The following is a 54,246-nucleotide window of genomic DNA, read 5'->3' as shown; positions in this document are numbered from 1 at the left end:
CCGCCACCCCGCTCACCCCGCCACGGCCCGTACCGCCTCCTCCACCGGCGTCCGCCCGCCGATCAGCTCCAGCGTCCGGCCCGCGGTCCCCGGGGTGTCCAGCAGCCCCAGCAGGACGGCCGCCACGTCGTCCCGGGTGACCTCGCCGCGGCCCGTCGACTCGTCCAGCGTGACCAGCCCGGTGCCCGGGTCGTCCGTGAGCCGGCCGGGGCGGAGGATCGTCCAGTCCAGACCCGCGCGGGAGCGGACGTCCGCGTCCGCGGCGCCCTTGGCGCGCAGGTAGGCCGCGAAGACCGGGTCGGTGCCCTCAGGGGGCTGCCCGTCGGCGCCCATGCTGGAGACGACGACGAAGCGCCGTACCCCGGCCGCCTCCGCCGCGTCGGCGAAGAGGGTGGCCGCGCCGCGGTCCACGCTGTCCTTGCGCTCGATGCCGCTGCCGGGGCCCGCGCCGGCCGCGAAGACGGCGGCGTCGGCACCCTCCAGGTGCCGGGCGATGTCCGCGACGGACGCCGACTCCAGGTCGCAGACGACCGGTTCGGCCCCGGCGGCGAGCAGGTCGCCCGCCTGTTCCGGCCGGCGGATCACGCCGGCCACCTCGTCTCCGCGCCGGGCGAGCAGCCGCTCCAGCCGCAGCGCGATCTGTCCATGTCCACCAGCGATGACAATGCGCATGATCCGACCGTACGCCCCGGTGGTCACGGGCCTCAGGAGGAGGGTTCGCCCCCGCGCGGCGCCTGCCGGGGCAGCTCCAGGGCGGGCGCCCCCGCCGAGTGCCGGTACTCGCGGACGGCGCTCGTCCGCGACACCACCCGTCCGCGGTGCACCACCAGGCGGCTGTAGCCCAGCGAGAGCACCCCGGCCACTCCGCCCCCGCGGATCGCCAGCAGTTCGGCCGGGAACCCGGCCTCGACCCGGACCTCCGGCAGCCCCATCGCCTCCCGCGCCCGCCCGCTCACCGCCTCGTACGCCTGGTCGGGCGGCAGTTCGCCGCGCGAGGCGAGCAGGAAGGCGGCCTCCAGCGGGTCGCCGCGGCCGACCGGGTTGGCGGCGTCCCGGACCGCCCCGCTGCCGGCCGCCACCCGTACGCCGGCGGCGCGCAGCAGCCGTACGGGCGCGGCGTGCGAGACGCGGTAGCGGCTGCGGGCGGTGATCCCGCAGTCGCCCTGCGGCAGGCACACCACCGTCACGCCGGCGGCGGCCAGCTGCTCGGCGGCCCGGACGGCGGCCTCCCGGGGGAGCCGGGCCAGGCCGCCGCACGGGCCGAGGGTGACGGCCGGACGCAGGCCGCCGGCCATCGCGGCGATCCGGGCGAGCCGGGGCGGGTCGTCGGCGTCGGTGTGCAGGTCCACCGCGCAGCCGTGCTCGGCGGCGATCCGCAGGACGGCCTCCACGTAGCCGGTCGGGTCCGGGTCCAGGTCGGGGCAGCCTCCGACGGCGGTGGCGCCCATCTTGACCGCGTCCCGGAGCACGGCGAGATTGTCGGCCCCGGCGAGGCCGGTGAGCAGCCCGGGGACGGCGACGGCCGTGAGGTCGGTGAGGTCGCGCAGGACGCGGCGGGCGGCCAGGACGCCCTCCAGCGCCCGCAGGCCGTGCACGTCGCCGACGCGGACGTGCGAGCGGACGGCGGTGGCGCCGTGGCCGAGCTGGAGCAGTGCCGCCTCGGTGGCGCGCCGCTGGACGTCCTCGACGCCGTCCGGGGCCGGGCCCGTGAGGTCGGCGGTGAGCGCGGTGTCGCCGTGCGCGTGCGGTTCGGCGGGGGCCGGCAGCAGCAGGTAGCCGTCGAGGTCGCAGCGGACGCCGGGGGCGAGGCTGCCCGCCGTGCCGACGGCCTCGACGCGGCCGCCGCTCAGCCGTACGTCCACCACGCGGCCGTCGGCGAGGTGGGCGCCGGAGAGCACCAGTGGCTTCTCACCGGGACCGCCGCCGCCCGGGGAGCCGGGCGGGGAGCTCGCGTCGCCGTCGGGGTTCCTCGCGGGCTGCGGCTGCTGGTTGTCGGGCATCGCGCTCCCTACGGTCCGGGGCATTCGCGCAGCGTGATCCCGAGCCTAGGCCGCGGGGGGAGCGGGTTCGAGCAGGCTACGGCGCGCTGCGAATAGTCGTACCGGCGGAGGCGCTCCGGTGCGGTCGTACGGGGGCCGGGCGCGGCCGGTGCGGTGCTGGTGGGCGGCTGTGGCGCGGGCTCCGGGCCGGGTGCCGGACGCGGCCCGGGCCTCCGCCCGGGGGTGCTCCGGTACGGATTTCACCTTCGGCCGCAGAGCGTGTAATGTCTTCCTCGCTCGCCCCAATAGCTCAGTCGGCAGAGCGTCTCCATGGTAAGGAGAAGGTCAACGGTTCGATTCCGTTTTGGGGCTCTGGTGTGAGGGGTCTCCCCGTCTTCGGACGGGGGGACACCCCCCGCATCAAAGCGGCGTAGCTCAGTCGGTAGAGCAAGCGGCTCATAATCGCTGTGTCACCGGTTCAAGTCCGGTCGCCGCTACCCACAGTAGCCGATTGCGGGGTCGGTCCTCCGATCGGCTACTCTTGTCTGCGTTCATCCGTCCATCCGTCAAGGAGCACTCACGTGGCTGCCACCGACGTCCGCCCGAAGATCACGCTGGCCTGCGTGGAGTGCAAGGAGCGGAACTACATCACCAAGAAGAACCGGCGTAACGACCCGGACCGTCTTGAGATGAAGAAGCACTGCCCGCGTTGCAACGCGCACACCGCGCACCGCGAAACGCGATAACGCACAGTCGTTCATGAGGCCGTCCCCGGTTCCTGGGGGCGGCCTCATGGCGTATCCCCACCCAGGAGGTGCCGAGCCGATGGCGCTCGACCAGTCCTTCGTCGGACGGACCTATCCGGCCACCGCCCCTTACGAGGTCGGCCGCGAGAAGATCCGTGAATTCGCCGAGGCCATCGGCGACGAGAACCCGGCGTACACCGACGCCGAGGCCGCCAAGGCGCTCGGCCACCCGGATGTGATCGCCCCGCCGACCTTTGTGTTCGCCATCACCTACCGGGCCGCCGGCCAGGTGATCGAGGACCCGCAGCTGGGGCTGGACTACAGCCGCGTCGTCCACGGCGACCAGAAGTTCACCTACACCCGCCCGGTCCGCGCGGGTGACCGGCTGACGGTCACCTCCACCATCGAGACGATCAAGTCGATGGCGGGCAACGACCTGCTGACCATCCGGGGTGATGTCCACGACGAGCACGGCGAGCACGTGGTGACCGCCCACACGATGCTGGTGGCCCGCGGCCCCGAGGCCGCTGTGGAAGGGGAGGCGTGATGACCGCCAAGGTCTCCTACGACGACGTCGAGGTCGGCACGGAGCTGCCGACGCGCGAGTTCCCTGTGAACCGCGCCACGCTGGTGCGCTACGCGGGTGCCTCCGGCGACTTCAACCCGATCCACTGGAACGAGCGGTTCGCCAAGGAGGTCGGGCTCCCGGACGTGATCGCGCACGGCATGTTCACCATGGCCGAGGCGGTCCGCGTGATCACCGACTGGGCGGGCGACCCGGGCGCGGTGGCCGAGTACGGGGTGCGCTTCACCAAGCCGGTCGTCGTCCCGGACGGCGACGAGGGCGCGGTCATCGAGGTCAGCGGCAAGGTCGCGGCCAAGCTGGACGACGAGGCGCGGACCGTGCGCGTGGACCTGCTGGTGCGCAGCGCGGGGCAGCGGGTGCTCGGCATGCCGCGGGCCGTCGTGCGGCTGGCCTGAGGCCCCGGGGCGGTTCCGGGGGCGGCGACCGCCGTCCTCGGAACCGCCCGGCCCTGGCTCTTGCGAAGTTAGTTATCGACCACTAATCTCCTCTCCATGGTCAGGATGAGCGCGGAGGAGCGGCGCGAGAGCGTCGTCCGGGCGGCGGTCGCCGAGTTCGCCCGCGGCGGCTACCACGGCACCTCGACGGAGACGATCGCCCGCAGGGTGGGCGTGTCGCAGCCGTACCTCTTCCGCCTCTTCCCGGGCAAGCAGGCGATCTTCCTCGCCGCGGTCGACGCGTGCCAGGAGAAGATCATCCGCACCTTCGAGGAGGCCGCCGACGGCGTCCCGCCGGAGGGGGTGGTGAAGGCGATGGGTCTGGCCTACGAAGCCCTCATCGCCCGCGACAAGGAGACGCTGCTGATGCTCATGCAGATGTGCGTCGCCGTGGCCTCCGCCGAGGCGGCGGGCGACACGGAGTTCGGCCGCCCGATCCGGGCGGGCTGGGAGCGGCTCACCGACCAGGTCCGCCTGGCGCTGGGGGGCGACCCGGAGCAGACGGCCCGGTTCATGGCCCACGGGATGCTCATCAACTCGCTGGTCTCGCTGGGCTTCCCGCCCGAGCACCGGGTGTGGGACGGGCTGCCGCCCTCCGGGCGCGACTGACCCCGCACGCCACCGGATTCACCGGCCCGCCGGGCCGGTTCTCTTTCGCCGCCGAAAGTTAGTGACCGATAAATAAGCAGGGGGAGAAGTGGAACAGCAAGCCTCACGACGCGCCGTCTGGGCCCTCGTCGTCTCGGGCGCGGCCGGCTTCATGGCCGCGCTCGACAACCTCGTCGTCACCACCGCGCTGCCGACCCTCCGCCGGGACCTCGGCGGTTCGCTCGAAGACCTCGAATGGACGGTCAGCGCCTACACGCTCACCTACGCGGTCCTGCTGATGTTCGGCGCCGCGCTGGGCGACCGGTTCGGCCGCCGCAGGTTCTTCGGCATCGGCATCGCGCTGTTCACCGCCGCCTCCGCGGCCGCCGCGCTGTCGTCCGGCATCGACGCGCTCATCGCCTTCCGGGCCGTCCAGGGCGTCGGCGCCGCGATCATGACGCCGCTGAGCCTCACCCTGCTGACCGCCGCCACCCCGCCCGAACGGCGCGGCACGGCCTTCGGCATCTGGGGCGCCATCAACGGCCTCGCCGTCGCCACCGGCCCGCTCATCGGCGGCGGACTCACCGAGCACATCTCGTGGCACTGGATCTTCTGGCTCAACGTCCCGATCGGGCTGCTCCTCCTCCCGATCGTCCGGTTCCGCGTCGCCGAGTCCCGCACGCCGGACGCCCGGCTCGACATCCCCGGCACGGTCCTGGTCAGCGGCGGCCTCTTCGGCGTCGTCTTCGCCGTCGTCAACGTCAACACGTACGGCTGGACGAACGGCCGGGTGCTCACCGGACTCGTCGTGGGAGCGCTGCTGCTCGCCGCCTTCGTCCGGCACGGCATCACCCACCCCAAGCCCATGCTGCCCATGCGCCTCTTCCGCAACCGGGCCTTCAGCGGCGTCAACGCGGCCGGGCTGCTGATGTTCTTCGGCATGTTCGGCTCGATCTTCCTGCTCAGCCAGTTCCTGCAGGGCGTCGGCGGCTACTCGCCCACCGAGGCGGGCCTGCGCATGCTGCCCTGGACCGGGATGTCGCTGATCGTCGCCCCGCTCGCGGGCCGGCTCGCCGACCGGGTCGGCGGGCGCGTCGTGGTCATCTGGGGCCTCACCTGCCAGGCGACCGGACTCGCCTACTACGCCCTGGTCCTCGCCGCAGACCTCTCCTACGCGGCCCAGCTGCCCGCCCTGATCCTCAACGGCGTCGGCATGGCCCTCTTCTTCGCCCCCTCCTCCGCACTCGCCATGTCCTCGGTGGGCCCCGCCGAGCAGGGCATCGCCTCCGGGACGAACAGCGCGCTGCGCGAGGTCGGCGGGGCGTTCGGGGTCGCCGTCCTCGGCTCGGTCTTCTCCGCCCGCGGCGGGTTCGGATCGCCCCAGGCGGTCGTGGACGGCACCACCCCGGCGCTGTGGATCGGCGCCGCGGGCGTCGCCCTCGCGGCGGTGGCGGCCGCCCTCATCCCGCGGCACGGGCGGCCTTCGGCCGTGGGGGCGGCCACGGTGGAGGGGACGACGCCGAGGGACGCCGCGGAGGCCATCAGCGGACGCGCGGCGGACCGGGCCGGCGCGCACGCCGGAGCGGGCACCGGCCGATAGCGCCCCGAGCGCGTGCCGAGGACCCCGGACCGCCGTTCCGGGCGGTCCGGGCCTCGGTCGGTACCCGCCCGGCGTCCCGGACGGACCGCCGGTACGTCGCGGGGCGCGAGGCATGAGCCGGTCCGGGACGCGGGGCGAGCGCCCGGGGGAGGGGCGCGAGCCGCGCCGGACGGACCGCACGCCGCCCCTCGAGCCGTGCCGTCGCCGCGGCCGTACGGCGCACGACGGCGCGGCTCGCGCGTCCGCCGCTGCCCCGGGGCCGGCCTCTCCGGGACGCGGCCGGTGCCGGGCCCGGGCCGTTCCGTAGGGGGTACGGACGGCGGGAGGGCACCGGAGCCGTCCGGGCCAGGTGGCCCAGCAGGGCCCCCGTCCACGCCCCGTACCCTTGTCGCCGTGCAGGAACTCCACGACACCCCCCTCGCCCCCCTGACCACCTTCCGTCTCGGCGGCCCCGCGACCCGTCTGGTCACGGCCGTCACCGACGAGGAAGTGATCGCGACCGTGCGCGAGGCGGACGCCTCCGGGACGCCACTGCTGATCATCGGCGGCGGCAGCAACCTCGTGATCTCAGACAAGGGCTTCGACGGCGTCGCCCTGCGCATCGCTACGGCCGGATTCTCGCTCCGGGGCAGCGACCTGGAGCTCGCCGCCGGCGAGAACTGGTCCGACGCCGTCGCCCGCACCGTCGAGGCCGGACTCGCCGGCATCGAGTGCATGGCCGGCATCCCCGGCTCGGCCGGCGCCACCCCGATCCAGAACGTGGGCGCCTACGGCCAGGAGGTCTCCTCCGTCATCACCGAGGTCGTCGCCTACGACCGCCGGGCCGGCGAGACCGTCGTCCTGCCGAACGCCGAGTGCGGCTTCTCCTACCGGCACAGCCGCTTCAAGGCGGACCCCTCCCGCTACGTCGTCCTGCGCGTCCGCTTCGCCCTGGAGGACGCGGGCGGCCTCTCCGCGCCCATCAAGTACCCCGAGACCGCCCGCACCCTCGGCGTCGAGGCCGGGGACCGTGTCCCCGCCGCCACCGCCCGCGAGACCGTGCTGCGGCTGCGCGCCGGCAAGGGCATGGTGCTCGACCCCGAGGACCACGACACCTGGTCCGCCGGGTCGTTCTTCACCAACCCCGTGCTCACGGCCGAGCAGCACGCGGCCTTCCTGGCCCGGGCGGCGGAGCGGCTCGGGGCGGACGTCGTCCCGCCGGCCTACCCGGCGGGGGACGGGCTGGTGAAGACGTCGGCCGCCTGGCTGATCGACAAGGCGGGGTTCGGGAAGGGGTACGGGGACGGGCCCGCGCGGATCTCGACCAAGCACACGCTGGCCCTGACGAACCGGGGCTCGGCCACGACGGAGGATCTGCTGGCGCTGGCCCGGGAGGTCCGGGACGGGGTCCGGGAGGCGTTCGGGGTGACCCTGGTGAACGAGCCGGTGACGGTCGGCGTCAGCCTTTAGGTTCCAGGGGGCGGGTCTGGGGGAGGTTGCCCCTGTCCCTCCCCCAGAGGGGGCACCCCCATTTCACCGTTTCTTGCGGGGGCTCCGCCCCCGCACCCCCGCAGCACGCTGCGCGCGCAGTCCTCAAACGCCGGACGGGCTGAGCCACGCCTCCACCCCCGCCAGCAGCCTCCCCTTCACATCCGCCGGCGCCACCGAGCCGCGGATCGACTGCCGGGCCAGTTCCGCCAGTTCCTCGTCCGTGAAGCCGTGGTGTTCGCGGGCGAGCTGGTACTGGGCGGCGAGGCGGGAGCCGAAGAGGAGGGGGTCGTCGGCGCCGAGGGCCATGGGGACGCCGGCCTCGAAGAGGGTGCGCAGCGGGACGTCCGCGGGCTTCTCGTAGACGCCGAGGGCCACGTTCGACGACGGGCAGACCTCGCACGTCACGCCACGCTCCGCCAGCTTGCGCAGCAGCCGCGGGTCCTCGGCCGCCCGTACGCCGTGGCCCACCCGGCCCGCGCGCAGGTCGTCCAGGCAGTCGCGGACGCTCGCCGGGCCCGACAGCTCGCCGCCGTGCGGCGCGGCCAGCAGGCCGCCTTCGCGGGCGATCTCGAAGGCCCGGTCGAAGTCCCGGGCGAAGCCGCGCCGCTCGTCGTTGGAGAGGCCGAAGCCGACCACGCCCTTGTCGGCGTAGCGCACCGCCAGCCGGGCCAGGGTGCGGGCGTCCAGGGGGTGCTTCATCCGGTTCGCGGCGACCAGGACCCGTATCCCGAGGCCGGTGTCGCGGGACGCGGTCTCCACGGCGTCCAGGATGATCTCCAGCGCGGGGATCAGCCCGCCCAGCCGGGGCGCGTACGAGGTGGGGTCGACCTGGATCTCCAGCCACCCGGAGCCGTCCCGGACGTCCTCCTCGGCGGCCTCGCGCACCAGCCGCCGGATGTCGTCGGGGGAGCGCAGGCAGGAGCGCGCGATGTCGTACAGCCGCTGGAACCGGAACCAGCCGCGCTCGTCCGTCGCCCGAAGTCTCGGGGGCTCGCCGCCGCTCAGCGCCTCCGGCAGGTGCACGCCGTACTTGTCGGCCAGCTCCAGCAGCGTCCCCGGACGCATCGAGCCGGTGAAGTGCAGGTGCAGATGGGCCTTCGGCAGCAGACGGACGTCACGAACGTTCTCCATCTGTGGATCCTGCCGCATCGACCCCGGCGTCCGGAAGGCGTTTCCTGGATCGTCCCTGATCGGGGAGGGGTCCGAAAGGGAGAACGAGGGGAGGCCGGGCGCCGCGCCTCCCCTCGTACCGTCGCGTCAGTCGCGCGCCTCGGCCAGCAGCTTCTGGATCCGCGAGACGCCCTCCGCCAGGTCCTCGTCGCCCAGCGCGTACGAGAGCCGCAGGTAGCCCGGCGTGCCGAACGCCTCGCCCGGGACGACCGCGACCTCGGCCTCCTCCAGGATCAGCGCCGCCAGCTCCACCGAGGTGGCCGGCCGCTTGCCGCGGATCTCCTTGCCGAGCAGCGCCTTGACCGACGGGTAGGCGTAGAACGCGCCCTCCGGCTCCGGGCAGACGACGCCGTCGATCTCGTTGAGCATGCGCACGATCGTGCGGCGGCGGCGGTCGAAGGCGACCTTCATCTCCTCGACGGCCTTCAGGTCGCCGGCGATGGCGGCCAGCGCGGCGCGCTGCGCGACGTTGCTCACGTTGGAGGTGGCGTGCGACTGGAGGTTGGTCGCGGCCTTCACCACGTCCTGCGGGCCGACGATCCACCCCACGCGCCAGCCCGTCATGGCGTACGTCTTGGCGACACCGTTGACGACGATGCACTTGTCGCGCAGCTCCGGCACCACCACCGGCAGGGAGGAGAACTCGGCGTCGCCGTAGACGAGGTGCTCGTAGATCTCGTCCGTCAGGACCCACAGGCCGTGCTCCGCCGCCCAGCGGCCGATCTCCTCGACCTGGGCGCGCGAGTAGACCGCGCCGGTCGGGTTGGAGGGGGAGACGAACAGCAGCACCTTGGTGCGCTCGGTGCGGGCCGCCTCCAGCTGCTCGACGGAGACCCGGTAACCGGTCGTCTCGTCGGCCACGACGTCCACCGGGACACCGCCGGCGAGGCGGATGGACTCGGGGTACGTGGTCCAGTACGGCGCCGGGACGATCACCTCGTCGCCCGGGTCGAGGATCGCCGCGAACGCCTCGTAGATGGCCTGCTTGCCGCCGTTGGTGACGAGCACCTGGGACGCCTCGACCTCGTAGCCCGAGTCGCGCAGCGTCTTGGCGGCGATGGCGGCCTTCAGCTCGGGGAGGCCGCCGGCCGGGGTGTAGCGGTGGTTCTTCGGGTCGCGGCACGCCTCGACGGCGGCCTCGACGATGTAGTCCGGGGTGGGGAAGTCCGGCTCGCCCGCGCCGAAGCCGATCACCGGGCGCCCGGCCGCCTTGAGGGCCTTGGCCTTGGCGTCCACGGCGAGCGTCGCGGACTCGGAGATCGACCCGATGCGGGTGGAGACCCGGCGGTCGGTGGGTGCCTGAGCGGCGGGGAAGGGAGCGGTGGCATCGGTCATACAGGCATCGTCGCAGAACCGGCGGGGACCGGGGGCGGTGGTTCCAGGGAACGGAACGAGCGGTTCACGGGACGGCCGAGCACCTGCCCCGGAGCCGCATGGAATCCCGGATTCCGGAGCTTTTCCCACGACGGCGGCGGTATCTGTTCGACGGCGGGCCCCGAACCACGTACACTCATGCGTCGTTGGCCCCTCACAGGCGAATCCGCACCGTACACATCGTGCGGCCGAGCGGATGCGGTACGTTGGGGGAACCACAAAGGGTCGTAGCTCAATTGGTAGAGCACTGGTCTCCAAAACCAGCGGTTGGGGGTTCAAGTCCCTTCGGCCCTGCTACACGCATCGTCACCGAGGTGCGTGCGTACGCACTGATGCACCGCCGTGCGGCTCCACCGGGCGCGGCACGGCCACGACCCGGATTCAGGTGAGGACGTAGTGACGGAAGCCCTTGGCTCCACCGCGACGCCTGAGAGCGGTCGTCCCGAGGACGAGGTCGCCGTCAAGAAGCGCCGCGGCGGCAAGCGCGGCAAGAGGGGCCCGCTCGGGCGGATGGCGCTGTTCTACCGCCAGGTCGTCGCGGAGCTCCGCAAGGTCGTCTGGCCCACGCGTGGCCAGCTCTCGACGTACACCTCCGTGGTGATCGTCTTCGTCGTCATCGTCATTGGTCTCGTGACCGTGATTGACTATGGGTTCAGCAACGCCGTCAAGTACGTCTTCGGCTGAGCCCGCCCGCGCGCCAAGGCGGTCGCCTCCGGGAGGGTTCCGGAGAGCCGCCTTTTCGCACGTTCCACCCCTTGAAGCCAGGAAGAAGCAGCCACGTGTCTGACCCGAACCTGAACGACGCCGTCGAGCCCGTCGAGGCGGCAGAGGCCGACGTGGACGCGGCTGTCTCGGCCGAGGTCGAGGGCGACGCTGCGAGCGCTGACGACACCGGGCGCGAGCTCGCCGCCGGCGCCGAGGGCGTCGAAGAGGCCGACGAGGCCGATGAGACCGCCGTGGCCGAGGAGCCGGAGGCCGCCGCCGACGCGGACGAGGCCGAGGACGCCGAGCCCGCCGAGGAGGCCGCCCCGGTGGACCCCGTCGCCGCGCTCCGCGAGGAGCTGCGCGGGCTGCCCGGCGAGTGGTACGTCATCCACACCTACGCCGGTTACGAGAACCGCGTGAAGACCAACCTCGAGCAGCGCGCCGTCTCGCTGAACGTCGAGGACTACATCTTCCAGGCCGAGGTGCCGCAGGAAGAGGTCGTCCAGATCAAGAACGGTGACCGCCGCACCGTCCGCCAGAACAAGCTCCCCGGCTACGTGCTGGTGCGCATGGACCTGACGAACGAGTCGTGGGGCGTCGTCCGGAACACCCCGGGCGTCACCGGCTTCGTGGGCAACGCCTACGACCCGTACCCGCTGACCCTGGACGAGATCGTCAAGATGCTCGCCCCGGAGGCCGAGGAGAAGGCCGCCAAGGAGGCCGCCGAGGCCGAGGGCCGTCCGGCTCCCAGCCGCAAGGTCGAGGTCCAGGTGCTGGACTTCGAGGTCGGCGACTCGGTCACCGTCACCGACGGCCCGTTCGCGACGCTCCAGGCGACGATCAACGAGATCAACGCCGACTCGAAGAAGGTCAAGGGCCTCGTCGAGATCTTCGGCCGCGAGACCCCGGTCGAGCTGAGCTTCGACCAGATCCAGAAGAACTGATCTTCTGGCCGTACGCTTCCGAACAGGTCGGGTCGCCCCGCGAGGGGCGGCCTGACCTCTCGGTTTTTGGGCCGGCCACGTTACCCGTTATCGTGGTGCGGTATGCCTGCGCGCAGTGTGTCGTGGGCAGAAAACTCTCACTAGGACCCGGAGAGAGCAATGCCTCCCAAGAAGAAGAAGGTCACGGGGCTTATCAAGCTCCAGATCCAGGCCGGTGCCGCCAACCCGGCTCCGCCGGTCGGCCCCGCGCTGGGTCAGCACGGCGTCAACATCATGGAGTTCTGCAAGGCCTACAACGCCGCGACCGAGTCGCAGCGTGGCATGGTCGTGCCGGTGGAGATCACGGTCTACGAGGACCGTTCCTTCACCTTCGTCACCAAGACTCCGCCGGCCGCGAAGCTGATCCTCAAGGCCGCGGGCGTGGACAAGGGCTCCGGCGAGCCGCACAAGACCAAGGTCGCCAAGATCACGCGTGACCAGGTCCGTGACATCGCCACCACCAAGATGCCCGACCTGAACGCCAACGACCTGGACGCCGCCGAGAAGATCATCGCCGGCACCGCCCGTTCCATGGGCATCACGGTCGAGGGCTGATCGTCCCGCCCTTTTAAGGCACCACGTGGAAGGGCCAGCGCTGGCCCGCACCACGACTCCATTCACCACTGAGGAGTTTCAGTGAAGCGCAGCAAGACTCTTCGCAACGCGGACGCGAAGATCGACCGGGAGCGTCTGTACGCTCCGCTCGAGGCCGTCCGTCTGGCGAAGGACACCTCCGGCACCAAGTTCGACAGCACCGTCGAGGTCGCCCTGCGTCTGGGCGTCGACCCGCGCAAGGCGGACCAGATGGTCCGTGGCACCGTGAACCTTCCGCACGGCACCGGTAAGACCGCCCGGGTCCTGGTCTTCGCGACCGGCGACCGTGCCGAGGCCGCGCGTGCCGCGGGCGCCGACATCGTCGGTGCCGACGAGCTCATCGACGAGGTCGCCAAGGGCCGTCTGGACTTCGACGCCGTCGTCGCCACCCCGGACCTCATGGGCAAGGTCGGCCGCCTCGGCCGCGTGCTCGGTCCCCGTGGTCTGATGCCGAACCCGAAGACCGGCACGGTCACCCCGGACACGGCCAAGGCCGTGACCGAGATCAAGGGCGGCAAGATCGAGTTCCGTGTCGACAAGCACGCGAACCTGCACTTCATCATCGGCAAGACGTCGTTCGACGAGAAGTCGCTGATCGAGAACTACAGCGCCGCGCTCGAGGAGATCCTCCGCCTCAAGCCGTCCGCCGCCAAGGGCCGCTACGTCAAGAAGGCGACCCTGTCCACCACCATGGGCCCCGGCATCCCGCTGGACCCGAACCGCACCCGCAACCTCCTCGTCGAGGACGAGACCGTCTGAGAGACGTTCTCGCACCGCGTGTGACCGCGTGTGTTCAGGGGCCGGCCCCCGCATCCCTTCCGGGTGCGGGGGCCGGCCTCTTTCCGTTCCCCCTCGTCCTCCTGTCCGACCGCTGCGTTATCGTCGAGCGAACGAACGTGCAAGAGGTCTCCAAAAAGGTGGGGGATATGTCCAAGTCCACGATCCGTCGCGTCGGTATCTCGCTTTCCGCCGCCGCGATTCTTGTCGGTGCCGTCGCGTGTGACTCCGACGACAAGAAGGACGACAAGAGCGCGCCGCAGAGCCAGTCGAAGAGCGAGCCGAAGAGCGACGGCCGGAGCCCCGTCCAGGCCCTGCAGGCGGCGTTCAAGAAGACCAGCGCGGCGAAGTCGGCCAAGGTTCACATGACCATGGAAATGCCGGCCGGCGCGACGCCGGGCGCGCCTTCCGGACCGATGGTGATGGACGGCGTTCAGGGCTGGAACCCCACCGTCGTGGACATGACGGTCAGCGGCGCGGCCCTGGCCGGCAAGGACGGCCCCGGCGCCACTCGCATGATCATGCTGAACAACGTGATGTACATGCAGATGCCGGCCAAGGCCATGGAATCCGCGCCCGCCGAAATGCGCGGCAAGAAGTGGATGAAGATCGATGTCGCCGCGGCCGCCAAGGAGTCGGGCAACCCCGCCCTGCAGAAGCAGCTGACGGGGAACATGAACGACATGAACCAGGACCCGGCCAAGCAGATGGCCGTCCTGCTCGACTCGCCGAACCTGAAGCACCTCGGTGCGGAAAAGGTGAACGGCGTCGACGCCCAGCACTACAAGGGCACCCTGACCGTCGAAGAGATGATCAAGGGCAACGAGTCCACCAAGCTCATGGACCCCAAGGACCGTGAGCAGCTGCTGGAGAGCGTCAAGAAGGCCGGCATCAAGAGCTACGACATGGAGTTCTGGCTCAACAACGAGGACCTGCCGGTCAAGATGACCGTCGGCATGGACAGCGCGCAGGGGAAGATCAAGGTCGCCGCGGACTACAAGGACTACGGCGCCAAGGCCGACGTCCAGGCGCCGGCCGCCGGTGAGACCCTCGACCTCATGGAGATGATGAAGGGCCTGAAGGACGGCTCCGCCGCCGGTTCGGGCGCCGGTGCGTAAAACCGGGTGATTCTCCCCAAGGGCGTATTGACGGCCCCCGTTCCCCGTCCGGGGAGCGGGGGCCGTTAATTGTGTACCGCCCTTGGGCTACCGGAGGGTATTGTCACCGGAGTTCGCAAAGTTTTGCGAAAGAAATCGTCATGCCCATGGGAAGAGATCATGAAGAACATGCACCGCAAGGCCGCCGGGGCCCTGCTCGCGGGTGCCCTGCTGTGCGGTACGGCCGCCTGCTCCTCGGATTCCTCGGACGCCGAGAAGAAGAACGACTCCAAGGCGGCCGGGAAGTCCGCCCAGAAGCCGGTGGACGCCACCTTCGCGGCGGCCGTGGAACGGGCCGCGAAGAAGAACGAGACGATCACGTCGCTGCGGTACACCATGAGCGGTGAAATGCCCGAGAACGGGCACGTCGAGACCGCGGCGTCGATGAACGTGAAGCCCCTGGCCATGCAGATGAAGATGAAGGTCAAGGGCTCCGCCGCGGACGAGAGCGGGGAAATGGAGATCCGTCTCGTCGACGGCGCCCTGTATCTCAACGCCAAGGGGCAGAAGACCGGGGGCGGAAAGTCCTGGATCAAGATGCCCAACGTGGGCGCCGGAAAGGGTCCCGGCGGCGCGGACAACCCCTTCGGCACGCGCACCCAGGCCGAGCAGAACCCCATGGACGACTCCGCCTCCATGAGCGCCTCGAAGGACCTGGAGAAGGTCGGCGAGGAGACCGTGGACGGCGTGAAGACGACCCACTACAAGGGCACCGTCACCATGGCCCAGATGCGCGAGCAACTGGCGAAGAAGGACCCCGCCACCCGGGAGCGCCAGGAGGCCAAGCTCAAGGGCTTCGAAAAGCTCGGCGTCGACAAGTTCGCGATGGACATGTGGATCGACGGGCAGGACCACACCAAGCAGTTCCGCATGCGGTCCGCCACGCAGAAGGGCCCGATGGACCTGACCATCAAGTTCCTCGACTACAACAAGCCGGTCGAGATCAAGGCACCCCCGGCCGGTGACGTCATGGACCCGATGGCGGAGGCCAAGAAGGACTCCTAGTCCCGTCGGGCCGGGACCGCCGCGGGCGCGATTTGCTTGACGGCGGCCCGGTCCCGTACTCTCGACCAGAAGCCAAAGACCGCTGGTCGTTGCTGCGCCTCCATCCGGAGGTGTGGTGGCCGAAGGATCCGCTAGCTGCGGGCGACCTGCGCAGGTGACTGTGGTTGAACTCCCGTGTGGACGTTTTGTTCATTCGGTCGAGTCACGCCCCGAGCGCCCGCGCCGGGGCGTTTCGTTTTGCCCAGGTCCCTTCTCGCGTCTATGCGGTCCTATTCACCCGGAAGGAGGCCGAGGCTCATGGCGAGGCCCGACAAGTCCGCCGCGGTTGCCGAGCTGACGGACAAGTTCCGCAGCTCCAACGCCGCCGTGCTGACCGAGTACCGCGGTCTCACCGTGGCGCAGCTCAAGACGCTGCGCCGTTCGCTCGGTGAGAACGCGCAGTACGCCGTGGTGAAGAACACGCTGACCAAGATCGCGGCTGGTGAGGCCGGGATCACGCTGGAGGACCAGCTCTTCGCTGGCCCGACGGCCGTCGCCTTCATCACCGGTGACCCGGTGGCGTCGGCGAAGGGTCTGCGTGACTTCGCCAAGGACAACCCGAATCTCATCATCAAGGGCGGTGTCCTTGACGGCAAGGCGCTGTCCGCCGATGAGATCAAGAAGCTTGCGGACCTCGAGTCCCGCGAGGTTCTGCTCAGCAAGCTGGCCGGTGCCATGAAGGGCAAGCAGTCGCAGGCTGCCTCGCTCTTCCAGGCGCTGCCGACGAAGTTCGTCCGCACCGCGGACGCGCTGCGCGCCAAGCTCGCCGAGCAGGGCGGTGCCGAGTAATTCGGCTCGCGCATTGACCGGTGCCACCCGGCACCGGTCGCAGCGGGCCGTACGCCCGCCGACATGTACATCCCGGCACCTGCCGATTTAGTGGAAGGACCGCCATCATGGCGAAGCTGTCCCAGGACGAGCTGCTCGCGCAGTTCGAGGAGATGACCCTCATCGAGCTCGCCGGCTTCGTTGCCGCGTTCGAGGAGAAGTTCGACGTCACCGCCGCCGCCGCCGCGCCGGTCATGGTCGCCGGTGCCGCTGGTGGCGCCGCCGCCGAGGCCGTCGAGGAGAAGGACGAGTTCGACGTCATCCTCACCGGCGCCGGCGACAAGAAGATCCAGGTCATCAAGGTCGTGCGCGAGCTGACCTCCCTCGGCCTGAAGGAGGCCAAGGACCTCGTCGACGGCACCCCGAAGCCCGTCCTCGAGAAGGTCGCCAAGGACGCCGCCGAGAAGGCCGCCGAGGCCCTCAAGGGCGCCGGCGCCTCCGTCGAGGTCAAGTGACCTCACGGGGTCCTCTGGACTCCCCTCTGACGTACGTCTGACGTACCTCTCGACGCCAAGGGCGATCACCCATGCGGGTGGTCGCCCTTCGGCGTACCCGGGAGGGCTGCAGCGCCGCGTCCCGGAGACGAGTATGGTGATCTTTGTTGCCCCGCGGCAGTGGCCCGGCCATGGTCGTTCAGGGCCGGTCCGGGCCCGGTCAGGGGCCGCTCGGCAGCCGGAGGGCCTTGACGAACGGGACGCCGCGCGCAATTCTCGGGACGCGGTGACTTTCGGAACTCCGCCGGTCCGGCGGCCGCTTGGGGCCGATTCGGACCGAAGTTCCATCCGAGGCGCCGTCCGAGGCATGGAACGCCGGCGGAGAGGGAAGTATCGTCCTGCGCTTCCGGGCGCGGCCGGCGGGCGGAGCCCCTGGCGCACCGGGTGCGCCGGACAGGGCTCAGGCGGGCCCTGGCAAGCGCAGCGCGGACAGGCAAGGACAACAGGATCCCGGAGGGAGAGATTGGTATCGCACCGGTCTCGCGACATCCGCTCTGGACATCAGTGGGCCAAGTGGCTACACTGACCCTTTGCGCTGCCTGTTAGCTGCTCCCTGCCCGTCACCAGGGGCATGCCCACTGCCGAGCATCCTCGATGAATCCCCTCTGACCTGGGGTTCTCTGTCGAAGCACGGGGTGGGACCGGTACGCGCGTAGTGAGTCCGAGCCCTCGGAAGGACCCCCTCTTGGCCGCCTCGCGCAACGCCTCGACCGCCAATACGAACAACGGCGCCAGCACTGCCCCGCTGCGCATCTCATTTGCGAAGATCAAGGAGCCTCTCGAGGTTCCGAACCTCCTTGCGCTGCAGACCGAGAGCTTCGACTGGCTGCTCGGCAACGCCGCCTGGAAGGCTCGCGTCGAGGCTGCGCTGGAGTCTGGTCAGGACGTCCCCACCAAGTCCGGTCTGGAGGAGATCTTCGAGGAGATCTCCCCGATCGAGGACTTCTCCGGGTCGATGTCGCTGACGTTCCGTGACCACCGCTTCGAGCCCCCGAAGAACTCGATCGACGAGTGCAAGGAGCGCGACTTCACGTACGCGGCCCCGCTCTTCGTCACGGCCGAGTTCACCAACAACGAGACCGGCGAGATCAAGTCCCAGACGGTCTTCATGGGCGACTTCCCGCTCATGACGCCCAAGGGCACCTTCTGCATCAACGGCACCGAGCGTGTCGTCGTCTCGCAGCTGGTCCGTTCGCCCGGTGTCTACTTCGACTCCGCCATCGACAAGACGTCCGACAAGGACATCTTCACGGCCAAGATCATCCCGTCCCGGGGTGCCTGGCTGGAGATGGAGGTCGACAAGCGCGACATGGTCGGCGTCCGCATCGACCGCAAGCGCAAGCAGTCCGTCACCGTGCTGCTCAAGGCTCTCGGCTGGACGACCGAGCAGATCCTCGAGGAGTTCGGCGAGTACGAGTCCATGCGCGCCACCCTGGAGAAGGACCACACCCAGGGCCAGGACGACGCGCTGCTCGACATCTACCGCAAGCTGCGTCCGGGCGAGCCGCCCACGCGTGAGGCCGCGCAGACGCTGCTCGAGAACCTCTACTTCAACCCGAAGCGCTACGACCTGGCGAAGGTCGGCCGCTACAAGGTCAACAAGAAGCTGGGCGCGGACGCCCCGCTCGACGCCGGTGTGCTCACCGTCGACGACGTCATCGCGACGATCAAGTACCTGGTGAAGCTGCACGCCGGCGAGCAGGAGACGCTCGGCGAGAACGGCACGTCGATCGTCGTCGAGACCGACGACATCGACCACTTCGGCAACCGTCGTCTGCGCAACGTCGGCGAGCTCATCCAGAACCAGGTCCGCACGGGTCTGGCTCGTATGGAGCGCGTCGTCCGCGAGCGGATGACCACCCAGGACGTCGAGGCGATCACGCCGCAGACCCTGATCAACATCCGGCCGGTCGTCGCCTCCATCAAGGAGTTCTTCGGCACCAGCCAGCTGTCCCAGTTCATGGACCAGACCAACCCCCTGTCGGGTCTGACCCACAAGCGCCGTCTGTCGGCGCTGGGTCCGGGCGGTCTCTCCCGTGAGCGGGCCGGCTTCGAGGTCCGAGACGTCCACCCGTCGCACTACGGCCGCATGTGCCCGATCGAGACCCCCGAAGGCCCGAACATCGGTCTGATCGGCTCGCTCGCGTCCTACGGCCGCGTCAACGCGTTCGGTTTCGTCGAGACCCCGTACCGCAAGGTCGTCAACGGCGTCGTCACCGACGAGGTCGACTACCTGACCGCCGACGAAGAGGACCGCTTCGTCATCGCCCAGGCGAACGCGCCCCTCACCGAGGACATGCGCTACGCCGAGGCCCGCGTGCTGGTCCGCCGCCGTGGCGGCGAGATCGACTACATCGCCGGCGACGACGTCGACTACATGGACGTCTCCCCGCGCCAGATGGTGTCGGTCGCGACCGCGATGATCCCGTTCCTCGAGCACGACGACGCCAACCGCGCGCTCATGGGATCGAACATGATGCGCCAGGCCGTTCCGCTGATCAAGGCGGAGGCCCCGCTGGTCGGCACCGGCATGGAGTACCGCTGTGCGGTCGACGCCGGTGACGTCATCAAGGCCGAGAAGGACGGCGTGGTCCAGGAGATCTCCGCGGACTACGTCACGGTCGCCAACGACGACGGCACGTACAACACGTACCGCGTCGCCAAGTTCTCCCGCTCGAACCAGGGCACGTCCTTCAACCAGAAGGTCGTCGTCGACGAGGGCGCCCGCGTCGTCGCCGGCCAGGTGCTCGCCGACGGTCCGTCCACCGAGAACGGTGAGATGGCGCTCGGCAAGAACCTGCTCGTGGCGTTCATGCCGTGGGAGGGTCACAACTACGAGGACGCGATCATCCTGTCGCAGCGCCTCGTGCAGGACGACGTCCTCTCCTCGATCCACATCGAGGAGCACGAGGTCGACGCCCGTGACACCAAGCTCGGCCCGGAGGAGATCACCCGGGACATCCCGAACGTCTCCGAGGAGGTCCTCTCCGACCTCGACGAGCGCGGCATCATCCGGATCGGTGCCGAGGTCATCGGCGGCGACATCCTCGTCGGCAAGGTCACCCCGAAGGGCGAGACCGAGCTGACCCCCGAGGAGCGCCTGCTCCGCGCGATCTTCGGTGAGAAGGCGCGCGAGGTCCGTGACACCTCGCTGAAGGTCCCGCACGGCGAGATCGGCAAGGTCATCGGCGTCCGCGTCTTCGACCGCGAGGAGGGCGACGAGCTTCCCCCGGGCGTGAACCAGCTGGTCCGCGTCTACGTCGCCCAGAAGCGCAAGATCACCGACGGTGACAAGCTCGCCGGCCGTCACGGCAACAAGGGCGTCATCTCCAAGATCCTGCCGGTCGAGGACATGCCGTTCCTGGAGGACGGCACCCCGGTCGACATCATCCTCAACCCGCTGGGTGTCCCGTCCCGAATGAACCCGGGACAGGTCCTCGAGATCCACCTCGGCTGGCTCGCCAGCCAGGGCTGGAACGTCGAGGGCAGCGAGGAGTGGATGGAGCGCCTCAAGGCCATCGGCGCCGACGAGGTCGCCCCGGGCACCAACGTCGCGACCCCGGTCTTCGACGGTGCCCGCGAGGACGAGCTGGCCGGTCTGTTCGAGCACACCGTGCCCAACCGCGACGGCGAGCGCATGGTGCTCCCGTCCGGCAAGGCCCGGCTGTTCGACGGCCGCTCCGGCGAGCCGTTCCCGGACCCGATCTCGGTCGGGTACATGTACATCCTCAAGCTCCACCACCTGGTCGACGACAAGCTGCACGCCCGTTCGACCGGTCCGTACTCCATGATCACCCAGCAGCCGCTGGGTGGTAAGGCTCAGTTCGGTGGCCAGCGCTTCGGTGAGATGGAGGTGTGGGCGCTGGAGGCTTATGGCGCCGCGTACGCCCTCCAGGAGCTGCTGACCATCAAGTCCGACGACGTCACCGGCCGAGTGAAGGTCTACGAGGCGATCGTCAAGGGCGAGAACATCCCCGAGCCCGGCATCCCCGAGTCCTTCAAGGTGCTCATCAAGGAGATGCAGTCCCTCTGCCTCAACGTGGAGGTGCTGTCCTCGGACGGTATGTCCATCGAGATGCGGGACACCGACGAGGACGTCTTCCGCGCGGCGGAGGAGCTCGGTATCGACCTGTCCCGGCGCGAGCCGAGCAGCGTCGAAGAGGTCTGACGGGTCTGGCCGGGGCCTCGTAAGAGGCCCCGGCCGTCCCCGGACCCCCAGACCACTGATGTAGAGCCCACACCTCGCTGACGCGAGAGGGCACGAACCCTGAAAGAGGGATTGACGACAAAGTGCTCGACGTCAACTTCTTCGACGAGCTGCGGATCGGCCTGGCGACCGCGGACGACATCCGAACCTGGTCCCACGGCGAGGTCAAGAAGCCGGAGACCATCAACTACCGCACCCTGAAGCCGGAAAAGGACGGGCTCTTCTGCGAGAAGATCTTCGGCCCCACCCGGGACTGGGAGTGCTACTGCGGCAAGTACAAGCGTGTCCGCTTCAAGGGCATCATCTGTGAGCGCTGTGGCGTCGAGGTCACCCGCGCCAAGGTGCGTCGTGAGCGGATGGGCCACATCGAGCTCGCCGCTCCCGTCACCCACATCTGGTACTTCAAGGGCGTTCCGTCGCGGCTGGGCTACCTGCTCGACCTCGCCCCGAAGGACCTCGAGAAGGTCATCTACTTCGCCGCCTACATGATCACGTGGGTGGACGAGGAGCGCCGGACGCGCGACCTGCCCTCGCTGGAGGCCCACGTCTCCGTCGAGCGCCAGCAGATCGAGCAGCGCCGCGACGCCGACCTGGAGGCCCGCGCCAAGAAGCTCGAGTCCGACCTGGCCGAGCTCGAGGCCGAGGGTGCCAAGGCCGACGTGCGCCGCAAGGTGCGCGAGGGTGCCGAGCGTGAGATGAAGCAGCTGCGCGACCGTGCGCAGCGCGAGATCGACCGTCTCGACGAGGTCTGGAACCGCTTCAAGAACCTCAAGGTCCAGGACCTCGAGGGCGACGAGCTGCTCTACCGCGAGCTGCGCGACCGCTTCGGCACCTACTTCATGGGTGCGATGGGCGCCGCCGCGCTGCAGAAGCGCCTGGAGTCCTTCGACCTCGACGAGGAGGCCGAGCGCCTCCGCGAGATCATCCGTACCGGCAAGGGCCAGAAGAAGACCCGTGCGCTCAAGCGCCTCAAGGTCGTCTCCGCCTTCCTGCAGACCCGCAACAGCCCCAGCGGCATGGTGCTGGACTGCATTCCGGTGATCCCGCCGGACCTGCGTCCGATGGTGCAGCTGGACGGTGGCCGCTTCGCGACCTCCGACCTGAACGACCTGTACCGCCGCGTCATCAACCGCAACAACCGCCTCAAGCGACTCCTTGACCTCGGTGCCCCCGAGATCATCGTGAACAACGAGAAGCGCATGCTTCAGGAGGCCGTCGACGCGCTCTTCGACAACGGCCGTCGTGGTCGCCCGGTCACGGGCCCCGGCAACCGTCCGCTGAAGTCGCTGTCCGACATGCTCAAGGGCAAGCAGGGTCGCTTCCGTCAGAACCTGCTCGGCAAGCGAGTCGACTACTCGGCGCGTTCCGTCATCGTCGTCGGCCCGCAGCTGAAGCTGCACCAGTGTGGTCTGCCCAAGGCCATGGCGCTGGAGCTCTTCAAGCCGTTCGTGATGAAGCGCCTGGTCGACCTGAACCACGCGCAGAACATCAAGAGCGCGAAGCGCATGGTCGAGCGCGGCCGCACGGTCGTGTACGACGTCCTCGAAGAGGTCATCGCGGAGCACCCGGTTCTGCTGAACCGTGCGCCCACCCTGCACCGCCTCGGTATCCAGGCCTTCGAGCCGCAGCTGGTCGAGGGCAAGGCCATCCAGATCCACCCGCTCGTCTGCACCGCGTTCAACGCGGACTTCGACGGTGACCAGATGGCCGTCCACCTGCCGCTCTCCGCGGAGGCGCAGGCCGAGGCCCGCATCCTGATGCTGTCCTCGAACAACATCCTCAAGCCGGCCGACGGCCGTCCGGTCACCATGCCGACGCAGGACATGGTGCTCGGTCTGTTCTTCCTCACCACCGACGAGGAAGAGCGCGAGGTCATCGGCGAGGGCCGCTCGTTCGCGTCCGTCGCCGAGGCGATCATGGCGTTCGACGCCCGGGAGCTCTCGCTCCAGGCGAAGGTCGACATCCGCTTCCCGATCGGCACCGTTCCCCCGCGCGGCTGGGTTCCCCCGGTCGCCGAGGAGGGCGAGCCGGAGTGGCAGACGGGCGACTCGTTCCGCCTGCGCACCACCCTGGGCCGCGCGCTCTTCAACGAGCTGCTGCCCGAGGACTACCCGTTCGTCGACTACTCGGTGGGCAAGAAGCAGCTCTCCGAGATCGTCAACGACCTGGCCGAGCGCTACCCCAAGGTCATCGTGGCGGCGACGCTCGACAACCTGAAGGCGGCCGGCTTCCACTGGGCGACCCGTTCCGGCGTCACCGTGGCCATCTCCGACGTCGTCGTGCCTGAGGCGAAGAAGGAGATCGTCGCGGGCTACGAGGCCCAGGACGAGAAGGTCCAGAAGCAGTACGAGCGCGGTCTGATCACCAAGGACGAGCGCACGCAGGAGCTCATCGCGATCTGGACCAAGGCGACCAACGAGGTCGCCGAGGCGATGAACGCGAACTTCCCCAAGACGAACCCCATCTTCATGATGGTTGACTCGGGTGCCCGAGGAAACATGATGCAGATGCGGCAGATCGCCGGTATGCGTGGTCTGGTGTCGAACGCGAAGAACGAGACCATCCCGCGTCCGATCAAGGCGTCCTTCCGCGAGGGTCTGTCGGTTCTGGAGTACTTCATCTCCACCCACGGTGCCCGTAAGGGTCTCGCGGACACCGCCCTCCGTACCGCCGACTCGGGTTACCTGACCCGTCGTCTCGTGGACGTCTCCCAGGACGTGATCATCCGCGAGGAGGACTGTGGCACCGACCGCGGCCTCAAGCTGACGATCGCGACCAAGGACGCCAACGGCGTGCTGCGCAAGGCCGACGACGTCGAGACGTCGGTGTACGCCCGCATGCTGGCCGAGGATGTCGTCGTCGACGGCAAGGTCATCGCGCCGGCCAACGTCGACCTCGGTGACGTGCTCATCGACCAGCTCGTCGCCCACGGCGTCGAGACGGTCAAGACCCGCTCGGTCCTCACCTGTGAGTCCGCGGTCGGCACCTGTGCCTACTGCTACGGCCGCTCGCTGGCGACCGGCAAGCTGGTGGACATCGGCGAGGCGGCGGGCATCATCGCCGCCCAGTCGATCGGTGAGCCCGGTACCCAGCTGACGATGCGTACCTTCCACACCGGTGGTGTGGCCGGTGACGACATCACCCAGGGTCTGCCCCGTGTCGTCGAGCTCTTCGAGGCCCGTACGCCGAAGGGTGTCGCCCCGATCTCCGAGGCCGCCGGCCGCGTCCGGATCGAGGAGACCGAGAAGACCAAGAAGATCGTCGTCACCCCGGACGACGGCTCCGACGAGACCGCCTACGCGATCTCGAAGCGTGCCCGTCTGCTGGTGGGCGAGGGCGACCACGTCGAGGTGGGCCAGAAGCTCACCGTGGGTGCCACCAACCCGCACGACGTGCTGCGCATTCTGGGCCAGCGTGCCGTCCAGGTCCACCTGGTCGGAGAGGTCCAGAAGGTCTACAACTCGCAGGGTGTGTCGATCCACGACAAGCACATCGAGATCATCATCCGGCAGATGCTGCGCCGCGTGACGATCATCGAGTCCGGCGACGCGGAGCTGCTGCCGGGCGAGCTCGTGGAGCGCTCGCGCTTCGAGGCGGAGAACCGTCGCGTGGTCCAGGAAGGCGGCCACCCGGCCTCCGGCCGTCCGCAGCTGATGGGTATCACCAAGGCCTCGCTGGCCACGGAGTCCTGGCTGTCGGCCGCCTCCTTCCAGGAGACGACCCGAGTGCTGACGGACGCGGCGATCAACGCCAAGTCCGACTCGCTCATCGGCCTCAAGGAGAACGTGATCATCGGTAAGCTCATCCCGGCCGGTACGGGTCTGTCCCGCTACCGGAACATCCGGGTCGAGCCGACCGAGGAGGCGAAGGCCGCCATGTACTCGGCCGTCGGGTACGACGACATCGACTACTCGCCCTTCGGGACGGGGTCGGGTCAGGCGGTTCCGCTGGAGGACTACGACTACGGGCCGTACAACCAGTAAGCGGTTTGTGGTTCGCGAGGCGGTCACCCTTTGGGTGGCCGCCTCGCGGCGTTTGGGGGTGCCCCGGTCCCGCCCTTTCACCGTTTCTTGCGGGGGCTCCGCCCCCGCACCCTCGAAGCGCCCTGCGGGGCGCTGTCCTCAAACTCCCCCAGAGGGGGACCCCCAACGGGCTGAAATCAGCCCGTCCGGCGTTTGAGGACAAGGGGGTCTGGGGCGCAGCCCCAGGAAGCGGCGAAGGGGTGGGACCGGGGCAACCCGCCTGCCTCGGCAGCCCCTCGGCGTCGTCGCCGGAGCAGCTTCTCGCTCGCAATCAGAGGCGCTGGACTACGTTCCCCGGCTCGTCCAGCCAGATCCGTCCGCCCGTGCCGTCCACCGTCAGCCCGAAGCGGGCCGGCGCGGGTTCGCCCAGCGCCGCCCACCAGCGGTACGCCGCCTCCACCTCGTCCCAGAGGCGACGCGGGCCGCCCTGCCAGACGAGCGTCGTCAGTTCCGGATCGGCCCGGAAGAGGGCGCAGGCCCAGGACGGGTCGCCGTCCAGGCCCCGGAGCCAGAACGCTCTGCCGTAGCGGCGTCTGGGGTTCGCCAGTTGGCGCATGCCTCGCAGCTTGATGCCGAGGGCGAACGTCGCGGTGCTGAACTCCGCCTCCGTGAGGCGGGTCGAGGAGATGTCCCCGAGGGTGGTGACGTCCACGGCCGGCGGGGTCTCCGCTCGGGACGGTTCCGGGTGCCGCGCCGGCCGGGAGAAGCGGCCTTCCGCGCTCTTGCCGTCCACCGCGACAGTCAGTGTGACGACCGCTTCCTGTGTGCTGTACGGGGTTCGCCAAGGCGCGATGAGTATCGCGCCGGGGCGGATGGCCGACCCGTCCGCGTACGTGGCGAGGTTCGCGGCGACGGTCATGCGGCCACCGCCGTCCGGCGGCGTCGGAGGAGGCGGGCGCACTCCTCCAGGAAACGTGTTCCCAGCGCCGCGATCGCCGTCGCCGCCGCGACCACGCGCTCGGGGCCGGTCTTCGCAGTCAGCGGATTCCGTTCCTCCGGCAGCCGCAGCGGTCCGTACGCGTCGTACCGCTCCGCCCCGCACGCGACGCAGCGGCGGATCCCGCCCGGGGCCGCCGTCCAGCCCTCGCGGTGTGCGCAGTTCCGTACGAGCCGGCCCGTCGCCGTCCGGACGCCGCCCGCACTCATCGCGGCCTCCGCGCCAGCCCCGCCGCGGCCTGTTCGTCCCGCGTCACCAGGCGCAGTGCCTCCGCCGGCGCCTCCCACTCCCGGCCGCCGGCGGGCGGTCTGACGTAGACGCGGTCGCCCGCCCGGGCCATGACCTGTGCGAGCTTTGCGCTCCGCGTGTCCACCACGTAGGCGCCTTCGCGGTACGTCATGGAGGGTTCCCTTCACGTTGTGCTGAACCGATGTGGCTCCCAGCGTGGGGCGCTGCCACTAGCCTCGGGAAGGGGTTCCGTCCGGACAACTGCGCTGTACGCTGGGGGAGTTAACCTACGGCCAAGGCCGACGGCGAGTCGCGGTACTGCCAGCCGAGGTTCGGCTGGCGCTTCTTCGGCAGGGAGCTGAAGCGTTGGCGCGAGGCCGCGAAACTGTCACAGGACGAGCTGGGCAGAAGGGTGGTCTGCTCCGGCTCTTACATCGGCCGGTTCGAAAAGGCGATTCGCAAGCCCCAACTAGAGATCGCCTGAGGATCGACGCAGTGCTGGGAACCGACGGGTTGTTCGCGCGGATGTGTGAAGAGCTCATCGACGCCCCGTCGAACGCCGACTGCTACCGGGAGATGTTCCACCTCCAGGGGCTGGCTTCCGGCATCAAGGAGTACGCCCCGATTTTCGTGCCAGGTCTTTTGCAGACGGCCGCCTACGCGCGCGCCGTCTTCCTGGGGAGACGCCCTTTCACGAGCGAGGAGGGCATCGAGTCCCGGGTGGCGAGCCGCTTGGCGCGGGCTCACATCCTTCACGGTCCGACAAAGCCCTTGTTGTGGGCTCTCCTCGACGAGAGTGTCATCCGTCGCAAAGTGGGGAGCGCTGCCGCGATGCATGAGCAGCTCATGCACATCGCCGCATTGGCGCGCCAGCGCCACATCGGGTTGCAGGTGTTGCCGTTCAATGCGGGTACTCCCTTGCTGGATGGTGCGCTCACGCTCATGACGTTCGAGGACGCGCCGCCGGTGGCGTACGGCGAAGGGCACTGGAGCGGGAGCCTCCTGGACGACCCGTACGTGGTGGAGGAGTGCGAACGCTCTTACGACTTCGCCACAGCTGTGGCGTTGTCCCCAGCCGAGTCCTTGTCGCTGATCATGTCGGTTGCAGAGGAGTGCTCACACGACCAGAACGCTTGACCTGGGTTCCGCAGTCTGGCGGAAGAGCAGCTACAGCGAGGGAGGCGGCGAGTACGACAACAGTTGTCTGGAAGTCGCCGACAACAACGGCCCTGTTGTCCCCGTCCGGGACTGCAAGCGCCCCCGCGGACCAGCCCTCCTCATACCCGCCCCCGCCTGGGCCGCCTTCCTCACCGATCTCCAAAGCTGAGCGCTAGCGACACCGCGTCCCGGACCTCCGCCGCCCCCTTCTCCACCTCGCGGTACCAGTCGGTGACCTCGTCACCGTCCTCCACGAGTTCGACGCGGCCCGCGTCCAGTTCGCGCAGCCGGTCGCCGAGCGCGTTCAGCCGGGCCTCCAGGGCGAACCGGCCGGGCAGTGAACTCCGCGCCCAGAGCAGGTCGTTGCTTGCCGCCGTCACCGCCGCGTGGGCGCGGGCGCGGACGGGTGGGAGGGCGATCCGGAGTTCGTGGAGCTTCGTCCGGACCTCCGTCAGGGCGGCGAGCAGCTCCTCCAACTGGGTCGCGGGCTGGTCGGCCTGTTCGGCCCAGGACTCGAAGAAGTGGGCGGCGCGGTCGAGACGGTCCGGGTCGGAGACCTCCGTGTGCGCCCACTCGTCGCGCGTCCGCACGTAGTCGGCCAGCAGATGCCGACAGCTTTCCAGGGCGCCCGGAACCTCCGCGAGCGCCTCCCGCGTGGAGCTCGTGGGCATGCCGTCCCCGTGGCTGCAGGTCGCCTCGATCGCGCGGTGGAGGCCGTCGATGCGTTCGGCCGGCCCCGCCAAGCGGCCGTGCGCCTCCGCCGCGGCCTCCATCGCGGCGGTGAGACGCCGCTCCGCATCCGCGGGCCGTCGCTTCCGCCCCCACATGTCCGGCCTCCCCGCCGTCGCCCGGTCGTTCGGATCCTAGGCCGCCGCTCCGGGTGCGAGCCATCGCACACCGTTCGCCGGGGAGGGCAGAGCGCCAGGGGAGCGGGCCGGATTGTGGGATCGAACACACTCCCGAGTCCGCCGCGCGAGGCGGGCGCCGCCGGTGGGATGAAGGCGGACGGCGAACAGCGCGCGGGCGTCGTCGCGGCGGCCGTGGAAGCGGCGGCGGATTCCGGGCGCGGGCGCCTTCGCCGACGAGGTGGTGCGGACGTTGACGGCCCTCGTGAGCGGGATCGGGGTCGGCGGTCGGGTCCGCCGAGGTGAATGGAGGCCGCCGGGACCGGATGGCCGGGCCGGCCCCATTTGCGCGCGACCTCCTGGGTCGCGGCGGCCTCCTCGGCGGCCCTGGCCATGGATGATCAAGGCGGTGGCCGGGGGAGTCCGAGGGGTGTCCGGGGTCCCGCCCGACGCCCGGGGGGTGCTCGTTCGCACCCACCGGCCCCTCCATAATGGACATACAACGCACATCGGTACGTCCTCCGCGTGTGCATTTGTTTTGACCGCAGCCCATGCGGTAGGTACGCTCTGACCTTGTGCCTGGGGTGTCCCTGGGCTCTTGTGCGTGCCTTCAAACCGCGCAAGAGGCCGGGTCCGGACGGTCCTCCGTGGTCCCGAACGGTTCAAAGACACCGAAATCTGCGCCGAACCGCCCGTCGGCGGGGGTGTGCAGCCCTCGACACACCCGACCGCGTGGGTCGGGAGTAGTCCCAGGTTAGTTTTATCGTGATCGGCACACAGAAACCGGAGAAACGGTGCCTACGATCCAGCAGCTGGTCCGAAAGGGCCGGCAGGACAAGGTCGAGAAGAACAAGACGCCCGCACTCGAGGGTTCGCCCCAGCGTCGTGGCGTCTGCACGCGTGTTTTCACGACCACCCCGAAGAAGCCGAACTCGGCCCTGCGTAAGGTCGCGCGTGTGCGTCTGACCAGCGGCATCGAGGTCACCGCTTACATTCCGGGTGAGGGCCACAACCTGCAGGAGCACTCGATCGTGCTCGTGCGCGGCGGCCGTGTGAAGGACCTGCCGGGCGTTCGCTACAAGATCATCCGTGGCTCGCTCGACACCCAGGGCGTCAAGAACCGCAAGCAGGCTCGCAGCCGCTACGGCGCCAAGAAGGAGAAGTAAGAATGCCTCGTAAGGGCCCCGCCCCGAAGCGCCCGGTCATCATCGACCCGGTCTACGGCTCTCCTCTGGTCACGTCCCTGATCAACAAGATCCTGCTGCACGGCAAGCGCTCCACCGCCGAGCGCATCGTGTACGGCGCCATGGAGGGTCTCCGCGAGAAGACCGGCAACGACCCGGTCATCACGCTGAAGCGCGCGCTTGAGAACGTCAAGCCCGCCCTTGAGGTCAAGTCCCGCCGTGTCGGTGGCGCCACCTACCAGGTGCCGGTCGAGGTCCGTCCGGGCCGCGCCTCCACCCTGGCGCTGCGCTGGCTGGTCGGTTACTCCCGCGCCCGTCGCGAGAAGACCATGACCGAGCGCCTCATGAACGAGCTGCTGGACGCTTCGAACGGTCTCGGCGCCTCGGTCAAGAAGCGTGAGGACACGCACAAGATGGCCGAGTCCAACAAGGCCTTCGCGCACTACCGCTGGTAGTCGCTACCCCCATCGAGAACCGAGAGAAGACTGAGCCATATGGCCACCACTTCGCTTGACCTGGCCAAGGTCCGCAACATCGGGATCATGGCCCACATCGACGCGGGCAAGACGACCACCACCGAGCGGATCCTGTTCTACACCGGTGTCTCGTACAAGATCGGTGAAGTCCACGACGGCGCTGCCACGATGGACTGGATGGAGCAGGAGCAGGAGCGCGGCATCACGATCACGTCTGCCGCGACGACCTGCCACTGGCCGCTGGACAACGTTGACCACACCATCAACATCATCGACACCCCGGGCCACGTCGACTTCACGGTCGAGGTGGAGCGCTCGCTGCGCGTCCTCGACGGTGCCGTGACGGTGTTCGACGGCGTCGCCGGTGTTGAGCCGCAGTCCGAGACCGTTTGGCGTCAGGCGGACCGCTACGGCGTGCCGCGTATCTGCTTCGTCAACAAGCTCGACCGCACGGGTGCCGAGTTCCACCGCTGCGTCGACATGATCGTCGACCGCCTGGGCGCGGTTCCGCTGGTCATGCAGCTGCCGATCGGTGCCGAGGCCGACTTCAAGGGCGTGGTCGACCTCGTCCAGATGAAGGCGCTGGTCTGGTCCGCCGAGGCCGCCAAGGGCGAGATGTACGACGTCGTCGACATCCCGGACACCCACATCGAGGCTGCCGAGGAATGGCGCGGCAAGCTCCTCGAGGGCGTCGCCGAGAACGACGAAGAGATGATGGAGCTGTTCCTGGAGGGCACCGAGCCCACCCAGGAGCAGCTGATGGCGGCCATCCGCCGCATCACCCTCGCGTCGCGTGGCGGCGGCGACTCCGTCACCGTCACCCCGGTGTTCTGCGGTACCGCGTTCAAGAACAAGGGCGTTCAGCCCCTGCTCGACGCCGTGGTCCGTTACCTGCCGTCGCCGCTGGACATCGAGGCTGTTGAGGGCCACGCCGTCAACAACCCCGACGAGGTCGTCAAGCGCAAGCCGTCCGACGACGAGCCGTTCGCCGGCCTTGCCTTCAAGATCATGAGCGACCCGCACCTCGGCAAGCTCACCTTCGTCCGGGTTTACTCGGGCCGTATGACGGCGGGCACCCAGGTGCAGAACTCCGTCAAGGGCAAGAAGGAGCGCATCGGCAAGATCTACCGGATGCACGCGAACAAGCGTGAGGAGATCGAGTCGGTGGGTGCCGGTGACATCGTCGCCGTCATGGGTCTGAAGCAGACCACCACCGGTGAGACCCTCTGCGACTCCGCGAACCCGGTGATCCTGGAGTCCATGGACTTCCCGGCGCCGGTCATCCAGGTCGCGATCGAGCCCAAGTCCAAGGGCGACCAGGAGAAGCTGGGTGTCGCCATCCAGCGCCTGGCCGAGGAGGACCCCTCCTTCCAGGTCCACACGGACGAGGAGACGGGCCAGACCATCATCGCGGGTATGGGCGAGCTGCACCTCGACGTGCTGGTCGACCGTATGAAGCGTGAGTTCAAGGTCGAGGCCAACGTCGGCAAGCCGCAGGTCGCGTACCGCGAGACGATCCGCAAGGCCGTCGAGCGCATCGACTACACCCACAAGAAGCAGACCGGTGGTTCCGGTCAGTTCGCGAAGGTCCAGATCGCGATCGAGCCTCTTGAGGGCGACGGCTACGAGTTCGAGAACAAGGTCACCGGTGGCCGCATCCCGCGGGAGTACATCCCGTCGGTGGACGCGGGCTGCCAGGAGGCCATGGAGTTCGGCGTGCTGGCCGGCTACCCGCTGACCGGCGTCAAGGTGACGCTGCTCGACGGTGCCTACCACGACGTCGACTCCTCCGAGCTCGCCTTCAAGATCGCCGGTTCCATGGCGTTCAAGGAGGGTGCCCGCAAGGCGTCGCCGGCTCTGCTCGAGCCGATGATGTCCGTCGAGGTCACCACCCCCGAGGACTACATGGGCGATGTGATCGGTGACATCAACTCCCGCCGTGGCCAGATCCAGGCCATGGAGGACCGTCACGGCGCCAAGCTCGTCAAGGGCCTGGTTCCGCTGTCGGAGATGTTCGGCTACGTCGGAGACCTCCGCAGCAAGACGTCGGGTCGCGCAAGCTACTCGATGCAGTTCGACTCCTACGCCGAGGTTCCCCGGAACGTCGCCGAGGAGATCATCGCGAAGGCCAAGGGCGAGTAACCGGCTCCCGTCTCCACAGACGGGGCTGACGCCTTAGGCTTGACACCGACCGTCGGGGCATACCGCCGCGAATCGTGAGGAACCCGGTCCTACCGGCCACCTCCCGGCGCGCGGCGGGTGCCCCGCCGGGCGGCACCCCAGCAAAGATCCCTGGCGCCGTAACGTAAGGCGTACAGAACCACTCCCAGGAGGACCCCAGTGGCGAAGGCGAAGTTCGAGCGGACTAAGCCGCACGTCAACATCGGCACCATCGGTCACGTCGACCACGGTAAGACCACTCTTACCGCGGCGATCACCAAGGTGCTGCACGACGCGCACCCGGAGCTGAACCCCTTCACGCCGTTCGACCAGATCGACAAGGCGCCTGAGGAGCGGCAGCGCGGTATCACCATCTCGATCGCGCACGTCGAGTACCAGACCGAGTCGCGTCACTACGCCCACGTCGACTGCCCGGGTCACGCGGACTACATCAAGAACATGATCACCGGTGCCGCCCAGATGGACGGCGCGATCCTCGTGGTCGCCGCGACCGACGGTCCGATGCCGCAGACCAAGGAGCACGTGCTCCTGGCCCGCCAGTCCGGCGTTCCGTACATCGTCGTCGCCCTGAACAAGGCCGACATGGTGGACGACGAGGAGATCCTGGAGCTCGTCGAGCTCGAGGTCCGTGAGCTCCTCAACGAGTACGAGTTCCCGGGCGACGACGCTCCGGTCGTCAAGGTCTCGGCGCTGAAGGCGCTCGAGGGCGACGCCGAGTGGGGCCAGTCGGTCATGAACCTCATGAACGCCGTCGACGAGAACATCCCGCAGCCCGAGCGTGACGTCGACAAGCCGTTCCTGATGCCGATCGAGGACGTCTTCACGATCACCGGTCGTGGCACCGTCGTCACCGGTCGTATCGAGCGCGGTGTCCTGAAGGTCAACGAGACCGTCGACATCATCGGCATCAAGACCGAGAAGACCACCACCACGGTCACCGGTATCGAGATGTTCCGCAAGCTGCTCGACGAGGGCCAGGCCGGTGAGAACGTCGGTCTGCTCCTCCGTGGCATCAAGCGCGAGGACGTCGAGCGCGGCCAGTGCATCATCAAGCCGGGTTCGGTCACCCCGCACACCGAGTTCGAGGCCACGGCCTACATCCTGTCGAAGGACGAGGGTGGCCGTCACACCCCGTTCTTCAACAACTACCGTCCGCAGTTCTACTTCCGTACGACTGACGTGACCGGTGTTGTGACCCTCAAGGAGGGCACGGAGATGGTCATGCCCGGCGACAACGCCGAGATGTCCGTCTCCCTGATCCAGCCCGTCGCGATGGAGGAGGGCCTGCGCTTCACCATCCGTGAGGGCGGCCGCACCGTCGGCGCCGGCCAGGTCACCAAGATCAACAAGTAAGTCCTCTTACTTGCAGATCTGAGCCTCGCGGCTCCGAGCGGGCCCGCACATCTTCGGATGTGCGGGCCCGCTCGCTTTGTGTACGGGGACTTTCAGGTGCCGGCGGCCAGGCGAGTGCGCAGGTCGCGGCGGTGCCTGATGCGGTACTTGCGGTAGATGCGGGTGAGGTGCTGCTCGACCGTGCTCACCGCGATGGACAGCTCGGCCGCCACCTCGCGGTTGGACAGGCCTTGTGCCGCGAGCACGGCCACCCGGTGCTCGGCGGTGGTGAGGACGACGCCCGGGGCCGGGGCGGGACGTCTCTCCGTCGCGGTGCCGAGATCCGCGAGGGTACGGGCGACGCCGTGCCGGTCGCCGCAGGCGCGGTACAGCTCCAGGGCGCGGGTGAGCGTCGCCGCGCGGCGCTCCGGCGGCTCGGTGGCGGCCAGCACGCGCAGCGCGCCGGCGCGGGGGCGGGGGCGGCGGTGGACGGGGGCGGCCTGCCGGTCGTCCAGCAGCCGGACGGCCCGTTCCGGGCGGCCCAGGGCCAGCCACGCCTCGGCGGCGCCGATCCGCCAGGGCGCCAGCGACGGGGTGTCGAGGCCCCAGGAACGCAGGGTCTCGCCGCACGAGACGAAGCAGGCCAGCGCGTCGCGCGGCCGGTCCAGGGCGAGGTGGTGGAGGCCGCGGGCGTACTGGTGGTGGATGGTGAAGATCGTCCGATGGGTCGCCTCGGGGAGCGGCCGGTTCAGCAGCTCGGCCGCCCGGTCGTGCTCGCCCAGCGCGGTGTGCGCCTCGGCCAGTACGGCGAGGGGGAAGGCGAGGGCCGTACCCCAGCCCGCCTCGGGCATCAGGTCCAGGGCGCGGGTGCCGTGCTCGCACGCGGCGGCCGGCTCGCCCTGGCGCAGGAGGACGAACGACCTGGTCTGGTGCAGCAGGGCCTGCCGGACGGGGGTCGGGGCCGGGAACCCCGGGCGGGGGGCGAGGAACCGTTCGGACCAGGCGTCCGCCGCGTCGAGACGGTCGATGTGCACCAGGGACTGCACGGCGACGACGACGGCGTCCGGGCGGTGGTCGATGATGCCGGGGGAGCGCAGGACGCGTTCCGCGGCCGCGGCCACGGCGTCGGGTTCGGCGCCGGTCAGCGCGGTGTGGAGGGTGCGCGCCGCTGCCACCTCCACGGGTTCCGGCCGGCCGTCGGGGGCGGGCTCGGGGGCGGGCCGGCGGAGGACGGCCGGCATCCAGGGGAGGGCGCCGGGATAGGTGTGGGTCAGACGGAGGCGGGTGACGGCCAGCTCGGTGGCGTAGCGGGGGTCCGCGTCCTCGGCCGGCAGCGTCTCGGCGGCCGTGATCGCGTCCTCCTCGCGGCCGTGCCACAGCAGGGCCTGGATGATGTGCAGGGTCGCGCGGGGTGGCAGCAGGCCGGTACGGGCGTGCCCGGCGAGCGCCTTGAGCTGGGTGATGACGCCCGGCGGGTCGAGCCGCCAGGCGACGGCCACGGTGGCCAGCCGGTCCGCCAGGCCCTGGGGGGAGTCGTCCGCGCGGAGTACGGCGCAGCGGAGGTAGCGGGCGGCGAGGGTGGTGTCGCCGGCCGCCAGGTGCTCCTCGGCCGCCGCGCGGAACGCCGGCGCCTCCCAGCTCTCGCCCAGCGGGGCGCCCGCCAGCAGCTGCGCGGCCACCGCGACGGCCGGGGCGCCCTGGGCGTGCAGCGCCCGGGCCGCGCGGGCGCGCAGGGCGGTGTGGGCGGCGGAGGACAGGTCGGGGTCGGCGAGGAGGGCTTCGTCCACGGCGGGGTGGCGGGGGCGATGGGTGTCGTCGTAGAGGGCCGACGCGGTGAGGGCGTCCAGGGCTTGGGGGACGGCTCGGGGGGTGAGGGCGGCGGTGGCCGCGAGGAGGGTGGTGTCGGGGCTGTCGGGGCCTTCGACGGGTGCGTTACCGGGGGCGCGGGGGACGTCGGGGTCCGGGTTACTCGTGGTGTCGGTGGTGTCGGTGGTGTCGGTGGTGTCGGTGGTGTCGGTGGTGCCGAGGACGGCCGAGGCGCGGGCCACGGCCAGGGCGTCGGCGCCGCCGCGGTGGGCGCAGGCCAGCACCGCGCTCCGGTACGCCGCGCCGGGCGCGGGGATCGTGTCCGCCGTGGCGGCGGCGTCGTCCAGAAGGGCGCGGACGAGGAGCGGGTTGCCGCCGGTCAGGCGGTGGAAGTGCGCGGTCAGGCGGGTCGCGGCGGGCTCGCCGAGGTGGTGGGTGAGGAGTCCGGCGATCCCGCGGGGACTGAGCGGCGCGAGGATCAGATGCCGGGTTCGAGGCTGGTACTGGAGTTCGGCCAGCAGAGTGCGGTGCGTCGTGCCGTGCGGGGCCTCGGTGACGACCAGGGCGGCTCGGGCCGTGCGCAGCCTGCGCACCAGGTAGAGGAGGCACTGCTGGGAGGCGTGGTCCGCGTAGTGGAGGTCGTCGACGCAGAGGAGGAGGGGGCGGTCCGCCGCGAGGGTGAGGGTCGCTTGGTAGGCGCGGCGGAGCACGTGCGGGGGGACGGCGTCCGTCGCGCCGTCCGGAGCCAACTCCTTTGGCGGCAGCCCCAGTTCCGGGAGGAGTTGGTCCACCAGTGCGTAGGAGAAGGGCTGTTCGGTTCGGCTGCCGAGTGCGGTGCGGACCGTGAAGCCGTGTTCCGTGGCCCGGGTGCGGAGGGCGTGGAGCAGTTCCGTCTTGCCCAGGGCCGTCGCGCCGTGGACGACCGCGAAGGCGCCGGTGCCGCGGGCGCTTTCCGCCAGGGCCGCGGAGAGGGTGGCGAGTTCGGCTTCGCGGTCGACGAGCATTGGGTGCGCCCTTCCCCCGGGTGAGGCGGCCTCCGGTACGGCGGGGGCAGCACGATAGCAAGGTGGGTGGGGGTGTGCCCCGGTCCCGCCCTTTCGCCGTTTCCTGCTTGGGCTGCGCCCCCGCGGGCCCCCGCTTTCGCGCTGCGCGCGGTTTGTGCCCGGTCCCGCCCTTTCACCGTTTCTTGCGGGGGTCGGCCCCCCCGCGCCCCCCGCAACCGCGCTTCGCGCGGTTGTCCTCAAGCTCCCCCAGAGGGGGTACCCCCAACGGGCTGGGTGGGGCGGGGGTGGGTGGGGTGGCGTCAAGCACCGGAGGGGCTAGCTCATGTCCGGGCGCCAGATCCACGGGCTCGCGTCCGGGGACAGGGCCACCACGCACAGGCGGTGGGCGCCGTCCGTGTGGAGGGCCGGGGTGGCCACCGGGATCGCCCGGCGGTCGGCGACCGTCGGGTGTGCGTCGTCGGAGGCGGCGTCCAGAACTTGGGCGCGACCCTCCAGGTCCTTGCTCAGGACCATCAGGGCGTCCCGGTGGCCGCGTTGCGGCAGGGCGCGGGCGGTCAGCGGGCCGTAGCCGACGAGGTCGCGGACCGCGGAGTCCTTGAGCTTTTCCGTGCCCGCGTCGCCGGTGAGGCGGTACGCCTCGGGGCGGCTCTGGGCCGGCTGGCGGTAGACGACCACCAGCTTCCCGTCGTCGCCCGGGTGGGCCGCCACGGGGTCGCCCGCGGGCTTCGGGAGGCCGTCCAAGGAGAGGAAGCGCATCGGCTTGCCGGGGCCGTCCTGGCTCCAGTGGTGCACGGTGTCGCGGCCGACGCCGAGGACGTGGATCCGGCGGTCGCCGTCCAGCGCGACGGTCAGGCCCTCCTGGACGTCCTGCCCGCCGAGGTTGCGCCACTTGCCCCACTTGCCGTTCCGCTCGCGCACCCGGGTGGAGACGCCCTTGCCGGCGTTGCGGACGAACAGGTGGACGCGCCCGTCGGTGTCGGTGACCGCCACCGGGATGCCCACCCGGCGGCCGCGGTCGGGGTCGTGCTCGGGGTTGCCGAGGCCGGTCCAGCCGGTGAACGGGCCGTCGGGGGTGCGCTGGCCCAGGACGACGATCTCGCGGGTGTTCGCGCGGCCCTCGCCCTCCAGGGCGGAGAAACGCAGCGCGAAGACCAAGCGGCGGCCGTCGGCGTCCTTGACCGTGGACAGGGCGGGGGCCAGCGGGCCGCCGCCGAGGTTCTCGGGGGCGCCCCAGCGGCCGCTGCCCGCCGACGTCTCGCGCCAGCGCACGGCGTGCAGGCCGAGGACCCCGTACGCCTCCAGGCGGCCGCCGCGGTCGCTGTCCACCGTCGGCGTGGCGCCCGGGTGGCGGTAGTGGGTGGAGCGGATCCAGCCCTTGCGGTTCTTCAGCGGGCGGTCGCCGCCCTGGCCGTAGTCGCCGCAGCCGCCGTCGTTGCCGCAGTGCCAGTCCGGGGCGCCGCCGTACGCCTCCACCAGCTCGTGCTTCTGCGCGACGATCTCGTGCGGGAGATTGTGCGGCCAGCGCTGGTTGTAGTACCCGCGGTAGGAGGTCGTCACGAAGCGTGGCGGGTGCTTCTCGCGGCGGGTGGTGTCCGCCGACCACTGGGAGAGCGCCTTCCAGGTGAAGAGGGCGGTCGGGGTGTGGTCGCGGTGGTCCGAGCACGCGCCGTAGTCGTTGTCCTTGGGGTGCGTGGCGTCGTGGACCTGGTAGTCGGGGTCCGGGTCCATGGTGTGGACCACGGTCGGCCGGAAACGATCCATGATCGTCGCCAGGGCGTCCACCAGCGTGCTGTGCCGGTAGGTGCTCACCTCGGTGCAGGGCGAACCCTTGGCGACCAGGGACTTCGCCTCCGCCCCGGGCTGGTCCCAGAGCTGCGGCATCCGGATGCTGTGCTCGGAGAGCATGGCGATGTTGAGGAAGATCAGGCGGGCCCGGCGGTCCCCGGCGACGAGCTCGTCGGTCTCGGCCTTCACCCCGCCCGGCAGGCTCAGCACGGACTTCTTCCAGGAGGCGAACGGGTGCGTGCCCAGCATCCGCGCGTACGCCTGGCGCAGGCCCTGGTGGCGGGCGGAGGAGTAGGCCGCCTTGTCGTGGTGCTGCCGCTCCTTGCGCGGCATGCCCTCCACCCAGTTCTGTCCTATGGCCTCGCCGGCCGTGACGTAGACGGAGACGACGGGGACGCCGGCGCGGACCATGTGCAGCGCGTCCGGGTTCATGAAGAACAGGTCGTCGTCCGGGTGGGCCAGGATCTGGAGCAGCAGCGGGCCGCGCACGTCACCGAAGGACTGGGTGGTGCGCGGGTCCACGGCGCGGACGGGGGAGGCGGAGGGGGCGGACTTCTCGGAACCGCTGTCGCTGCATCCCGTCGCCACGGCGGCTGTGACGGCCGCGATCCCGGCGAGCACAGACCGACGCCCGACCGGACGAGCGTTCTGGAACGGAACGGTTCTGCGCTGTGAGATGTTCAACTACCTGACTCCGCTTCATTGTCCAGCGCCCCCCAGTGTGAAAAGGGACGGGGAAGAGGCCCGGCGGGTTGCCCAACTTGCTACAAAGCCTGATTTCCCCTTCGCGTGACCTGGCGGTTTTCGGCCACTGTGGCGCGCATGACACCTGCGCGCCACCGCGCCATGGTGAACATTGACCGTTCCGCACCGAATGTCCGCATAAACTCGGCAGGGCGGTTTGACATCTGCGCCGGTCGGGGTACGTTCATCGGCTGCGATTGGCGCGGCTTCCGTCCTGTATGGCACACTGTTCAGGTTGCTCGGTTGAGTGCCGATGCTGCGCGCCTCCCGCCGGGAGGACTGGAAGCGAGTCCCGCAGTACTCGTCACCTCTTCTCAGAGGTGGAAGTACGGGAATCTTCCGGGAAGTGTCAGCGGGGTGCCAGCCAGGCACTCGGTGGGTGTCCTTCCCCCACGAACCCCTTGAGCAGGGATCTCCTCTATGGGAGATCTGCTGGAAGGGGGGCGACACGCCCGACCGCGTGGGTCGGAGGGTGAGTGGGAACGGACCGCGATGTTCCGCGAGGAACGCGCAGCCCGGCCGAGTCCCAGAGCGTTACGAGAGACAGGACTACGAAGTAGCCATGGCGGGACAGAAGATCCGCATCCGGCTCAAGGCCTACGACCACGAGGTCATCGACTCCTCGGCGAAGAAGATCGTCGAGACGGTGACCCGCACTGGTGCGTCGGTCGCGGGCCCGGTGCCGCTGCCCACTGAGAAGAACGTGTACTGCGTCATCAAGTCGCCGCACAAGTACAAGGACTCGCGCGAGCACTTCGAGATGCGCACGCACAAGCGCCTCATCGACATCCTCGACCCCACGCCGAAGACGGTTGACTCGCTCATGCGCCTCGACCTGCCGGCGGGCGTCGACATCGAGATCAAGCTCTGAGGTGACGCGCGAGATGGCTAAGCAGATCAAGGGCGTCCTGGGCGAGAAGCTCGGCATGACGCAGGTCTGGGACGAGAACAACCGTGTCGTCCCGGTCACCGTTGTCAAGGCCGGCCCCTGCGTTGTCACGCAGGTCCGCACCAACGACGCCGACGGCTACGAGTCGGTCCAGATCGCCTTCGGCGAGATCGACCCGCGCAAGGTGAACAAGCCCCTCAAGGGCCACTTCGCCAAGGCCGACGTGACCCCCCGCCGCCACATGGTGGAGATCCGCACCTCCGACGCCGCCGAGTACACGCTCGGCCAGGAGATCACCGCGGACGTGTTCGAGGCCGGCGTCAAGGTTGACGTCACGGGCAAGAGCAAGGGCAAGGGCTTCGCCGGTGTCATGAAGCGCCACAACTTCCGTGGCCTCGGCGCCGGGCACGGCACCCAGCGCAAGCACCGCTCCCCCGGTTCGATCGGTGGCTGCGCCACCCCGGGCCGTGTGTTCAAGGGCCTCCGCATGGCGGGCCGCATGGGCAACGAGCGGGTCACCACCCAGAACCTGACCGTCCACGCCGTTGACGCGGAGAAGGGCCTGCTCCTCATCAAGGGCGCGGTTCCTGGTCCGAACGGCGGCCTCGTCCTGGTCCGTACCGCGGCCAAGGGGGCCTGAGGTAACCGATGAGCACCATTGACATCCTTTCGCCGGCAGGCGACAAGGCCGGGACCGTCGAGCTCCCCGCGGAGATCTTCGACGCGAAGGTCAGCGTTCCGCTGATCCACCAGGTCGTCGTCGCGCAGCTGGCCGCTGCCCGTCAGGGCACGCACAAGACCAAGACCCGTGGCGAGGTCCGCGGCGGTGGCAAGAAGCCGTACCGCCAGAAGGGCACCGGTCGCGCCCGTCAGGGTTCGACCCGCGCGCCGCAGTTCGCCGGTGGTGGCGTCGTGCACGGTCCCGTGCCGCGTGACTACTCGCAGCGGACCCCGAAGAAGATGAAGGCCGCCGCCCTGCGCGGTGCCCTCTCGGACCGGGCCCGCCACAGCCGCATCCACGTCGTCTCCGGCGTGGTCGACGGCGCGGTGTCCACCAAGGCCGCCAAGAACCTGTTCGGCAAGATCTCCGAGCGCAAGAACGTGCTCCTGGTCGCCGACCGGTCCGACGAGGCCGCGTGGCTGTCCGCCCGCAACCTGCCCCAGGTGCACATCCTGGAGCCGGGCCAGCTGAACACGTACGACGTGCTCGTCTCCGACGACGTGGTCTTCACCCAGGCCGCTTTCGAGTCCTTCGTGTCTGGCCCCAAGGCCGCTGAAGGGAGCGAAGCCTGATGACTGAGGCCGTCGTCACCAGCAAGACGTTCTCGGACCCGCGTGACCTCCTGGTCAAGCCGGTCGTCTCCGAGAAGAGCTACGCGCTGCTGGACGAGAACAAGTACACGTTCATCGTCGACCCGCGCGCCAACAAGACCCAGATCAAGCAGGCCGTCGAGGCGGTCTTCTCGGTCAAGGTCACCGGGGTCAACACGATCAACCGTCAGGGTAAGCGCAAGCGCACCAAGACCGGTTTCGGCAAGCGCGCCAACACCAAGCGCGCCATCGTGACCCTCGCCGAGGGCGACCGTATCGACATCTTCGGCGGCCCGGTCTCCTAACGGAGTCCGAGTCGTCCGGAATCGGACGAGGACTGAGAAATGGGTATCCGCAAGTACAAGCCGACGACCCCGGGCCGTCGTGGCTCCAGCGTCGCCGACTTTGTCGAGATCACGCGGTCCACGCCGGAGAAGTCGCTGGTCCGCCCGCTGCACAGCAAGGGCGGCCGTAACAACGCCGGTCGTGTGACCGTCCGCCACCAGGGCGGTGGCCACAAGCGCGCCTACCGTGTGATCGACTTCCGTCGTCACGACAAGGACGGCGTGCCGGCCAAGGTCGCTCACATCGAGTACGACCCCAACCGCACCGCGCGCATCGCGCTGCTCCACTACGTGGACGGCGAGAAGCGCTACATCATCGCGCCGCGCGGCCTCGGCCAGGGCGACCGTATTGAGAACGGCCCCGGGGCCGACATCAAGCCGGGCAACAACCTGCCGCTGCGCAACATCCCGGTCGGTACGACCATCCACGCCATCGAGCTGCGTCCCGGTGGCGGCGCGAAGATCGCCCGCTCCGCCGGTTCCTCCGTGCAGCTGCTGGCGAAGGAGGGCACGATGGCCCACCTTCGTATGCCGTCCGGTGAGATCCGCCTGGTCGACGTCCGCTGCCGCGCCACCGTCGGCGAGGTCGGCAACGCCGAGCAGTCGAACATCAACTGGGGCAAGGCCGGCCGCATGCGCTGGAAGGGCGTTCGCCCGACCGTCCGCGGTGTCGCGATGAACCCGGTCGACCACCCGCACGGTGGTGGTGAGGGTAAGACCTCCGGTGGTCGCCACCCGGTCTCCCCGTGGGGTCAGAAGGAGGGTCGTACTCGTTCTCCCAAGAAGGCGAGCAACAAGTACATCGTCCGCCGCCGCAAGACGAACAAGAAGCGCTAGGAGCGGGTTTAGATGCCGCGTAGTCTCAAGAAGGGACCCTTCGTCGACGGCCACCTCATCAAGAAGGTGGACGCCCAGAACGAAGCTGGTACCAAGAACGTCATCAAGACCTGGTCCCGCCGCTCCATGATCGTGCCGGCCATGATCGGCCACACGCTGGCGGTGCACAACGGCAAGACCCACGTCCCGGTGTTCGTCACCGAGTCGATGGTCGGCCACAAGCTCGGCGAGTTCTCGCCGACCCGCACCTTCCGCGGCCACGTCAAGGACGACCGGAAGTCGAAGCGCCGCTAACGCGGGGTGTGAACGACTATGACTGACACCGAAGGGACAACCATGGAAGCCAGGGCCCAGGCGCGGTACATCCGCGTCACGCCCATGAAGGCCCGCCGCGTGGTGGACCTCATCCGTGGCATGGACGCCACGGAGGCTCAGGCGGTCCTGCGTTTCGCCCCGCAGGCCGCGAGCGTGCCGGTGGGCAAGGTGCTGGACAGCGCCATTGCCAACGCCGCGCACAACTACGACCACTCTGACGCCGACAGCCTCTACATCTCCGAGGCCTACGTCGACGAGGGCCCGACCCTGAAGCGGTTCCGTCCGCGCGCCCAGGGCCGCGCCTACCGGATCCGCAAGCGGACCAGCCACATCACCGTGGTCGTCAGCAGCAAGGAAGGAACCCGGTAATGGGCCAGAAGGTTAACCCGCACGGGTTCCGCCTCGGCATCACCACGGACTTCAAGTCCCGCTGGTACGCCGACAAGCTGTACAAGGACTACGTCAAGGAAGACGTCGCCATTCGTCGCATGATGACGAAGGGCATGGAGCGCGCCGGTATCTCGAAGGTCGAGATCGAGCGCACCCGCGACCGCGTCCGCGTCGACATCCACACCGCTCGTCCGGGCATCGTCATCGGCCGCCGCGGCGCCGAGGCCGACCGCATCCGCGGCGAGCTGGAGAAGCTGACCGGCAAGCAGGTCCAGCTGAACATCCTCGAGGTCAAGAACCCCGAGGTGGACGCTCAGCTGGTGGCCCAGGCCGTCGCCGAGCAGCTGTCCTCCCGCGTCTCCTTCCGTCGCGCCATGCGCAAGAGCATGCAGTCGACGATGAAGGCCGGCGCCAAGGGCATCAAGATCCAGTGCGGTGGCCGTCTCGGCGGCGCCGAGATGTCCCGCTCGGAGTTCTACCGCGAGGGCCGTGTGCCCCTGCACACGCTCCGCGCGAACGTCGACTACGGCTTCTTCGAGGCCAAGACCACCTTCGGCCGCATCGGCGTGAAGGTCTGGATCTACAAGGGCGACGTCAAGAACATCGCCGAGGTCCGCGCCGAGAACGCCGCCGCCCGTGCGGGCAACCGCCCGTCGCGTGGCGCCGGCGACCGTCCGGCCCGTGGTGGCCGCGGCGGCGAGCGTGGCGGCCGCGGCCGCAAGCCGCAGCAGGCTGCCGAGGCCCCCAAGGCCGAGGCCACCGCTGCTCCGGCTGAGTCCACCGGAACGGAGGCCTGACCGACATGCTGATCCCTCGCAGGGTCAAGCACCGCAAGCAGCACCACCCCAAGCGGAACGGCATGGCCAAGGGTGGCACCGAGCTGGCGTTCGGTGAGTACGGCATCCAGGCCCTGACCCCGGCCTACGTGACGAACCGGCAGATCGAGTCCGCTCGTATCGCCATGACCCGTCACATCAAGCGTGGCGGCAAGGTCTGGATCAACATCTACCCGGACCGTCCGCTGACGAAGAAGCCGGCCGAGACCCGCATGGGTTCCGGTAAGGGTTCTCCGGAGTGGTGGATCGCGAACGTCAAGCCCGGTCGGGTGATGTTCGAGCTGTCTTTCCCGAACGAAAAGGTCGCTCGTGAGGCGCTGACCCGCGCCGCTCACAAGCTTCCGATGAAGTGCCGCATTGTTCGGCGCGAGGCAGGTGAGTCGTGATGGCCGCTGGTATCAAGGCGACCGAGCTGCGTGAGCTGAACGACGAGGACCTCGTCGCGAAGCTCCGTGAGGCCAAGGAAGAGCTGTTCAACCTCCGCTTCCAGGCGGCGACCGGGCAGCTTGAGAACCACGGTCGGCTCAAGTCCGTCCGTAAGGACATCGCCCGGATCTACACCCTGATGCGGGAGCGCGAGCTCGGCATCGAGACGGTGGAGAGCGCCTGATGAGCGAGAAGAACATGACTGAGACGAACGAGCGCGGTTTCCGCAAGACCCGTGAGGGCCTCGTCGTCAGCGACAAGATGGACAAGACCGTCGTCGTCGCTGTCGAGGACCGCGTCAAGCACGCGCTGTACGGCAAGGTCATCCGCCGTACCAACAAGCTCAAGGCGCACGACGAGCAGAACGCCGCGGGTGTCGGCGACCGCGTCCTCCTCATGGAGACCCGGCCGCTGTCCGCGACGAAGCGCTGGCGCGTCGTCGAGATCCTCGAGAAGGCCAAGTAATCACCTGAGGGCATTAGCCCCCAGGTAAGTTCCGCCAGGCTCGGCGTGGGGCCTCATCCGTGAGGCCCCCGCCGGGAACCGGCAGACGATCAGGAGATAGACGTGATCCAGCAGGAGTCGCGACTTCGCGTCGCCGACAACACTGGTGCCAAGGAGATCCTTTGCATCCGTGTTCTCGGTGGCTCGGGTCGCCGCTACGCGGGCATCGGTGACGTCATCGTCGCCACCGTCAAGGACGCGATCCCCGGTGGCAACGTGAAGAAGGGCGACGTCGTCAAGGCCGTCGTCGTTCGCACCGTCAAGGAGCGCCGCCGTCCGGACGGCTCGTACATCCGCTTCGACGAGAACGCGGCCGTCATCCTCAAGAACGACGGTGACCCCCGCGGCACCCGTATCTTCGGCCCCGTGGGCCGAGAGCTGCGCGAGAAGAAGTTCATGAAGATCGTCTCGCTCGCGCCGGAGGTGCTGTAAGCATGAAGATCAAGAAGGGCGACCTGGTACAGGTCATCACCGGCAAGGACAAGGGCAAGACGGGCAAGGTCATTCAGGCCATGCCCGCCGAGGACCGCGTCCTGGTCGAGGGTGTCAACCGGGTCAAGAAGCACACCAAGGCCGGCCAGACCGCCCGTGGTTCGAAGACCGGCGGCATCGTCACGACCGAGGCCCCCATCCACGTGAGCAACGTTCAGCTCGTCGTGGAGAAGGACGGCAAGAAGGTCGTCACCCGCGTCGGCTACCGCTTCGACGAGGACGGCAACAAGATCCGCGTTGCCAAGCGGACCGGTGAGGACATCTGATGACTGCCACCACCAACGCACCGCGCCTCAAGCAGCGCTACCGCGAAGAGATCATCGGCAAGCTGCGTGAGGAGTTCTCGTACGAGAACGTCATGCAGGTCCCCGGCCTGACCAAGATCGTGGTCAACATGGGTGTGGGCGACGCCGCCCGCGACTCCAAGCTGATCGAGGGCGCCATCCGCGACCTCACCACGATCACCGGCCAGAAGCCCGCCGTGACCAAGGCCCGCAAGTCCATCGCGCAGTTCAAGCTGCGTGAGGGCCAGCCGATCGGTGCCCACGTCACCCTCCGCGGCGACCGCATGTGGGAGTTCCTGGACCGCACCCTGTCGCTGGCGCTCCCGCGCATCCGCGACTTCCGTGGTCTGTCCCCGAAGCAGTTCGACGGCCGGGGCAACTACACCTTCGGTCTCACGGAGCAGGTCATGTTCCACGAGATCGACCAGGACAAGATCGACCGCGTCCGGGGTATGGACATCACCGTGGTCACCACGGCGACCAACGACGACGAGGGCCGCGCCCTCCTTCGTCACCTCGGCTTCCCCTTCAAGGAGGCGTGACCGAGATGGCGAAGAAGTCTCTGATCGCGAAGGCCGCGCGCAAGCCGAAGTTCTCGGTCCGCGCGTACACCCGCTGCAACCGCTGCGGCCGGCCGCACTCCGTTTACCGCAAGTTCGGCCTCTGCCGCGTGTGCCTTCGTGAGATGGCTCACCGTGGCGAGCTGCCGGGCGTGACCAAGAGCTCCTGGTAATTACCCACTTGGGTAACCAGGGCTCTCGGTAAGCCAATGGACGGCGGGCACCCGCCTCCCCTCTCCCGTAGAGTTGAGGGGTTGGGCGCCCGCCGCCCATGACCGCACGTGTCCCGCACCTCCGTGCGGGCCGCATAACGTCGCTTACTACGCCGTAGGTCCCCGCACCGCACCCGCTCCGACGAAGCTCGGGGAGAGGGATGGCGCAGATAGGAAACCCCGGCGAGAGAGGCCGAAGGCCAAACATGACCATGACCGATCCGATCGCAGACATGCTGACCCGTCTGCGGAACGCGAACTCGGCTTACCACGACACCGTGGCCATGCCCCACAGCAAGATCAAGGCGCACATCGCCGAGATCCTGCAGCAGGAGGGCTACATCACCGGCTGGAAGGTCGAGGACGCCGAGGTCGGCAAGTCCCTGATCCTCGAGCTGAAGTTCGGCCCGAACCGTGAGCGCTCCATCGCGGGCATCAAGCGGATCTCGAAGCCGGGCCTGCGGGTCTACGCAAAGTCCACCAACCTGCCGAAGGTTCTCGGCGGCCTGGGCGTGGCGATCATCTCCACGTCCCACGGTCTCCTGACCGGCCAGCAGGCCAGCAAGAAGGGCGTGGGTGGGGAAGTCCTCGCCTACGTCTGGTAACCCGGGAACGGAGGAATAGCTAATGTCGCGTATTGGCAAGCTGCCCATCCAGGTTCCCGCTGGTGTGGACGTCACCATCGATGGCCGTGACGTGCAGGTGAAGGGCCCCAAGGGCACCCTGAACCTGACCCTGTCGGCGCCCATCGTTATCGATAAGGGTGAGGACGGCGTGCTCAACGTCATCCGCCCGAACGACGAGCGTCAGAACAAGGCCCTGCACGGTCTGTCGCGCACGCTGGTGGCGAACATGATCACCGGCGTGACCCAGGGCTACAGCAAGAAGCTCGAGATCAGCGGTGTCGGTTACCGCGTCCAGGCGAAGGGCTCCAACCTGGAGTTCGCCCTGGGCTACAGCCACCCGATCCTGGTCGAGGCGCCCGAGGGCATCACCTTCAAGGTGGAGTCCCCGACCAAGCTGACGGTCGAGGGCATCGACAAGCAGAAGGTCGGCGAGGTCGCCGCGAACATCCGCAAGCTGCGGAAGCCCGACCCGTACAAGGCCAAGGGCGTCAAGTACGAGGGCGAAGTCATCCGCCGCAAGGTCGGAAAGGCGGGTAAGTAAGCCATGGCATACGGTGTGAAGATCGCGAAGGGCGACGCCTACAAGCGCGCCGCCGCGAAGCGCCGCCACATCCGCATCCGCAAGCGGATCTCCGGTACGGCCGAGCGCCCCCGCCTGGTCGTCACGCGCTCCAACCGTGGCATCACCGCCCAGGTCATCGACGACATCAAGGGTCACACCCTGGCGTCGGCGTCGACCCTGGACGCGTCGATCCGCGGTGGCGAGGGTGACAAGAGCGCCCAGGCCAAGAAGGTTGGCGCCCTGGTCGCCGAGCGTGCCAAGGCCGCCGGTGTCGAGGCCGTCGTGTTCGACCGCGGTGGCAACCAGTACGCCGGGCGCATTGCCGCTCTGGCGGACGCCGCCCGCGAAGCCGGGCTGAAGTTCTAAGCCCCGGTTCCGGAGCTAGCGGACGTAACAGAGAGAGGTAATTCCAATGGCTGGACCCCAGCGCCGCGGAAGCGGTGCCGGTGGCGGCGAGCGGCGGGACCGGAAGGGTCGCGACGGTGGCGCTGCCGCCGAGAAGACCGCGTACGTTGAGCGCGTAGTCGCGATCAACCGCGTCGCCAAGGTTGTCAAGGGTGGTCGCCGCTTCAGCTTCACCGCGCTGGTCGTGGTGGGCGACGGTGACGGCACGGTCGGTGTCGGTTACGGCAAGGCCAAGGAAGTTCCGGCTGCCATCGCCAAGGGCGTGGAAGAGGCCAAGAAGAACTTCTTCAAGGTCCCCCGGATCCAGGGCACCGTCCCGCACCCGATCCAGGGCGAGAAGGCGGCCGGCGTCGTCATGCTCAAGCCCGCGTCCCCCGGTACCGGTGTTATCGCCGGTGGCCCGGTGCGCGCGGTGCTCGAGTGCGCCGGCATCCACGACATCCTGTCGAAGTCGCTCGGTTCGTCGAACCCGATCAACATCGTGCACGCCACGGTGGAGGCCCTCAAGGGACTGCAGCGTCCCGAGGAGATCGCCGCCCGTCGTGGTCTGCCGCTCGAGGACGTCGCGCCCGCCGCCCTGCTGCGTGCGCGTGCGGGGGCGGGTGCGTAATGGCTCGTCTCAAGGTCACGCAGACCAAGTCCTACATCGGCAGCAAGCAGAACCACCGCGACACCCTGCGTTCGCTCGGTCTGAAGAAGATCAACGACGTGGTTGTCAAGGAAGACCGTCCCGAGATCCGCGGCATGGTGCAGACCGTCCGCCACCTCGTCACGGTCGAGGAGGTCGACTGACATGGCGGAGCAGAACCCGCTGAAGGTCCACAACCTCCGTCCGGCCCCCGGTGCCAAGACCGCCAAGACCCGTGTCGGTCGTGGTGAGGCGTCGAAGGGTAAGACGGCCGGCCGTGGTACCAAGGGCACCAAGGCCCGTTACCAGGTTCCGGAGCGCTTCGAGGGTGGGCAGATGCCCCTCCACATGCGCCTCCCGAAGCTGAAGGGCTTCAAGAACCCCGCCCACAAGCAGTTCCAGGTCGTGAACCTGGACAAGCTGGCCGCGCTCTACCCGCAGGGTGGCGAGGTCACGGTGGCCGACCTGGTCGCCAAGGGCGCGGTGCGCAAGAACGAGCTCGTCAAGGTCCTGGGCCAGGGCGAGATCTCCGTGGCGATCCAGGTGACGGTCGACGCCGTCTCCGGTTCCGCCAAGGAGAAGATCGCCGCCGCCGGCGGCACCGTCACCGAACTCATCTGAGTTCGTTGACCCGACAACCGGGGATGTCCCATAGGGGCATCCCCGGTTGGTCGTTCCTAGCCGGGCACGGTCGCCGGTAAGGTGGCGTGGACTGTTGCTGTACCCATGGGGGGAATCACCCCCGGGTCGTGCGGACTGTGCCCGCACGGCCATGACTGATATGTATTCGTCGATCCTCAAGACCGTTACCTCTCACGTGGGTGCGTGAGAGGCGCAGGAGGCACCGTGCTCACCGCGTTCGCCCGGGCGTTCAAGACGCCCGACCTGCGCAAGAAGCTGCTGTTCACGCTGGGCATCATGGTGCTCTACCGGCTCGGGTCGCAGGTCCCGATCCCGGGGGTCAACTACCAGAACGTCCAGACGTGTGTCGACCAGGCCAAGAGTGGTCAGGGCCTGTTCGGCCTCGTGAACATGTTCAGTGGTGGCGCGCTGCTGCAGATCACGATCTTCGCGCTGGGGGTCATGCCGTACATCACGGCGAGCATCATCCTGCAGCTGCTCACGGTCGTGATCCCCCGGCTGGAAGCCCTGAAGAAGGAAGGGCAGTCCGGCCAGGCCAAGATCACGCAGTACACGCGTTATCTGACCATCGCGCTCGCCGTGCTCCAGGGCACCGGTCTGGTCGCCGTCGCGCGCAACGGCGCGCTCTTCGGCAACTGCCCGGTCGCGTCCGACATCGTGCCCAACCACTCGATCTTCACGACCATCACGATGGTCATCACCATGACCGCGGGCACCGCGCTCATCATGTGGCTCGGTGAGATCGTCACCGACCGCGGCATCGGCAACGGCATGTCGATCCTGATGTTCACCTCGATCGCCGCGCAGTTCCCGAGCGCGCTGTGGGCGATCAAGCTCCAGGGCAAGCTGATGGGCGGCTGGCTGGAGTTCGGCCTCGTCATCCTCTGCGGCCTGGCCATGGTCGGCCTCGTGGTCTTCGTCGAGCAGGCGCAGCGGCGCGTGCCCGTGCAGTACGCGAAGCGCATGATCGGCCGCCGTTCGTACGGCGGGACGTCGACCTACATCCCGCTCAAGGTGAACCAGGCGGGCGTCATCCCCGTGATTTTCGCCTCGTCCCTGCTCTACATCCCGGCGCTGCTGGTGCAGTTCACCGACTCCAAGGACTCGGGCTGGGCGCAGTGGATCCAGGCCAACCTGGTCAAGGGCGACCACCCGATCTACATGGTCACTTACTTCCTGCTGATCGTTTTCTTCGCCTTCTTCTACGTCGCCATCTCCTTCAACCCCGAAGAAGTTGCAGACAACATGAAGAAGTATGGTGGGTTCATCCCGGGCATCCGGGCGGGACGTCCCACCGCGGAGTACCTGAGCTACGTGCTGAACCGCATCACGTGGCCGGGCTCTCTCTACCTGGGCGTGATCGCCCTGGTGCCCACCGTGGCGCTGGTCACACTCAACGCGAACCAGAACTTCCCATTCGGGGGAACCAGCATCCTGATCATCGTGGGTGTCGGTCTGGAGACGGTGAAGCAGATCGAGAGCCAGCTTCAGCAGCGCAACTACGAAGGGTTCCTCCGCTGATGCGAATCGTCCTCGTCGGGCCGCCCGGCGCCGGCAAGGGTACGCAGGCCGCGTACCTCGCCAAGAATCTCGCGATCCCGCACATCTCGACGGGCGACCTCTTCCGGGCGAACATCAGCCAGGGCACCCCGCTGGGCGTCCAGGCCCAGGAGTACATGCGCGCGGGCCAGCTGGTCCCGGACTCGGTGACCATCGGCATGGCCGAGGACAGGATGGACCAGGACGACGCCTCCGGCGGCTTCCTGCTGGACGGCTTCCCGCGCAACATCGGGCAGGCCGAGGCGCTGGACGCCTACCTGAACCGCAAGGGCCTGAAGCTGGACGCCGTCCTGGACCTGGAGGTCCCCGAGGACGAGGTGGTCAAGCGGATCGCCGGCCGCCGGATCTGCCGCGCGGACAGCAGCCACGTCTTCCACGTGATCTACAACCGCTCGGAGACCGAGGGCGTCTGCGACGTCTGCGGCGGCGAGCTCTACCAGCGCGACGACGACCGTGAGGACACGGTCCGCAAGCGGCTGGAGGTCTACCACAGCGAGACCGAGCCGATCATCGACTACTACAAGGCCCAGGGCCTGGTGGTGACGATCTCCGCGCTCGGCAAGGTCGCCGAGGTGACCCAGCGGGCCATGGAGGCGCTCCCCGCGCGGGACGGCGCCTGAGCCACCGGTGGTGTACGGCCGCGATGCCCTTCGGGGGATCGCGGCCGTAGTGTTGTTTGAACCAGTTTTCCGCGCGGTCCTGCGCGCGTTCTGTCGGAATATGTCGTCGAGCCGAGGAAGGCCCCCATGGCGGTAGAGATCAAGACCCCGGACCAGATCGCGAAGATGCGCGAGGCGGGGCTGGTCGTCGCCGCCATCCACGCCGCCACCCGGGAGGCGGCCGTCCCCGGCGCGACCACCAAGGACCTCGACGACGTCGCCCGCAAGGTGCTGGCCGAGCACGGCGCCAAGTCGAACTTCCTCGGCTACGGCGGCTTTCCCGCGACGATCTGCACCTCGGTGAACGAGGTCGTCGTGCACGGCATCCCGAGCGCGGAGACCGTCCTGAAGGACGGCGACATCATCTCCATCGACGCCGGCGCCATCGTCGACGGCTGGCACGGCGACGCGGCCTTCACCGCTTTCGTGGGCGGCGGGCACGCGCCGGAGCTGGTGGAGCTCTCCCGGGTGACCGAGGAGTCCATGTGGGCCGGCATCGCGGCCGTGAAGAACGGCAACCGGCTGGTGGACGTCTCCCGGGCCATCGAGACGTACATCCGCCGCCAGCCGCGCCCGGCGACCGGCAAGTACGGGATCATCGAGGACTACGGCGGGCACGGCATCGGCTCCGAGATGCACATGGACCCGCACCTGCTGAACTACGTCTCCCGCAAGCGGGGCCGCGGCCCGAAGCTGGTCCCCGGCTTCTGCATCGCGATCGAGCCGATGGTGTCGCTGGGCACGCCGCGGACGCACGTCCTGGAGGACGAGTGGACGGTCCTCACCGATGACCTGACCTGGTCGTCGCACTGGGAGCACTCCGTCGCCCTGACGGAGGAGGGGCCGCTGGTGCTCACCGCCGTGGACGGCGGGAAGGCGAAGCTGGCGGAGCTGGGTGTGACGGCGGCGCCGGATCCGCTGGGCTGAGCCGAGGGCCTGGCGGCCGCCCCTGCCACGTCCGCCGGTCGGAGGGCGGCGCAGCCGCTCGAAGCTTGTGAGGCGCCCCGGCGCCGATCCCGCGAGGGCGGCGTTGTGAGGAGCCTGTGGCGGGAGGGCGAAGCCGGCGGAGCCGGGTGTGACGGCGGCGCCGGATCCGCTGGGCTGAGCGGGGTCCTTACGGCGGCCCGTGTCCGGGCCGACCGGTCGGAGGGCGGCGTCGGGATGGGCCGGCCCGCCGGGCCGAGGCCCGGCTCGTGGCGGTTTTTCCGGTCGGGAGCCGCCGCTTAAGGATCACTGCGGCTGGGCAAGCACCCCTGGATTAGTCTTTCCGGTTGCCCTGACGTAGACTGATGCGTCGGCTCTCGTGTATCCGCATGCCCGCGTTCGCGCGGGGGTGCGAATCCCGGAGTCGATCAAGGTAGCCGATTCGAAAGGCGAAGCGTGGCCAAGAAGCAAGGTGCCATCGAGATTGAGGGCACCGTGATCGAGTCTCTGCCGAACGCCATGTTCAAGGTGGAGCTCCAGAACGGTCACAAGGTCCTCGCGCACATCAGCGGCAAGATGCGGATGCACTACATCCGTATCCTTCCCGACGACCGGGTCGTGGTGGAGCTCTCTCCGTACGACCTGACGCGCGGACGGATCGTCTACCGCTACAAGTAGATCTTGTCGGCATCCCGCTCCGGCGGGGTGGTGGCACTGACCCGGAGAACCTCACATCCCATGAAGGTCAAGCCGAGCGTCAAGAAGATCTGCGACAAGTGCAAGGTGATCCGCCGCCACGGCCGGGTCATGGTCATCTGCGACAACCTGCGCCACAAGCAGCGCCAGGGCTGACGCACACCGAACCGCACTCCGCAGTTCTTCGCGCGACGCGAGCAACGTACATACGCAGGGCCCGTCCCTCTCTGTAAGGAGGGCGACACCCCCGGTTTCGGAGGCCGGGGACCCAGTCCGTACCAACTCTTCGCCCCGGCGGAGGGGACGGCGGCTGGGAGCGGTCCTGTGGAAGACCTCCGACGAACATCTGGAGCCATTCAATGGCACGCGTTTCCGGTGTCGACATCCCGCGTGACAAGCGCGTGGAGGTCGCACTCACCTACGTCTTCGGTATCGGCCGCACCCAGTCGAAGGCGACCCTCGCCGCGACCGGTGTGAACCCGAACACCCGCGTTCGTGACCTGGCCGAAGAGGACCTGGTCAAGATCCGCGAGTACGTGGACGCCAACCTCAAGACCGAGGGTGACCTCCGTCGCGAGATCCAGGCCGACATCCGCCGCAAGGTCGAGATCGGCTGCTACCAGGGTCTGCGTCACCGTCGTGGCCTGCCGGTCCACGGTCAGCGCACCAGCACGAACGCTCGTACCCGCAAGGGCCCGCGTCGCGCCATCGCCGGCAAGAAGAAGCCGGGCAAGAAGTAGTCCTCAGCGGACGCTTGACCACGCGGTCTTCGCTGTAGGACCGACCACCTCCCTGTAGGAGTAAGAGATGCCCCCCAAGGGTCGTCAGGGCGCTGCCAAGAAGGTGCGCCGCAAGGAAAAGAAGAACGTCGCTCACGGCCACGCGCACATCAAGAGCACGTTCAACAACACGATCGTGTCCATCACGGACCCGACCGGCAACGTGATCTCCTGGGCCTCCGCCGGCCACGTCGGCTTCAAGGGCTCGCGCAAGTCCACCCCGTTCGCCGCGCAGATGGCCGCCGAGTCGGCCGCTCGCCGCGCGCAGGAGCACGGCATGCGCAAGGTCGACGTCTTCGTCAAGGGTCCGGGCTCCGGCCGTGAGACCGCCATCCGTTCGCTCCAGGCGACCGGTCTCGAGGTGGGCTCCATCCAGGACGTCACCCCGACCCCGCACAACGGCTGCCGTCCCCCCAAGCGTCGCCGCGTCTGATCGGGCGCACGGCGGCCTTCCCCGCGTCAGCGGGGGTGGCCCACGTCGCCGCGTCTGATCCGAGGGTCTTCCGACCCCTGGTGTGATCGCGCCGCTTGATACGGCGTTCGGGCGGTACGGCTCCTCGGGGCCGTGCCGCCCGTACCCTTGCAGTACCTCAGGACATCAAATAGTGGGTGTCCATGACTGAAGGATTCATCGCATGCTGATCGCTCAGCGTCCCTCGCTGACCGAAGAGGTCGTCGACGAGTTCCGCTCGCGGTTCGTGATCGAGCCGCTGGAGCCGGGCTTCGGCTACACCCTCGGCAACTCCCTGCGTCGTACGCTCCTCTCCTCGATCCCGGGTGCGGCGGTCACGTCCATCCGCATCGACGGTGTCCTGCACGAGTTCACCACCGTGCCGGGCGTCAAGGAGGACGTCACCGACCTCATCCTCAACATCAAGCAGCTGGTCGTCTCCTCGGAGCACGACGAGCCGGTCGTGATGTACCTGC

62 protein-coding genes and 3 tRNA genes (1 of these 65 running past the window's edge) are annotated in these 54,246 nt (G+C 69.0%); 55 read left to right on the top strand and 10 right to left on the bottom strand.

All coding sequences use genetic code 11. From position 1 onward, the window contains the following. Window positions 1-12: 12 nt before the first annotated feature. Window positions 13-672 carry an NAD(P)H-binding protein gene (locus tag ACH4PU_RS18840; protein ID WP_398272882.1) on the bottom strand — a complete coding sequence of 220 codons (660 nt, stop codon included), beginning with the start codon at window positions 670-672 and terminating at the stop codon, window positions 13-15. Between the two features lie 32 nt (window positions 673-704). Beyond that, the gene (locus tag ACH4PU_RS18835; RefSeq protein ID WP_398273031.1) at window positions 705-2,000 is read right to left on the bottom strand and encodes an amidohydrolase family protein; all 1,296 of its coding nucleotides are present in this window, start codon (window positions 1,998-2,000) and stop codon (window positions 705-707) included. 278 nt (window positions 2,001-2,278) lie between these two features. On the opposite strand from ACH4PU_RS18835, the gene ACH4PU_RS18830 reads away from it, so the two are divergent. The 8 genes from ACH4PU_RS18830 (at window position 2,279) to ACH4PU_RS18795 (ending at window position 7,382) form a co-directional block, all read left to right on the top strand. Next, a tRNA-Thr gene (locus tag ACH4PU_RS18830) sits at window positions 2,279-2,351 on the top strand. 52 nt (window positions 2,352-2,403) lie between these two features. Further along, a tRNA-Met gene (locus tag ACH4PU_RS18825) sits at window positions 2,404-2,476 on the top strand. An 84-nt stretch (window positions 2,477-2,560) separates the two neighbouring features. After that, window positions 2,561-2,725, top strand: coding sequence for a 50S ribosomal protein L33 (rpmG, locus tag ACH4PU_RS18820; RefSeq protein ID WP_004571794.1), 165 nt, complete (start codon window positions 2,561-2,563; stop codon window positions 2,723-2,725). A 79-nt stretch (window positions 2,726-2,804) separates the two neighbouring features. After that, a complete protein-coding gene (locus ACH4PU_RS18815) occupies window positions 2,805-3,272 on the top strand; it encodes a MaoC family dehydratase N-terminal domain-containing protein (protein WP_398272880.1) in 468 nt (155 codons plus the stop codon). Further along, window positions 3,272-3,706 (top strand): MaoC family dehydratase, encoded by a 435-nt coding sequence (locus tag ACH4PU_RS18810; RefSeq protein WP_398272878.1) that lies wholly within the window; start codon window positions 3,272-3,274, stop codon window positions 3,704-3,706. Before ACH4PU_RS18815 ends, ACH4PU_RS18810 begins: the two co-directional genes overlap by 1 nt. A gap of 96 nt (window positions 3,707-3,802) precedes the next feature. Next, window positions 3,803-4,354, top strand: a complete 552-nt coding sequence (locus ACH4PU_RS18805; protein ID WP_398272876.1) for a TetR/AcrR family transcriptional regulator — start codon at window positions 3,803-3,805, stop codon at window positions 4,352-4,354. A gap of 88 nt (window positions 4,355-4,442) precedes the next feature. Further along, window positions 4,443-5,933, top strand: a complete 1,491-nt coding sequence (locus ACH4PU_RS18800; protein ID WP_398272874.1) for an MFS transporter — start codon at window positions 4,443-4,445, stop codon at window positions 5,931-5,933. Between the two features lie 393 nt (window positions 5,934-6,326). Then, the gene (locus tag ACH4PU_RS18795) at window positions 6,327-7,382 is read left to right on the top strand and encodes a UDP-N-acetylmuramate dehydrogenase (RefSeq protein WP_398272872.1); all 1,056 of its coding nucleotides are present in this window, start codon (window positions 6,327-6,329) and stop codon (window positions 7,380-7,382) included. A gap of 123 nt (window positions 7,383-7,505) precedes the next feature. On the opposite strand, the gene ACH4PU_RS18790 is transcribed toward ACH4PU_RS18795, so the two are convergent. Further along, on the bottom strand, window positions 7,506-8,534 hold the full coding sequence (locus ACH4PU_RS18790; protein WP_398272870.1) for an adenosine deaminase: 1,029 nt from the start codon (window positions 8,532-8,534) through the stop codon (window positions 7,506-7,508). Window positions 8,535-8,660: 126 nt separating this feature from the next. Then, window positions 8,661-9,908 carry a pyridoxal phosphate-dependent aminotransferase gene (locus tag ACH4PU_RS18785; RefSeq protein ID WP_398272868.1) on the bottom strand — a complete coding sequence of 416 codons (1,248 nt, stop codon included), beginning with the start codon at window positions 9,906-9,908 and terminating at the stop codon, window positions 8,661-8,663. 260 nt (window positions 9,909-10,168) lie between these two features. On the opposite strand from ACH4PU_RS18785, the gene ACH4PU_RS18780 reads away from it, so the two are divergent. The 11 genes from ACH4PU_RS18780 (at window position 10,169) to ACH4PU_RS18730 (ending at window position 24,719) form a co-directional block, all read left to right on the top strand. Continuing rightward, a tRNA-Trp gene (locus tag ACH4PU_RS18780) sits at window positions 10,169-10,241 on the top strand. A gap of 102 nt (window positions 10,242-10,343) precedes the next feature. Further along, on the top strand, window positions 10,344-10,631 hold the full coding sequence (gene secE / locus ACH4PU_RS18775; RefSeq protein ID WP_398272866.1) for a preprotein translocase subunit SecE: 288 nt from the start codon (window positions 10,344-10,346) through the stop codon (window positions 10,629-10,631). 95 nt (window positions 10,632-10,726) lie between these two features. Beyond that, window positions 10,727-11,596, top strand: coding sequence for a transcription termination/antitermination protein NusG (gene nusG / locus ACH4PU_RS18770; protein ID WP_398272864.1), 870 nt, complete (start codon window positions 10,727-10,729; stop codon window positions 11,594-11,596). 159 nt (window positions 11,597-11,755) lie between these two features. Next, entirely contained in the window at window positions 11,756-12,190 is a 435-nt protein-coding gene (gene rplK, locus ACH4PU_RS18765) for a 50S ribosomal protein L11 (protein WP_004941595.1), read from the top strand. Window positions 12,191-12,271: 81 nt separating this feature from the next. Further along, complete coding sequence (gene rplA / locus ACH4PU_RS18760; protein ID WP_398272861.1) at window positions 12,272-12,988, top strand: 50S ribosomal protein L1; 717 nt, start codon at window positions 12,272-12,274, stop codon at window positions 12,986-12,988. A gap of 167 nt (window positions 12,989-13,155) precedes the next feature. After that, complete coding sequence (locus ACH4PU_RS18755) at window positions 13,156-14,124, top strand: hypothetical protein (protein ID WP_398272859.1); 969 nt, start codon at window positions 13,156-13,158, stop codon at window positions 14,122-14,124. A gap of 159 nt (window positions 14,125-14,283) precedes the next feature. Continuing rightward, complete coding sequence (locus ACH4PU_RS18750; RefSeq protein ID WP_398272857.1) at window positions 14,284-15,168, top strand: DUF1396 domain-containing protein; 885 nt, start codon at window positions 14,284-14,286, stop codon at window positions 15,166-15,168. 297 nt (window positions 15,169-15,465) lie between these two features. Then, window positions 15,466-15,996: a 50S ribosomal protein L10 gene (gene rplJ / locus ACH4PU_RS18745; protein WP_185943931.1), complete on the top strand. Its 531-nt coding sequence runs from the start codon at window positions 15,466-15,468 to the stop codon at window positions 15,994-15,996. A 107-nt stretch (window positions 15,997-16,103) separates the two neighbouring features. Next, a complete protein-coding gene (rplL, locus tag ACH4PU_RS18740; protein WP_185943932.1) occupies window positions 16,104-16,490 on the top strand; it encodes a 50S ribosomal protein L7/L12 in 387 nt (128 codons plus the stop codon). Window positions 16,491-17,214: 724 nt separating this feature from the next. Then, window positions 17,215-20,697, top strand: coding sequence for a DNA-directed RNA polymerase subunit beta (gene rpoB, locus ACH4PU_RS18735; RefSeq protein ID WP_398272854.1), 3,483 nt, complete (start codon window positions 17,215-17,217; stop codon window positions 20,695-20,697). 122 nt (window positions 20,698-20,819) lie between these two features. Continuing rightward, window positions 20,820-24,719, top strand: coding sequence for a DNA-directed RNA polymerase subunit beta' (locus tag ACH4PU_RS18730; protein ID WP_398272852.1), 3,900 nt, complete (start codon window positions 20,820-20,822; stop codon window positions 24,717-24,719). A 310-nt stretch (window positions 24,720-25,029) separates the two neighbouring features. On the opposite strand, the gene ACH4PU_RS18725 is transcribed toward ACH4PU_RS18730, so the two are convergent. Genes ACH4PU_RS18725 through ACH4PU_RS18715 form a run of 3 tightly spaced genes read right to left on the bottom strand, consistent with a single transcriptional unit; the run spans window position 25,030 to window position 26,095 of the window. Further along, on the bottom strand, window positions 25,030-25,617 hold the full coding sequence (locus ACH4PU_RS18725) for a hypothetical protein (RefSeq protein ID WP_398272850.1): 588 nt from the start codon (window positions 25,615-25,617) through the stop codon (window positions 25,030-25,032). Beyond that, window positions 25,614-25,904, bottom strand: coding sequence for a DUF6255 family natural product biosynthesis protein (locus tag ACH4PU_RS18720; protein ID WP_398272848.1), 291 nt, complete (start codon window positions 25,902-25,904; stop codon window positions 25,614-25,616). Before ACH4PU_RS18720 ends, ACH4PU_RS18725 begins: the two co-directional genes overlap by 4 nt. Further along, entirely contained in the window at window positions 25,901-26,095 is a 195-nt protein-coding gene (locus ACH4PU_RS18715; protein ID WP_398272846.1) for a hypothetical protein, read from the bottom strand. The genes ACH4PU_RS18720 and ACH4PU_RS18715 overlap by 4 nt, the downstream gene beginning before the upstream one ends. A 186-nt stretch (window positions 26,096-26,281) precedes the next feature. Between ACH4PU_RS18715 and ACH4PU_RS18710 the strand changes: the two genes are divergently transcribed. From ACH4PU_RS18710 to ACH4PU_RS18700, 3 genes are read left to right on the top strand one after another with little or no spacing between them, the layout of a single operon-like run. Beyond that, window positions 26,282-26,407 carry a helix-turn-helix domain-containing protein gene (locus ACH4PU_RS18710; RefSeq protein WP_398273030.1) on the top strand — a complete coding sequence of 42 codons (126 nt, stop codon included), beginning with the start codon at window positions 26,282-26,284 and terminating at the stop codon, window positions 26,405-26,407. Window positions 26,408-26,418: 11 nt separating this feature from the next. Next, a complete protein-coding gene (locus tag ACH4PU_RS18705; protein ID WP_398272844.1) occupies window positions 26,419-27,060 on the top strand; it encodes a DUF5753 domain-containing protein in 642 nt (213 codons plus the stop codon). Then, window positions 27,026-27,250, top strand: coding sequence for a DUF397 domain-containing protein (locus ACH4PU_RS18700; RefSeq protein ID WP_398272842.1), 225 nt, complete (start codon window positions 27,026-27,028; stop codon window positions 27,248-27,250). The genes ACH4PU_RS18705 and ACH4PU_RS18700 overlap by 35 nt, the downstream gene beginning before the upstream one ends. Here the strand turns inward: ACH4PU_RS18700 and ACH4PU_RS18695 are convergent. Beyond that, a complete protein-coding gene (locus tag ACH4PU_RS18695; RefSeq protein WP_398272840.1) occupies window positions 27,231-27,908 on the bottom strand; it encodes a hypothetical protein in 678 nt (225 codons plus the stop codon). The genes ACH4PU_RS18700 and ACH4PU_RS18695 overlap by 20 nt on opposite strands. Before the next feature lie 812 nt (window positions 27,909-28,720). On the opposite strand from ACH4PU_RS18695, the gene rpsL reads away from it, so the two are divergent. The 4 genes from rpsL (at window position 28,721) to tuf (ending at window position 33,120) form a co-directional block, all read left to right on the top strand. Further along, window positions 28,721-29,092, top strand: coding sequence for a 30S ribosomal protein S12 (gene rpsL / locus ACH4PU_RS18690; protein WP_003948652.1), 372 nt, complete (start codon window positions 28,721-28,723; stop codon window positions 29,090-29,092). Between the two features lie 2 nt (window positions 29,093-29,094). Then, window positions 29,095-29,565 (top strand): 30S ribosomal protein S7, encoded by a 471-nt coding sequence (gene rpsG, locus ACH4PU_RS18685; RefSeq protein WP_004950419.1) that lies wholly within the window; start codon window positions 29,095-29,097, stop codon window positions 29,563-29,565. 39 nt (window positions 29,566-29,604) lie between these two features. Then, complete coding sequence (fusA, locus tag ACH4PU_RS18680; protein ID WP_398272838.1) at window positions 29,605-31,728, top strand: elongation factor G; 2,124 nt, start codon at window positions 29,605-29,607, stop codon at window positions 31,726-31,728. Window positions 31,729-31,926: 198 nt separating this feature from the next. Beyond that, window positions 31,927-33,120, top strand: a complete 1,194-nt coding sequence (gene tuf / locus ACH4PU_RS18675) for an elongation factor Tu (RefSeq protein WP_185943959.1) — start codon at window positions 31,927-31,929, stop codon at window positions 33,118-33,120. Window positions 33,121-33,212: 92 nt separating this feature from the next. Here the strand turns inward: tuf and ACH4PU_RS18670 are convergent, their stop codons facing one another. Continuing rightward, a complete protein-coding gene (locus ACH4PU_RS18670) occupies window positions 33,213-35,909 on the bottom strand; it encodes an AAA family ATPase (protein ID WP_398272835.1) in 2,697 nt (898 codons plus the stop codon). Between the two features lie 315 nt (window positions 35,910-36,224). Beyond that, window positions 36,225-38,315 (bottom strand): PIG-L family deacetylase, encoded by a 2,091-nt coding sequence (locus ACH4PU_RS18665; RefSeq protein WP_398272833.1) that lies wholly within the window; start codon window positions 38,313-38,315, stop codon window positions 36,225-36,227. A gap of 685 nt (window positions 38,316-39,000) precedes the next feature. On the opposite strand from ACH4PU_RS18665, the gene rpsJ reads away from it, so the two are divergent. From rpsJ to ACH4PU_RS18520, 29 genes are all read left to right on the top strand, one after another. Further along, window positions 39,001-39,309 carry a 30S ribosomal protein S10 gene (rpsJ, locus tag ACH4PU_RS18660; protein ID WP_003948644.1) on the top strand — a complete coding sequence of 103 codons (309 nt, stop codon included), beginning with the start codon at window positions 39,001-39,003 and terminating at the stop codon, window positions 39,307-39,309. 13 nt (window positions 39,310-39,322) lie between these two features. Beyond that, entirely contained in the window at window positions 39,323-39,967 is a 645-nt protein-coding gene (gene rplC, locus ACH4PU_RS18655; RefSeq protein WP_185943962.1) for a 50S ribosomal protein L3, read from the top strand. An 8-nt stretch (window positions 39,968-39,975) separates the two neighbouring features. After that, a complete protein-coding gene (gene rplD, locus ACH4PU_RS18650; RefSeq protein WP_185943963.1) occupies window positions 39,976-40,620 on the top strand; it encodes a 50S ribosomal protein L4 in 645 nt (214 codons plus the stop codon). Further along, window positions 40,620-40,943, top strand: a complete 324-nt coding sequence (gene rplW, locus ACH4PU_RS18645) for a 50S ribosomal protein L23 (protein WP_058046827.1) — start codon at window positions 40,620-40,622, stop codon at window positions 40,941-40,943. Before rplD ends, rplW begins: the two co-directional genes overlap by 1 nt. A gap of 39 nt (window positions 40,944-40,982) precedes the next feature. Further along, on the top strand, window positions 40,983-41,819 hold the full coding sequence (gene rplB / locus ACH4PU_RS18640) for a 50S ribosomal protein L2 (protein ID WP_004950440.1): 837 nt from the start codon (window positions 40,983-40,985) through the stop codon (window positions 41,817-41,819). Between the two features lie 12 nt (window positions 41,820-41,831). Then, a complete protein-coding gene (gene rpsS / locus ACH4PU_RS18635; RefSeq protein ID WP_398272829.1) occupies window positions 41,832-42,113 on the top strand; it encodes a 30S ribosomal protein S19 in 282 nt (93 codons plus the stop codon). 42 nt (window positions 42,114-42,155) lie between these two features. After that, window positions 42,156-42,503: a 50S ribosomal protein L22 gene (rplV, locus tag ACH4PU_RS18630; protein WP_398272827.1), complete on the top strand. Its 348-nt coding sequence runs from the start codon at window positions 42,156-42,158 to the stop codon at window positions 42,501-42,503. Beyond that, window positions 42,503-43,321, top strand: a complete 819-nt coding sequence (gene rpsC, locus ACH4PU_RS18625) for a 30S ribosomal protein S3 (RefSeq protein ID WP_071964543.1) — start codon at window positions 42,503-42,505, stop codon at window positions 43,319-43,321. Before rplV ends, rpsC begins: the two co-directional genes overlap by 1 nt. Window positions 43,322-43,326: 5 nt before the next feature. Beyond that, entirely contained in the window at window positions 43,327-43,746 is a 420-nt protein-coding gene (rplP, locus tag ACH4PU_RS18620; RefSeq protein WP_106677952.1) for a 50S ribosomal protein L16, read from the top strand. Beyond that, the gene (gene rpmC, locus ACH4PU_RS18615; RefSeq protein ID WP_030368408.1) at window positions 43,746-43,970 is read left to right on the top strand and encodes a 50S ribosomal protein L29; all 225 of its coding nucleotides are present in this window, start codon (window positions 43,746-43,748) and stop codon (window positions 43,968-43,970) included. Before rplP ends, rpmC begins: the two co-directional genes overlap by 1 nt. Next, window positions 43,970-44,251, top strand: coding sequence for a 30S ribosomal protein S17 (gene rpsQ, locus ACH4PU_RS18610; RefSeq protein ID WP_004950457.1), 282 nt, complete (start codon window positions 43,970-43,972; stop codon window positions 44,249-44,251). The genes rpmC and rpsQ overlap by 1 nt, the downstream gene beginning before the upstream one ends. A 102-nt stretch (window positions 44,252-44,353) precedes the next feature. Continuing rightward, window positions 44,354-44,722 carry a 50S ribosomal protein L14 gene (gene rplN, locus ACH4PU_RS18605; RefSeq protein ID WP_004946682.1) on the top strand — a complete coding sequence of 123 codons (369 nt, stop codon included), beginning with the start codon at window positions 44,354-44,356 and terminating at the stop codon, window positions 44,720-44,722. A gap of 2 nt (window positions 44,723-44,724) precedes the next feature. Continuing rightward, the gene (gene rplX / locus ACH4PU_RS18600) at window positions 44,725-45,048 is read left to right on the top strand and encodes a 50S ribosomal protein L24 (RefSeq protein WP_004946679.1); all 324 of its coding nucleotides are present in this window, start codon (window positions 44,725-44,727) and stop codon (window positions 45,046-45,048) included. After that, window positions 45,048-45,608, top strand: a complete 561-nt coding sequence (gene rplE / locus ACH4PU_RS18595) for a 50S ribosomal protein L5 (protein WP_171169724.1) — start codon at window positions 45,048-45,050, stop codon at window positions 45,606-45,608. The genes rplX and rplE overlap by 1 nt, the downstream gene beginning before the upstream one ends. Before the next feature lie 5 nt (window positions 45,609-45,613). Continuing rightward, a complete protein-coding gene (locus ACH4PU_RS18590; RefSeq protein ID WP_004946670.1) occupies window positions 45,614-45,799 on the top strand; it encodes a type Z 30S ribosomal protein S14 in 186 nt (61 codons plus the stop codon). Between the two features lie 245 nt (window positions 45,800-46,044). Beyond that, window positions 46,045-46,443, top strand: coding sequence for a 30S ribosomal protein S8 (gene rpsH, locus ACH4PU_RS18585; protein ID WP_004946667.1), 399 nt, complete (start codon window positions 46,045-46,047; stop codon window positions 46,441-46,443). Between the two features lie 22 nt (window positions 46,444-46,465). After that, window positions 46,466-47,005, top strand: a complete 540-nt coding sequence (gene rplF, locus ACH4PU_RS18580) for a 50S ribosomal protein L6 (RefSeq protein ID WP_398272821.1) — start codon at window positions 46,466-46,468, stop codon at window positions 47,003-47,005. A 3-nt stretch (window positions 47,006-47,008) separates the two neighbouring features. Then, entirely contained in the window at window positions 47,009-47,392 is a 384-nt protein-coding gene (gene rplR, locus ACH4PU_RS18575; protein WP_004946663.1) for a 50S ribosomal protein L18, read from the top strand. Window positions 47,393-47,438: 46 nt separating this feature from the next. Further along, window positions 47,439-48,041, top strand: coding sequence for a 30S ribosomal protein S5 (rpsE, locus tag ACH4PU_RS18570; RefSeq protein ID WP_004946659.1), 603 nt, complete (start codon window positions 47,439-47,441; stop codon window positions 48,039-48,041). After that, window positions 48,041-48,223, top strand: coding sequence for a 50S ribosomal protein L30 (rpmD, locus tag ACH4PU_RS18565; RefSeq protein WP_171169730.1), 183 nt, complete (start codon window positions 48,041-48,043; stop codon window positions 48,221-48,223). The genes rpsE and rpmD overlap by 1 nt, the downstream gene beginning before the upstream one ends. 1 nt (window position 48,224) lies before the next feature. Further along, a complete protein-coding gene (gene rplO / locus ACH4PU_RS18560) occupies window positions 48,225-48,680 on the top strand; it encodes a 50S ribosomal protein L15 (RefSeq protein WP_185943965.1) in 456 nt (151 codons plus the stop codon). A 225-nt stretch (window positions 48,681-48,905) separates the two neighbouring features. Beyond that, window positions 48,906-50,222: a preprotein translocase subunit SecY gene (secY, locus tag ACH4PU_RS18555; RefSeq protein ID WP_398272817.1), complete on the top strand. Its 1,317-nt coding sequence runs from the start codon at window positions 48,906-48,908 to the stop codon at window positions 50,220-50,222. Further along, the gene (locus tag ACH4PU_RS18550) at window positions 50,222-50,881 is read left to right on the top strand and encodes an adenylate kinase (RefSeq protein WP_398272815.1); all 660 of its coding nucleotides are present in this window, start codon (window positions 50,222-50,224) and stop codon (window positions 50,879-50,881) included. The genes secY and ACH4PU_RS18550 overlap by 1 nt, the downstream gene beginning before the upstream one ends. 126 nt (window positions 50,882-51,007) lie before the next feature. Then, window positions 51,008-51,847, top strand: a complete 840-nt coding sequence (map, locus tag ACH4PU_RS18545; protein WP_398272813.1) for a type I methionyl aminopeptidase — start codon at window positions 51,008-51,010, stop codon at window positions 51,845-51,847. A gap of 453 nt (window positions 51,848-52,300) precedes the next feature. Beyond that, window positions 52,301-52,522, top strand: a complete 222-nt coding sequence (infA, locus tag ACH4PU_RS18540) for a translation initiation factor IF-1 (RefSeq protein ID WP_003956442.1) — start codon at window positions 52,301-52,303, stop codon at window positions 52,520-52,522. A 60-nt stretch (window positions 52,523-52,582) separates the two neighbouring features. After that, window positions 52,583-52,696: a 50S ribosomal protein L36 gene (rpmJ, locus tag ACH4PU_RS18535; RefSeq protein ID WP_003956441.1), complete on the top strand. Its 114-nt coding sequence runs from the start codon at window positions 52,583-52,585 to the stop codon at window positions 52,694-52,696. Window positions 52,697-52,899: 203 nt separating this feature from the next. Continuing rightward, window positions 52,900-53,280 (top strand): 30S ribosomal protein S13, encoded by a 381-nt coding sequence (gene rpsM / locus ACH4PU_RS18530; protein WP_004946638.1) that lies wholly within the window; start codon window positions 52,900-52,902, stop codon window positions 53,278-53,280. A 67-nt stretch (window positions 53,281-53,347) separates the two neighbouring features. Next, window positions 53,348-53,752 (top strand): 30S ribosomal protein S11, encoded by a 405-nt coding sequence (gene rpsK, locus ACH4PU_RS18525; RefSeq protein ID WP_003948617.1) that lies wholly within the window; start codon window positions 53,348-53,350, stop codon window positions 53,750-53,752. A gap of 202 nt (window positions 53,753-53,954) precedes the next feature. Then, window positions 53,955-54,246: the beginning of a DNA-directed RNA polymerase subunit alpha gene (locus tag ACH4PU_RS18520; protein ID WP_004946635.1), read on the top strand. It continues 731 nt past the right edge of the window; only the first 292 of its 1,023 coding nucleotides appear in the window; the start codon lies at window positions 53,955-53,957; the stop codon falls past the right edge of the window.

It is taken from the genome of Streptomyces sp. NPDC021100 (genome assembly GCF_044333095.1).
Taxonomy (GTDB): domain Bacteria; phylum Actinomycetota; class Actinomycetes; order Streptomycetales; family Streptomycetaceae; genus Streptomyces.
Note: the sequence above shows the minus strand (reverse complement) of the source record. Positions and strands in the feature narration are given on the sequence as shown.

Excerpts from the sequence above, each read along its gene's own strand:
- ACH4PU_RS18840 (WP_398272882.1), bottom strand. The coding sequence starts at position 672 with ATGCGCATTGTCATCGCTGGTGGACATGGACAGATCGCGCTGCGGCTG.
- ACH4PU_RS18835 (WP_398273031.1), bottom strand. The coding sequence starts at position 2,000 with ATGCCCGACAACCAGCAGCCGCAGCCCGCGAGGAACCCCGACGGCGAC.
- ACH4PU_RS18815 (WP_398272880.1), top strand. The coding sequence starts at position 2,805 with ATGGCGCTCGACCAGTCCTTCGTCGGACGGACCTATCCGGCCACCGCC.
- ACH4PU_RS18810 (WP_398272878.1), top strand. The coding sequence starts at position 3,272 with ATGACCGCCAAGGTCTCCTACGACGACGTCGAGGTCGGCACGGAGCTG.
- ACH4PU_RS18805 (WP_398272876.1), top strand. The coding sequence starts at position 3,803 with ATGGTCAGGATGAGCGCGGAGGAGCGGCGCGAGAGCGTCGTCCGGGCG.
- ACH4PU_RS18790 (WP_398272870.1), bottom strand. The coding sequence starts at position 8,534 with ATGGAGAACGTTCGTGACGTCCGTCTGCTGCCGAAGGCCCATCTGCAC.
- ACH4PU_RS18785 (WP_398272868.1), bottom strand. The coding sequence starts at position 9,908 with ATGACCGATGCCACCGCTCCCTTCCCCGCCGCTCAGGCACCCACCGAC.
- rplK (WP_004941595.1), top strand. The coding sequence starts at position 11,756 with ATGCCTCCCAAGAAGAAGAAGGTCACGGGGCTTATCAAGCTCCAGATC.
- ACH4PU_RS18755 (WP_398272859.1), top strand. The coding sequence starts at position 13,156 with ATGTCCAAGTCCACGATCCGTCGCGTCGGTATCTCGCTTTCCGCCGCC.
- ACH4PU_RS18750 (WP_398272857.1), top strand. The coding sequence starts at position 14,284 with ATGAAGAACATGCACCGCAAGGCCGCCGGGGCCCTGCTCGCGGGTGCC.
- rplJ (WP_185943931.1), top strand. The coding sequence starts at position 15,466 with ATGGCGAGGCCCGACAAGTCCGCCGCGGTTGCCGAGCTGACGGACAAG.
- rplL (WP_185943932.1), top strand. The coding sequence starts at position 16,104 with ATGGCGAAGCTGTCCCAGGACGAGCTGCTCGCGCAGTTCGAGGAGATG.
- ACH4PU_RS18725 (WP_398272850.1), bottom strand. The coding sequence starts at position 25,617 with ATGACCGTCGCCGCGAACCTCGCCACGTACGCGGACGGGTCGGCCATC.
- ACH4PU_RS18720 (WP_398272848.1), bottom strand. The coding sequence starts at position 25,904 with ATGAGTGCGGGCGGCGTCCGGACGGCGACGGGCCGGCTCGTACGGAAC.
- ACH4PU_RS18715 (WP_398272846.1), bottom strand. The coding sequence starts at position 26,095 with ATGACGTACCGCGAAGGCGCCTACGTGGTGGACACGCGGAGCGCAAAG.
- ACH4PU_RS18695 (WP_398272840.1), bottom strand. The coding sequence starts at position 27,908 with ATGTGGGGGCGGAAGCGACGGCCCGCGGATGCGGAGCGGCGTCTCACC.
- rpsG (WP_004950419.1), top strand. The coding sequence starts at position 29,095 with ATGCCTCGTAAGGGCCCCGCCCCGAAGCGCCCGGTCATCATCGACCCG.
- fusA (WP_398272838.1), top strand. The coding sequence starts at position 29,605 with ATGGCCACCACTTCGCTTGACCTGGCCAAGGTCCGCAACATCGGGATC.
- ACH4PU_RS18670 (WP_398272835.1), bottom strand. The coding sequence starts at position 35,909 with ATGCTCGTCGACCGCGAAGCCGAACTCGCCACCCTCTCCGCGGCCCTG.
- rpsJ (WP_003948644.1), top strand. The coding sequence starts at position 39,001 with ATGGCGGGACAGAAGATCCGCATCCGGCTCAAGGCCTACGACCACGAG.
- rplC (WP_185943962.1), top strand. The coding sequence starts at position 39,323 with ATGGCTAAGCAGATCAAGGGCGTCCTGGGCGAGAAGCTCGGCATGACG.
- rplD (WP_185943963.1), top strand. The coding sequence starts at position 39,976 with ATGAGCACCATTGACATCCTTTCGCCGGCAGGCGACAAGGCCGGGACC.
- rplW (WP_058046827.1), top strand. The coding sequence starts at position 40,620 with ATGACTGAGGCCGTCGTCACCAGCAAGACGTTCTCGGACCCGCGTGAC.
- rplB (WP_004950440.1), top strand. The coding sequence starts at position 40,983 with ATGGGTATCCGCAAGTACAAGCCGACGACCCCGGGCCGTCGTGGCTCC.
- rpsS (WP_398272829.1), top strand. The coding sequence starts at position 41,832 with ATGCCGCGTAGTCTCAAGAAGGGACCCTTCGTCGACGGCCACCTCATC.
- rplV (WP_398272827.1), top strand. The coding sequence starts at position 42,156 with ATGGAAGCCAGGGCCCAGGCGCGGTACATCCGCGTCACGCCCATGAAG.
- rpsC (WP_071964543.1), top strand. The coding sequence starts at position 42,503 with ATGGGCCAGAAGGTTAACCCGCACGGGTTCCGCCTCGGCATCACCACG.
- rplP (WP_106677952.1), top strand. The coding sequence starts at position 43,327 with ATGCTGATCCCTCGCAGGGTCAAGCACCGCAAGCAGCACCACCCCAAG.
- rpmC (WP_030368408.1), top strand. The coding sequence starts at position 43,746 with ATGGCCGCTGGTATCAAGGCGACCGAGCTGCGTGAGCTGAACGACGAG.
- rpsQ (WP_004950457.1), top strand. The coding sequence starts at position 43,970 with ATGAGCGAGAAGAACATGACTGAGACGAACGAGCGCGGTTTCCGCAAG.
- rplX (WP_004946679.1), top strand. The coding sequence starts at position 44,725 with ATGAAGATCAAGAAGGGCGACCTGGTACAGGTCATCACCGGCAAGGAC.
- rplE (WP_171169724.1), top strand. The coding sequence starts at position 45,048 with ATGACTGCCACCACCAACGCACCGCGCCTCAAGCAGCGCTACCGCGAA.
- ACH4PU_RS18590 (WP_004946670.1), top strand. The coding sequence starts at position 45,614 with ATGGCGAAGAAGTCTCTGATCGCGAAGGCCGCGCGCAAGCCGAAGTTC.
- rpsH (WP_004946667.1), top strand. The coding sequence starts at position 46,045 with ATGACCATGACCGATCCGATCGCAGACATGCTGACCCGTCTGCGGAAC.
- rplF (WP_398272821.1), top strand. The coding sequence starts at position 46,466 with ATGTCGCGTATTGGCAAGCTGCCCATCCAGGTTCCCGCTGGTGTGGAC.
- rplR (WP_004946663.1), top strand. The coding sequence starts at position 47,009 with ATGGCATACGGTGTGAAGATCGCGAAGGGCGACGCCTACAAGCGCGCC.
- rpsE (WP_004946659.1), top strand. The coding sequence starts at position 47,439 with ATGGCTGGACCCCAGCGCCGCGGAAGCGGTGCCGGTGGCGGCGAGCGG.
- rpmD (WP_171169730.1), top strand. The coding sequence starts at position 48,041 with ATGGCTCGTCTCAAGGTCACGCAGACCAAGTCCTACATCGGCAGCAAG.
- rplO (WP_185943965.1), top strand. The coding sequence starts at position 48,225 with ATGGCGGAGCAGAACCCGCTGAAGGTCCACAACCTCCGTCCGGCCCCC.
- ACH4PU_RS18550 (WP_398272815.1), top strand. The coding sequence starts at position 50,222 with ATGCGAATCGTCCTCGTCGGGCCGCCCGGCGCCGGCAAGGGTACGCAG.
- map (WP_398272813.1), top strand. The coding sequence starts at position 51,008 with ATGGCGGTAGAGATCAAGACCCCGGACCAGATCGCGAAGATGCGCGAG.
- rpmJ (WP_003956441.1), top strand. The coding sequence starts at position 52,583 with ATGAAGGTCAAGCCGAGCGTCAAGAAGATCTGCGACAAGTGCAAGGTG.
- rpsM (WP_004946638.1), top strand. The coding sequence starts at position 52,900 with ATGGCACGCGTTTCCGGTGTCGACATCCCGCGTGACAAGCGCGTGGAG.
- rpsK (WP_003948617.1), top strand. The coding sequence starts at position 53,348 with ATGCCCCCCAAGGGTCGTCAGGGCGCTGCCAAGAAGGTGCGCCGCAAG.